The sequence below is a fragment of the Rhodococcus sp. NPDC003348 genome (genome assembly GCF_053589375.1).
This window is the reverse complement of record NZ_JBSFRT010000020.1, coordinates 55783-106462: the sequence shown is the minus strand read 5'-3', so window position 1 is coordinate 106462 and position 50680 is coordinate 55783. Positions and strand designations below refer to the sequence as shown.

Genomic DNA, 50680 nt, shown 5'->3' with positions numbered 1-50680 from the left:
CGCTCCTCCGCCAGCACCGCCAGCTCCACCAACTCCCGCGGACCGAACTGCTCCGCCGACGCCTTGTACCCGAGCTTGAGTGCCACCGTTCCTCCTGGGTGTGATGCAGATTGCAGACCGTCCCTCGCGACGCTAAACGAGATGGGCGCCTCGTGGTGCGGCGGGGTTGCCCGGGCGCCGCAGGTCCCTCACGCCCCGAGGACGGTGACGACGGCGGCGAATGCGGCGACCAGGGTGATCGCGACGGCGAACACCCACAGGTCCCGCTCCTCGGGCATCGGTGCACCGGATTCGAGCGCGCGGCGCACCTGCAGCCAGCGGCGCAGGCCGGCGATCGGGGCGGCAACGGCGAGCAGGATCAGCGTGAGCCCCAACAGGGTCCGCACCCATCCGGTGCTGAACTCGGGGACCAGATGCACCATCGCGATTCCCCCCGCCAGCAGACCCAGGGACGTGCGAATCCACGCGAGAAAGGTCCGCTCACTGGCCAGGGTGAATCGTTCGTCGGGGCGATCTTCGGGGTCGGCCACGGACTCATCCTCACACCGCGAGGCGGCGATGTCCGGCAGGCGCAATCGGGCCGGACGTCGTGTCCACCGCCACGGAGACCGTTCGGTGTCCGAAAGGTAACCTCCTGTCGACCTGCCTCCACCACCGCTGCCCGCCGGGAAGGACACCGCCGATGCCCTCCACGATTCCGGCGGCCCGCAGTCGGGTCCGCGTCGGAACCGTTCTCGGCGGGGCGGGACTGACGGCCCTGGTCGCGTGCGCGGTCGCGCTGCCCCCGATGCTGTCGAAGTCGACGGCGGATCGGCTCCACCGGTTCGCTGCGACCGAGCCGGTCGTCCCGGCAGCCGCGGAGGTGCCGCCACCCGAGCCGAGCCCCGCGGGCCTGATCGCGCTGGCCGCGGCGTACACCCAGGCAGGCAAGGCGTACGAGTGGGGCGGCACCGGACCCGACACCTGGGACTGTTCCGGGCTGGTGCAGTGGGCGTTCCGGCAGGCGGGGGTGGAACTGCCGCGGGTCAGCGAGGATCAGGCACTGGTCGGCGACCCCGTCTCGGTCGCCGACATGGCACCGGGCGACGTGATCACGTTCCGGGACGCCGCCGACCACGTCGGCATCTACGCCGGTGACGGGCAGGTGTTCAACGCCTACGACGACACCGTCCCGATCGGGTTGACGGCGCTCGCGGACCTGCCGCCGATCCACAACGTGCAACGGTTCTGAAACCCCTTTACCTGGCGAGGGGCCCGGTTCGAGCCGTAACGGAAAGTGATCTGTAACACTTTTCCCTCGAATCGTGATCTAACCTCCGACCGCTGCCCGAGGCCGACCAGGAGGACCACGCTCGTGAACTCATCGACCGCACGCGACCAGCGAACACCCCGTCTGCGCCGCGCCCTCGTGGCCGGCGCATTGACCGTCTGCGCCGTCACTCTCCCCGCGGCGCCCGCGCTCGCCGTCGGCAGTGCAGGCAGTTCGACCGGTTCGGTCAGCGCCGGCAGTTCGGCGATTCCGCTGCCGATCTCGTCGCCCGCCGGGCTGACCGCACTCGCGGCGGCGACCACCCAGACCGGCAAGCCCTACCTGTGGGGTGGGACCGGCCCGAACTCCTGGGACTGCTCCGGGCTCACCCAGTGGGCGTTCCGGCAGGCCGGCGTGCAGTTGCCGCGGGTCAGTCAGCAGCAGGCCTGGGTGGGAACGCCGATCCCGTTCGCGGCGATGGCGCCCGGCGACATCATCACCTTCCGTCCCGAGAACGATCACGTCGGCATCTACGCCGGTTTCGGTCAGGTGTTCAACGCGTACGGCGCCGGGGTGCCCATCGGGTTGACACCGCTGTCGGAGATGCCGCCGATCAACCAGATCCGTCGCTTCTGACTGGACGCGATTCTGACTGGACGCGATGAGTTCGGGCGACGACCCTGGTCTGTACGTGTGAGGACATCCACCCGAGAGACCGACACGTCATGGAGGACCGATCCGTCATGCAGAAGATCACGCCCTGTTTGTGGTTCGACTCGCAGGCCGAGGACGCCGCGGCCTTCTACACCGGCATCTTCAAGAACTCGTCCATCGGTGAGATCAGCCGGTACGGCGAGGGCATGCCCAAGCCCGCCGGTACCGCGATGACGGTGGCGTTCACCCTGAACGGTCAGGACTTCACCGCGCTCAACGGCGGACCCGAGTTCTCGTTCACCGAGGCGATCTCGTTCCAGGTCGACTGCGCCGATCAGGCCGAGGTCGACGAGTACTGGGACGCCCTCACCGCCGACGGCGGGCAGGAATCCCAATGTGGTTGGCTCAAGGACAAGTTCGGGGTGTCGTGGCAGATCGTGCCGTCGGCACTGCCCGTCATCCTCGGTGGCCCCGACCCGGCCGGGGCGCAGCGCGCGGTCGCCGCGATGATGCAGATGCGCAAGATCGACATCGGGGTGCTGCAGAAGGCATACGACGGCGAGTAGGCGAAGCCACACACCTTTTCGCGCGTCCGCAGAGGCGATCGAGGTCGAACGCCCCTGTGCGAGCGCGAAAGGGTGTGTGCATGCCCATCCCGGCGCGCTGCGACCGGGCGCGTCAGGCCGCGCGCAGCCCGAGTCCCCATTCCCGCGCCAGCAGCTCGTACGACCGCAGCCGGTCCTCGTGCCGGTGGGTCGCCGACGTCACGACGAGTTCGTCGGCGCCGGTGACCCGCTGGAGCGCCGCGAGCCGGTCGGAGACCGTGTCAGGGGCGCCGACGAACTGCGTCACCAACCGGTCCTCGACGAGTTCGCGTTGGCTGTCGGTGAGTGCGGGGGTGGTGGCCGGGTCCGGGTACGGGATCGCGCCCTGCCCCGAGCGGATGCTGTGGGTCCAGTGCCCGTACGTGGAGGCGAGATTCCGCGCGTCCCGGTCGGTGTCGGCCACCACCGCGTCGGCGGAGACCACCACGTACGGCTCGTCGAGCACCGCGGACGGCCGGAACGCGGCCCGGTACGCCTCGACCGCTTCGACCGTGGTGCCCGGGCTGACGTGGTAGTTCGCTCCGAACGGCAGTCCGAGGCGGCCGGCGAGTTCGGCGGACGGCCCTGCGCTCGAACCGAACACCCAGGTCTGCACGCGGGCGCCCGCACCGGGGACGGCGTGCAGGTCGATCCCGTCGGGCGTGGTGTAGGTGCCGTCGAGCAGGGCGAGGATCTCGTCGACCTGCTCGCCGAAGTCCGGTGACTGCGCGCCCGGCTGCTGCAGGGCCGCGAATCCTGCCACCAGTCGTGGCGACACGAGCAGTGCGTCCGGGGAGAACGGCGGCGGAATGACCAGTCCGTCACGAACTTCCGTGGTGGTGCGTCGCACCGGCGCCGCCGGTCCGCCCTGCGCCGCCTTCAGAGCATCGGCGCGCCGCTGCCCGGACCGCCCGATCCCGAGGTCGATCCGACCCGGGTGCAGGGCGTCGAGGGTGCCGAACGCCTCGACCACCGCGGCGGCGGTGTGGTGCCCCAACTGCACGGCGGCGGCGCCGACCCGGATGGTGTCGGTGGCGGCGGCGATCGCACCGATGAGCACCGCCGGGGACGACGACGCGACGGCGACGAAGTGGTGCTCGGCGACCCAGTAGCGGCGGTAGCCCCACTGTTCGGCGTGGCGCGCGAGGTCGATGGTGTTGCGCAGGGCCTGTGAGGCGGTGCTGCCCGCGCTGATCGGCGACAGGTCCAGTACCGACAGGGGAACGCGGCTCATGCGGTCAGCTCCTGGCTCTCGGGACGACTCGGGATGCGCGGGTTGCGCTCCCCCGCTTCGACGGCGAAGGGCAGTCGGTTGTCTGCCGGCGCGATCGGGCAGGTCGCGGCGTCGGTGAACGCGCAGGGCAGGTTCTCGGCCCGGTTGAAGTCGAGGATCACCGTGCCGTCCCCGGCCGGCGCCGCGATCTGCAGGATGCGGGCCGCCGGGTAGGTGGTGACGCCGCTGGTGGCATCGGTGAACAGCACCCGGGTCGGACCGCTGCCGTCGCCGAACACGGTGAGGGTGTGCTCGGCGCCCCCACGATCGAAGCTGACGGTCCCGACCGCCGGGTGGTGGTGCTCGAGCCCGTCCACGACGGCGCCGGTGGTGACCGTGCGACGCTCGGGGAACGGGGCGAGCCGGGCGGGGACCACCCAGCCGGGATCCGGCTCGTACGTGGGAATCCCGGTGAACTCCGCGAGGGCGGGCGCCTTCGGATCGTGGATGCGGACCGCGAATCGGCCGGTGCGGCGGATGATCTCGGCGTCCCGGTCGCCGAGGCGGATCCGCACACCGGGTGCGCCCTCGGCGGGTGTGAGGATCCCGGCACCGGATGTGCCGCTGTGCACCACGGTGTCGCCGTCGACGTGCCACAGGCCCGGAACCTCGTCGAGCACGGCCGGGTGCTCGTCCAGCCAGTGCAGTGCCGTCAGGCCGAGCCAGCCGTCGGGGTCCGACAGTGCTGCCTCGCGGGCCGCGCGCCAACGCTGCCAGTCCTCGTGGAACCGGTCCTGCTCCGATGCGGTGGTCATGAGGCTCGAACTCCTTCGGTGTGGGTGTGCGTGTCGCTTTGGGTCGCGGGACGCGGTGCGTCGAGACCGAGATGGCCTCGCAGGGTCGTGCTCTCGTATGTGGTGCGGAAGCTGCCGCGCTCCTGCAGCAGCGGCACCACTGTGTCGACGAATTCGTCCAGACCACCCGGCGTGAGGTGCGGGACGAGAATGAAGCCGTCGCTGGCGTCGGTCTGCACGTAGGTGTCGATCTCGTCGGCGACCTGCTGCGCGGTGCCGACGAACTGCTGGCGGGCGGTGACCTCGATGATCAGTTCGCGGATGCTGAGGTTCTCGGCCTCCGCCTTCTGCCGCCACGCCACCGCGACGGCTCGAGGGTCCTTGGCGTGCCGGACGCGTCCGCGGGTTATGTCGACGTTGTCCTCGGGCTCGACGTCGGGCAGCGGACCGTCGGGGTCGTAGCCGGACAGGTCGCGGCCCCAGACCTGTTCGAGGAAGGCGATCGCGGTCTGCGGACCGACCTGCTGCAGCCGGATGTGGTGGGCACGTTCTGCGGCGTCCTCGGCACCGTCGCCGAGGACGAACGTGGCCGCGGGCAGGATCTTCAGGTCGTCGCGGCGCCGCCCGTACCGGGCGAGACGGCCCTTCACGTCGGCGTAGAACGCCCGCGCGTCCTCGATCGTCCCGTGCCCGGTGAAGATGGCGTCGGCCTTGGCGGCGCCGAACTCGCGGCCCTCGTCCGAGTCCCCGGCCTGCAGAAGCACCGGGTGTCCCTGTGGGCTGCGCGGCACCTCGAAGCGTCCGGCGATGTCGAACTGGGTGGTGTGGATGTCGAACGGGGCGACGTCGTTGTCGGAGGCGAAGATCCCGCGTTCCCGGTCCACGAGCGGGGCGCCGGGGCGCCAGCTGTCCCACAGGGTTCGGGTGGCGTCGATGATCTCGTTGGCGCGCACGTACCGCTGGGAGTGGTCCAGGAAGCCACCGCGGCGGAAGTTCTCGCCGGTGAACGCGTCCGACGAGGTCACCATGTTCCATGCGGCACGGCCACCCGACAGGTGGTCCAGCGTCGCGAACTGCTTTGCCAGTTCGTATGGTTCGTTGAAGGTGGTGTTGATCGTCCCGGCCAGCCCGAGGTGGGTGGTGGCGCCGGCGAGCGCTTCGAGGACGGTCAGCGTGTCGGGCCTGCCCACCACGTCGAGGTCGTGGATCCGGCCGCGGTGTTCCCGCAGGCGCAGTCCCTCGGCGAGGAAGAAGAAGTCGAACAGTCCGCGTTCGGCGGTGCGGGCGAGATGCAGGAACGAGTCGAAGTCGATCTGACTCTTGGACTCCGAGTCCGCCCACACAGTCGTGTTGTTGACGCCGGGAAAGTGCGCGGCGAGGTGCACCTGCTTGCGGGCAGTGGTGCGTGACATCGTGATCGATCCCTTCAGTGAGTGGTGGCGTAGCGGCTGGCGGGACGGGGCAGGCCCAGTCGCTCGCGCAGGGTTCCCCTGTCCGTGCGCGCGGGCCGCAGCGCCGGGAGGACCCGCTCGACGAGCAGGTGCGCCGTCGAGGCCAGCGCGAGCGGCCGTAGGACGACGCCGTCGACGCCGGTTGCGCGGATGTCACCGAGACGCGTGGCGAGGCCGTCCGGCGTGCCCACGTGCAGGACGGTGTCCGGTACGTACGGGGTGCCGGACCAGCGGTCGAGCCGGTCCAGGTCCTGGGCGGCCGTGGCGTCGTCGGCGGCCAGCAGGACGTCGACGTCGAGCAGGATGTGCACACGACGGTTGCCCGCGGCGACACGAACGCGGTCGGCGAGACCTGCCGCCGCCGCCGGGTCGGTGGCGCGAATGCGCACGAGATCGGCTCGTGTCACGGCGAACTCGAAGGAGTCCTCGCCGTCGATCGTGGTCGCCACGACCGGCCGCCCCTGCGGGGAGCGCGGCGTGATGGACGGACCCTTGACCGAGAAGTACTCGCCTTCGAAGTCGATGTAGTGCAGCTTGTCGCGGTCGACGAAGCGCCCGGTGGCGACGTCCCGGATCTCGGCGTCGTCCTCCCAGCTGTCCCACAGCCGGACGGCGACCTCGGCGACCTCGTGCGCTTCCTCCCACAGCGATACCGGGTCCTGGGACTGCTTGCGCCCGAACAGTGCTGCCTGGTCCTCCCCGCTGGACACCGCGACCTGCCACCCGGCGCGACCACGAGTGGTGTGATCGAGGCTCTGGATCGCCTTGGCCACGTGGAACGGCTCGGTGTGGGTCACCGTCGCGGTGGGGATCAGGCCGATCCGGGAGGTGACGGCGGACAGTCGGGCGGCGACCCCGACGGCCTCGAGCCTGCCGCGGACGGTGTCCCGGGCGGTGGTCACCCCGAACCGGTCGGGCAGGAACGCCAGGTCCGCTCCCGCGCGGTCGGCGGCGCCGATCAGGTCGGACCAGTAGCCGCCTGTGAAGAGATCCTCGGCGCGCGAGTCGTCACGACGCCACGAGGCGGGATGCGCGCCGGTACCGGCGAACTCGATTCCCACCAGCAGTTCCGAGGTGGGCAGTTCTGAATTATCGGACATGTCGAACCTTCCCGGGGATCGCATCGAGCAGCACCCTGGTGTACTCGTGTTGCGGGTTGTCGAAAATATCTGCGGTGGAGCCGGATTCGACGATCTCACCGGACCGCATCACGGCGACGTTGTCGCTGATCTGCCGGACCACCGCCAGGTCGTGTGAAATGAACAGGTAGCTCAGCCCCAACTCGTCCTGCAGGTCGGTGAGCAGGTCGAGGATCTGTGCCTGTACCGACACGTCGAGTGCGGAGACGGGCTCGTCGAGGACCAGAAGTTCCGGCTGCAGGGCGAGTGCACGGGCGATCGCCACCCGCTGGCGCTGGCCGCCGGAGAGTTCGGCCGGGCGACGGTCGAGATGCGCCGCGGACAGCGCCACGTGGTCGAGCAGTTCCTCCACTCGGCGGGCTCGGTCACGCTTGGTGCCGATGCCGAAGGCACCGAGCGGTTCGGCGACGAGGTCCCGGATCCGCAGCTTCGGATCCAGTGCCGCGTACGGGTTCTGGTGCACGATCTGCACCCGCCGCCGCAGGGCCCGCAGGTCCCGTCCCCGCAGCCCGGTGATGTCCCGCCCGTCGAACCGGACCGTCCCGGACGTGGCGGTCTCGAGCCGAATCGCGATCCGCGCGACGCTCGACTTCCCCGACCCCGATTCGCCGACCAGGGACAGCGTCCGCCCGCGCGGAACGTCGAAGGAGACGCCGCGCACCGCGTCGAGCGAATGGCGGCGGTCGATCCGGAACGTCTTCGACACCGCCGACACGCTGAGCAGAGGGTCGGCCGCACCTCTCTCCGGGCGCACCGGTCCGTCGGCGAGACTCGGTGCGGCGGCGAGCAGCGACCGTGTGTACTCGTGCTGCGGGTTGTCCAGGACCTGCGAGGCCGATCCCGTCTCCACGACCCGGCCCCGCTGCATGACGACGATGCGGTCGGCGCGGTCGGCGGCGACACCGAGGTCGTGGGTGATGAGCAGGACCGCGGTGCCACGCTCGGCGATACGTGCCTCGAGGTGGTCGAGGATGCGACGCTGCACGGTGACGTCCAGCGCGCTGGTGGGTTCGTCGGCGATGACCAGGTCGGGGTGGCAGGCCAGCGCGATGCCGATGAGCACACGCTGCCGTTGGCCGCCGGACAGATCCTGTGGGTACTGACCGGCGCGCAGTTCGGGATTGTCGAGGCCGGCCTCCTCGAGGATCCGCAGCGCCTCGATCTTCGCGGAACGGCGGTCCGCGAGGCCGTGGATGCGCAGCGCCTCGGCAATCTGGTCCCCGACGCGGATCACCGGATTCAGCGACGTCGTCGGGTCCTGCGGGACCAGACCGATGCGGGCCCCGCGCACCTTCTCGAACGCCCGGTCGGACAGGGTGTCCAGGCGCTCCCCGTCGAACGTGACGGTGCCGCCGGTGACACGGCCGCTGCCGGAGAGCAGACCGAGGATTGCGTGCGCGGTCGTCGACTTGCCGGAGCCCGACTCGCCGACCACGGCGACGACTTCGCCGCGGGAGACAGTGAGGCCGACCCCGTCGACCGCGACGACGGGGTCGTTCGCGTCGCCGTACGCGACCCGGAGGTCGTCGACCTGCAGGAGCGCTGACCCGGTTCCGGCGGTGTCGGCGCTCATCGTCCGCTCCGATCCTCGATCGCGTGACCGATGCGGTGCGCCGCCAGGACGACGGCGATGATGACGAGACCGGGCAGTGTCGTCATCCACCACGCGGTGGCCAGGTAGTTGCGGCCCTCGGAGATCAGCGACCCCCATTCGGGTGTGGGCGGCACCGCTCCGAAACCGAGGAAGCTCAGGGAGGACACCGCCAGCACGGCCATCCCGAATTCGACTGCCGCCAGCGCTATCACCGGGGCATAGGCGTTGCGCAGCACGTGGCGGTACAGCACGGTGGGCCAACGGACGCCGGAGGCGAGGGCGGCCTCGACGTACAGCGCCCGCCGTACCCGCAGCACCTCCGAGCGCATGACGCGGGCGAAGTTCGCGACGAGTCCGACACCGACGGCGATCGCCACGTTGACGGTGCCGAAGCCGAGTGCGGTCACCAGGGCGAGCGAGAGCAGCAGCGCCGGAATCGACAGCAGCACGTCGACGATGCGCATCAGCACCGCGTCGACCGCTCCCCCAGCCGCACCCGACAGCAGGCCGACGATCGAGCCGACCACCAGGGCGATCCCGACCGCGACGAGTGTCGCGGTGAGCGAGAGCCCGGCGCCGTGCACGACCCGCGTGTACACGTCGCGGCCGATGTTGTCGGTGCCGAACCAGTGCGCGGCACTCGGGCCCTGCAGTTTCTCCGCGGGCACGCCCTGCAAAGGGTCACCGGACGCGAACACCGACGGAAACAGCGCGAACCCGATCGCGAGGAGCAGCACGACCGCGGACAGCGCCACCACCCAGTTGCGGCGGAGCCCGCGGACGGCGGTGCGGAGCGCCGCGGGACGGACGGTCGCGGCCGCCGCGGTGGATCCACGGCGCTGTACCGGGGCTGTGTCCGCGATCCCGACGGGTTCCCCGATCAATGTGTCAGACATGGGCCTTCACCTCCACGGTCTCGTCCTGCGATGTGGCATTCGGGTTCGTGGAGATCGGGGACGGGGAGTTCGGGGCGCCGCCGGCGGCCGATCCTCGCCTGCCTGCCGCTCGGCGGCCGCCGTCGACGATCCGCGGATCGATCAGCGGATACAGCAGATCGACGGCGAGGTTGACGAGCACGAACACCAGCGAGCTGAACACCACGACGCCCTGCACCACCGGTATGTCCTGGGCCATCACCGACATCTGGGTCAGCCGGCCGAGCCCGGCGCGGGAGAAGACCGTCTCCACGACGACTGACCCGGCGAGCAGGGTCCCGACCAGGACACCGGCGATGGTGAAGGCCGGGATGCTCGACAGCCGCAACGCATGCCGTGTCTGGATCTGCCAGCGGGACGCTCCCTTCGCCCGTGCCGCCTCGATGAAAGGCTGCCGCCAGGTGCTCTGCAGGCTGGCCGCGAGCACCTGCGCGATGACCGCACCCGTCGGCAGGGCCAGGGTGATCGCGGGCAGCACCAGGTGGGAGAGGCCGCCGTCGCCGAACGCGGGGAACAGCGTGAGGCGGAACGAGAACACCTGCAGCAGAATCAATCCGACCCAGAATGTGGGGACCGCGACACCGAGCGGCGGCAGCGAGAACAGGAGGCTGCGCAACCGGGTCGATCGCGTGTAGGTGGCGAGGAACGCGACCGCCGTGCCGAACACCACGGCGAGCACCAGAGCGGTGAATGCCAGCGCCAGGGTGCCCGGAACAGCCGAGGCGATCGCGTCCGTCACCGACTGGCCGGTGGAGATGGACGTACCGAAGTCACCCCGGACCGCGGCCGTGAGCGCGTTCCAGTACTGCACCCACACCGGCTGGTCCAACCCGTATCGGGCCTGCAGCTGCGCGACCGCGTCGGCATCGATCGCGGCACCGCTGGCGGCGGCGGAGTCCACCGCCATGCTCACCGGGTCGGACGGCAGCAGGTACAGCACGACGAACGACACGGTGAAGGCCGCCCACAGCACGCCGATCGCCTGCAGCACGCGGGATCCGAGATATCGAGTCATCGGCTACTCGCTGAGCCAGGTGTCGAAGAACTGCAGGCGTGCGGATGCCTCGAACTTGAGGTCCTGCACGGTGGCACCGGCACCGATGGCCTGGGACAGCTCGACGGTGGGAAGCCACAATCCGTTGTCGAGGACCAACTGCTGCGCCCTCTCGATCAGCTCTCCCCGCTGCGCCGGCTCGGTGGTCCGCAGCTGGGCGGCAAGCACCTCGTCGAGCTCGGGGATCGGACCGCGGGCGTTGAGATTACGGCCGTCGATCCCGAAGGCGGTGCGCAGGATGTCACCGTCTGCGCGGGTGCTGTTGTAGTAGGTGGAGTCGTAGTCCTTGGTCGACTGCCGGGCGGTTTGCTCGGCCGTCGAGACGAGTTCGAGTTGCAGGTCGATGCCCACGGCGCGCAGCTGTTGCTGGACGAGCTCGAGGATGGCCTGGTTTCCGGCGAACACCGCGCTGAAGGTGACCTTGAAGCTCAGCGGCTTCCCATCCTTGGCACGGATACCGTCCGGGCCGGGCTTCCAGCCGGCCTCGTCGAGGATCTTCCTCGCTGCGTCCGGGTCGTAGGTGGCCGCCGGGAGTTCCACGTAGTTTGGGGTCGCGTAGGCGAGTGTGCTGGTGGCGGGCCGAAAGTCGGGCCCGAGCACGGTGTCGACGAGCTCCTGCCGGTTGATCGCGGGGACGATTGCGGCGCGCACCGCCGGGTCGGCGAGGACGCCGCGGGTCACGTTCGGCTGGAATCCGAAGGGAATACCCGGGTTCGACGTGGTGAGGATCCGACCCCCGGAACCCTCGATCTGCGGAGCGTCCTGGGGAAGGGCATCGGAGACGGCGTCGAGCTGGCCGGACGCCAGCGATCCACTGCGCACGCCGGATTCGGGCACGATGGTGAACTCGATCTTGTCGAGATAGGCCTCGCCGTCGTGCGCGAACACGTCCGAACCCCAGGCGTAGCCGGCGCGCTTGGCCAGGGTTGCCGACTTGTCCTGGACGTAGCTCTCGTAGACGAACGGGCCGGTACCGGACAGGTTGCCCGCGCACCGCTGCTCCGCGGTCTTCGCGACGTCGGTATCGGACAGGAAGCCGAGCTGCACCGTGGAAGCGGCCTGCAGGAACTGCGAATTCGGCGACGAGAAGCCGACCTGCACGGTGCGTGGGTCCACCACGGTGGCGCCGGTGTAGCCCGACAGGTAGCTGGCAGCCAGAGGCGCCTTCGCCCCGGTCAGTGCGTTCAGGATCGAGTCGAAGTTCTTCTTGACCGACTCCGCGGTGAACGCGGAGCCGTCGCTGAAGGTCACCCCGTCGCGCAGGTGAAACGTGAACGAGGTCGCGTCGGCATTGACGTCCCAGCTCTCCGCGAGCCACGGCTTCGGTTCCCCGGTCTCGGGGTCCTGGTCGGTGAGCGAATCGACCACCTGCCGGGCCACGTAGATCGTTTGGTTGGAACCGGATTGGGCCGGGTCCGCGCAGGTCGGGGCGCCCGAAAGCCCGTACCGCAGGGTGCCGCCCGCATGTGGGGTACCGGCATCGGTCCCGCCGGCCGCGTCGGCGGACCCGCACGCGGTCAGGCCCGCGGTCAGTGCCGCGGATGCGGCCAACGCGAGCGCGGCTCGACGCCGGCGATGGGCAGAAGTTGACGACAAGAACACCGAGGGCTCCATTTTCTCTACACGCACAGATCGCTGCACGGCGCCGGGGCACCGCGTGTGCGGTGCCCCGGCACCGAAACGGGGGCTGATCCGATCAGGACTTCGGGGCGAACGAGGCTGTGGACGAACAGGTTCCGGAAGCGACACGGCACAGGTCGATGTGCAGCCGCGCCCATGCGGTCACGAAGCCCATGCCGATCATGCCAACGCCTCCATCGTTCCCGGCGGTAGCACCCTCTCCTGACGATCAGGGGGTTGCTGCGACGTCGTCGAGCCGGGTCTCTCGGTCGCTCTGGATGGTCGATGCCGATGTTAATGATCCACCTGTCCCTGACAAAGCCTTAACGTCAGCGCGATCGAAACCCTTCTCCGAGATGCCATGTCGATACGTTGGGGTCGGTTGATCGCCCGAGGGTGTGCGCCTCGCGCATCTGCGCGATGTCACCTTCGGAAATCGCATCCGGCTGTCACCGATGTCTCGGTACACGGCCGTCGCCGGTGTTCCCGGCGACTGGGCCTGAACCCCACGCTCGACCCGCAAAACCAAACGAGCAGGCCGAGCAGATCCACGAATCTGGTCAATCTGTCGGACACCCGAAGTAGAATTCGAACATGAGTTCGACAATCGGGGGCGGGGGAGTTGGCCAGGTGGAACACCACCTGGCCGCCCTCGATGCCGCCGTCGACGGCCTGCTCGGGGTGGGACTGGTCGGACTGTCGGACGGTGACGTTGTAGAAGTGATGCAGCGGTTCGAGACGTCGCTGAGGAAGGCCTCCTCGGTCGGGAACCGGCTCGTCGTCGAGGCCGGCGAACGCTCACTTCCGGGAACCCTGGCCTGCCGATCGATCAACGAATTCCTCGTCCAGACACTGCGAATCTCGGGAGGCGACGCGGCCGCGCGGGTCAAGCGGGCACGCAAGACCGGGGTGTGGCACACCGTCGTGGGGGAACCGATGGAACCCACCTTGCCGGAAACGTCCGCCGCACTGACCGACGGCGCGATCGGTGTCGATCATGTCCGGGTGATCGCGCAGGTGATGCGCAAGGTTCCGCACGGAACCGACGTCGACAAGATCGAGGTCGCCGAACGGATCCTCGCCGACACCGCCCGCTCCACCACTCCCGAAGACGTGACGATGATCGGCGTCCATCTGCTCGCGCACCTGGCGGCCGACGGCGACGTTCCCGACGAGAAGGATCGCAAACGACGCCGCGGGCTGCGGATCGGGAAGCAGGGCCCCGATCTCATGACGCCGGTCTCCGGACTGCTCGATCCGGAGTTGCGGGCGATGTTGGAGCCGGTGCTGGCGAAACTCGCACGACCCGGCATGAACAACCCCGACGATCCCGAGTCGCCCAGGGGCGACGTGGACTCGCCGGACCTGGATCGCACCGCACTCGCGAAGGCCGCCGCCCGCGACACCCGCACTGCGTGCAACGCAACCACGACGCCATGAAAGCCGCTCTACGACAACTACTGTCATCGGGTGTGCTGGGTGCTCATCGGGGATTGCCGGTGACCGCGATCATCACCATGACCCTGAAGCAACTCGAACAAGCGACCGGGATCGTCACCACCGCCTCCGGTGGCATCGTCCCCATTTCGGATGCGCTGCGGATGGCCGAGCAGGCCCATCCGGTGCTCGTTCTGTTCGATCACCGCGGACGACCACTGCACCTCGGACGCTCGAAACGTCTCGCGTCCGCCGATCAACGCCTTGCGCTGATCGCCGCGTCCGGTGGCTGCACCCGCCCCGGCTGCGACGCACCCGCCTCGATTACCGCCGTCCATCACATCCGTGAGTGGAAGGACGACGGGCGTACCGACATCACCAACGAGGACCTCGCCTGCGATGCCTGCCACGCCCTCGTCCACGACGGACCGGGCGGCTGGAAGACCCGCACCGCACCCGACGGCACCGAGCACGCCGGGCGGACCGAGTGGATCGCACCGAGACACATCGACCCGGGACAAGGACCGAGGGTCAATCACAGACATCACCTCGACGAGATCATCGCCGAGTCCGTCAAACACGCCCGTGCACGCCGCGAAGCCGAAGTGCGCGAACATCACCGCCGCTGGCAACACGGGATGAGCGGTGTCGACCATGGTGGCGGTGACGACGACGCGCCGTGACCCGAGGTCGCCCACTCCGGGTGGAAAGCAACGGTCACCCAGCGGAACCGGCTACCCGACGGTGACGGGGTGCGCCGGAACAGGCAGAGCGAGGTTGTCGCGCAGTGTCGTGCCCGTGTACTCACTGCGCAGGACGCCGCGGTCCTGCAGGTGCGGCACGACCTGGTCGACGAACTCGTCGAGGCCCGTGGGCACGAGGTGCGAACCGATGATGAAGCCGTCGGATCCGTCGCTGCGCACGAAGGTGTCGATCTGCTCGGCGATCTGTGCGGCGGTCCCGACGATCGGGCCCCGCTCGAACTGGTCGGCGACGGTCTCGCGCAGTGTCAGCTTCTTCTCCTCCGACACCGCACGGAGTTTCGCCACGGTGTCGAAGCGGTCCTGGTGGATGAACGCGCGGCCCTGAATGATCGGCGGTGCCTCCGGGTCGGGGTCGATGTCGGGGATCGGCCCGTCCGGGTCGTACGCCGACAGGTCTCGGTTCCACAACTGCTCGAGCAGGATCAGTGCGGTCTGGCCGGTGACCTGCTGGTCGCGGATCTCCAGGTACTTCTCGCGGGCGTCGGCTTCGCTGTCGCCGAGCACGAAGCTCGCCGACGGCAGGATCTTCAGATCGTCCGCGCTGCGGCCGGCGGCGACGGCGCGAGCCTTGACGTCCCGGTAGTACTCGGCCGCCTCCGGCAGGCTCCCGTACGGCGAGAAGATCGCGTCGGCGTTGGCGGCAGCGAAGTCGCGTCCCTGCGGCGACACCCCGGCCTGCAGGAGGACCGGCCGGCCCTGCGGGCTGCGCGGAACCGTGAAACGGCCACGGATGTCGAACTGGTCGCCGTGGAACTCGAACGCACCGGCGTCCGGCCGGTTCAGGAATCGGCCGCTGCCCCGGTCGGCGACGATGTCGTCTTCCCGCCACGAATCCCACAGCTGCCGCACGGCTTCGACGGCTTCCTCGGCGCGGATGTACCGCTGCGAGTGCGGCAGGAATCCCCCACGACGGAAGTTCCGGCCGGTGAACGCGTCGAACGACGTGACGACGTTCCACGCGGCACGACCGCCGGACAGTTGATCGAGCGTCGCGAATTGGCGGGCCAGCTCGTACGGTTCGTTGAACGTGGCGTTGATCGTTCCGGCCAGGCCGAGGTGTTCGGTGACCGCAGCCAGGGACGCGAGCACCGTGAAGGTGTCCGGGCGGCCGATGATGTCCTGGTCGAAGATCTCGCCGGCGCGTTCGCGCAGCACGAGACCCTCCGCGAGGAAGAAGAAGTCGAACTTGCCGCGTTCGGCGGTGCGGGCGGTGTGCTCGAACGAGTCGAACTCGATCTGGCTGCCGGCCTCCGGATGCCACCACGCTGTGTGGTGGTTGACGCCACCGAGGTAGGCGCCGAGGATGACCTGCTTCTTGGGTGTGCTCATGGGTCCGTCTCTCCTGGGATCAGGCTGCCGGAGTTCCGGCCGCGTAGCGGTTGGGGACGTCGGTGGGCAGACCAAGAAGCCCGCGCAGCGAGGTGTCGGGATACTCGGTGCGGAAGAGTCCGCGCCGCTGCAGTTCCGGCACCAGCACCGTGGTGACGGCCTCGAGATCGTCCACCGCGACGCCCGGGCGAAGCCGGAATCCGTCGAAGCCCTGCTGCTGCCACGACTCGAGTCGATCGGCGAGCTCGCCCGCGCTGCCCGTGAACACCGTCGCGTCCGTGACGAGCTCGCGGCCCGCGAGGCGGTCGAGCCGCCGCAGCCGGTCGGCACCGAACTCCCGGTCCGTGTCGAGGAAGACCAGGACGTCGGCGTACACCTGCAGCGGAACACCTGGGCGCCCAACGCGCTCGGCGGCCGCCGAGACGTCGGCGAGCACCGCGGGGCCGTTGGTGTCCGTGGGTGTCACGAACACCAGATCCGCCGTGCGCGCGGCCAGTTCGTACGCGACGTCCCGGTGTGCAAGAGCTGTGACCACCGGCTGCCCCTGGGGCGGGCGGGGGGTGATCGACGGCCCACGGACGCTGAAGAAGCGCCCCTCGAAGTCGACGTGATGCAGCTTGCCCCGGTCGATGAACCGGCGCGTGGCGACCTCGCGGATCTCCGCGTCGTCCTCCCAGCTGTCCCACAGGCGACGGACGACCTCGACGACGTCGGCGGCCTCGTCGAACAGTTCCAGGGCGAACGCGGGCAGCGCCCCGGTCGCCAGCGCCTCCCTGTCCCGCTTGTCCAGTCCGGGAACGTCCCGGCGCCCGAAGTGCGCCGCCTCTTGTTCCGACGACGACACCTTGACCTGCCAGCCCGCGCGGCCGCGCGACGTGTAGTCCAGCGTCGCGACCGCCTTCGACACGTGGAACGGCTCGGTGTGGGTGGCGGTGATCGTCGGGATCAGTCCGAGGCGCCGCGTCCGCGGGGCAATCCGCGCGGCGACGAGGTGGGCATCGAGCCGCGCGCGCACGACGTCCACCGCATCCGGGTCCTCGGCGACGTATGGGTTGCCGGGCACGGCGAAACTGTCCTCGATGGTCACGAAGTCGAGCAGTCCACGCTCCGCAGTCGCGGCGAGGTCTGTCCAGTAGGAACCCGAGAAAAGTTCCCGGGGCCGTGAATTCGGCTCCCGCCAGGCTGCGGGATGCCAGCCGGCGCCGTCGAGGGCGACGCCGAGGTGGACGGGGTGGGTCGGGGACATCGGGTGAACTCCTGTGGTCGGTGGTGTGTGGGGCTCCGACGAAACCGGCGAAGCGTGGTGGGGGCACATTCGGCGGCGATCTCAGGCCACCGCGACGGAGTCGCGGTGCGGGATCACCTGGCGCAGCACCGGAGCCACTTCCGCCTGGAACAGTTCGAGGCTCGCGCGCTGTTCGGCGGTGGACAGCCCGCCCCGGTCTGCGGTGACGTGCGTGACCTCGTGTCCGAGTCGGTCGTGGTAGCGCAGGACCTTCTCGATCACCTGCTGTGGACTGCCGATCAGGGCGGAACTGCGCTCCACGAAGTCCTCCACCGTCTCGAAGACCACCGGCAGGCCGCTGTCCCGGGCGAACCGCAGTCGCGCCTCGAACAGCGGGCGGTAGCGCTGCACCGCCTCCTGCGACGTGCGCGCGACATGGAGTCCCGCGGTCCCGGCACCGACGCGGGCGTCGGCGGGGTCGTGCCCGTACGCCTGCCATCGCTCGCGGTAGTGCTCGACGAGCTCGGCGTAGGGCTCGATCGGGTTGGTGACGTTCGCGGAGAACACCGGATCGCCGTACTTCGCTGCGAGGTCGACGGATTCCCGGCTGGTCGCGCTGCCGTGCCAGATGGTCAGGCGCGGTTGCAGCGGGCGCGGCACGGTGACCGCATCGGTCAGGGCGGGCCGGAATCGTGCATCCCAGGTGACGGTCTCGTTCTCCCACAGCGCCCGGAACAGTTCGTAGCCTTCACGATTGCGTTCCCACTGGTCCTCGGGACTCACGTGGAACAGGTCCGCCTGGGCGGTGCCGTTGCCCTTCCCGATCATCAGCTGCAGTCGGCCGCCCGACAGGTTGTCGAGCGTGGAGTAGTCCTCGAAGGCGCGCACCGGGTCGAGCAGGCTCAGCGTCGTCACCCCGGTCCACAGTTCCAGCGTGGTCGTGCGGGCGGCGATGTTGCTGAGCACGACCGGCGGTGACGACGCCAGGAACGGCCGCTCGTGGCGTTCACCGACGGCAAAGCCCTCGAAACCGAGTTCCTCCGCGAGAACGGCGGTGTCGACGACCTCCTTCAGGCGGGCGGCCGGATCGAGCCACTCCCCCGTGACCGGATCGGGCTGGTGGGTGATCAGACTGAGGAGCAGGAACTTCACGCGGAGTCGGCCTTTCGGATCAGGTACTTCTCGAACGGGTGCGGCCCGATCTCCTCGGATGGGCGCGTCGGGTCGAACAGTGCGGTGTAGCCGGCCGCCAGATACAGCGCGACCGCCTCCGGCTGACGCCAGCCGGTCGTCAGGTAGATGCGGGTGTAGCCCCGCAGCGCCGCCTCCACCTCGAGTTCCTCGAGGACGATGCGCCCCAGCCCCCGACGCCGGTGCCTGCTCGAGGTCCAGATCCGCTTGAGTTCCGCCGTCGCCTGGTCGTAACGGCGGAAGGCCCCGCCCGCCACCGGTTCCCCGTTCTCGACGACGACCAGCAGCACCCCGTCCGGTGGCGCGAACTCGTTGCCGGGATGAGTGGTCAGCGCCTCGAACTGCTCCTCGAACGGGCGCTCGTAGCGCATGCTGTACTCGACGGCCAGCTCCGCGAGGAGCGGAGCGGCGAGCGGGTCGTCCTGCGTCACCGTGTGCACCTGCAGGCGCCGCGTCCGGCCCGTCACGCGACCTCCGTCCGCCGCGTCCCGAACCGGAACGGTTCGGGCGCACGAACGTCGCCCGCGACCAGTCCCGCGACCAGATCGCCGATGGCAGGCGCGAACTTGAATCCGTGCCCGGAGAATCCCGCCGCGACCGTCACGTCCCCGAGCCGGTCGACGACGAATCGGCCGTCCGGAGTGGTGGTGTAGAGGCAGGTGTCCGCGACCGCGGATGCCGCATCGACACCCGGCAGCCATGCCGCGGCATAGTCGACGAGGCGCTGCACCCCGGCCGGATCGGGCCGGAAGTCGCGGGTGTCGGGGTGCACTTCGGGCCCGGTGCCGTGCTCACCGATCTTGATGCCGGACGCGGAGCCGAGGCCGTAGATGCCTTCGCCGGCCAGCTCGGCACCGGGGTGGTGGACGAAGCTCGGCCACTCCGCACCGGTCACGGGTGCGAAGTGGGCGGGCTGTTCCTGCGTGGTGCGCAGCGCCGGCAAGGTCGGGGCGGGCCGAATGTCGGCACCGGCGAGCAGGGTTCGGGTCCAGGCACCCGCCGCGAGGACGACGTGCCTGGCCCGGACAACACCGACGTCGGTGACCACGTCGACGCCCGATCCGGTGCCGTGGATCTCGCGGACCGCGTGGCGATACCGGACGTCGGCGCCGGCCCGCTGCGCTGCCAGCTGCAGCGCACGCACCGCCCGATCCGCGTGCAGCCGTCCCGCCCCGCGATGGTGGAGCACGGTGGTGTCGAATCGCATTCCGGTCCAGCGTTTCTCCGCTGCCGCCGGTTCGAGCAGTTCGTGTGGGACGCCCAGCCCCGAGAGCGTTCGGGTACGGGCCGCCACCGCCACGGGATTGCCGTGGTCGACTGCCCCGGTGAGAGTGAGTACATCGGTGCCGCTGATCTCCTCCAGTTCCCGCCACAGCGGCAATGCGCGCCCGGCGAGCACGGTGTGGAACTCGTCGTCGTACGCCTGCCGGTAGATCCGGGAGGTGCCGTGGGAGGCCCCGCGCCGGTGGTCCGGTTCGAACTGCTCGAGCAACACCACCGACCGGCCCCGCGCGGCCGACCGCCACGCCGACGCCGAACCGATGACGCCACCACCGACGACCACGACGTCCACCGGGCCCTGCACCTGCGTCATGTTCTCTCCCTGCTCGTCTTCTCGCCGCTGGTATCGGGACTACTGCTTCTTCGGCAGGCCCGGTGGGTTGATCTGCGAGGATTCGACCGCCTCGCTGCTGATGCCCCAGCGGTCCAGAACCTGGGCGTAGGTGCCGTTGTCGATGAGATGGCTGAGCGCGGCATGGATCGCCCCGATCAGCCCGTTGTCCTTCTTCGTCAGGACGGCGATCTCCCCTTGCAGGTCGTAGCCCGCTCCGGAGAAGGTGCCTGCGACCTCGGTCTCGCCGGTCTGCAGGGCGTGGAAGGCCGACGACGGGTTGGGGCCGACGTACGCGTCGATCCGGCCCGAGCCGAGTGCGAGGTAGTAGTCGGTTGCCTGCTGGTAGTAGAGGATCTCGGCCGGCTCGAGCCCGGCCTTGACGTTCTGTTCGTTCCACGCGACGAGCAGCGCCTCCTGGTTGGTCCCCGAGCCGACGCCGATCTTCAGGCCCGCGATGTCCTTCGGACCGGAGAACGTGATGCCGCTGCCCTTCTTCACCTCGACGGCGAGGCTGTCGAGCCGGTAGGTGGCGAAGTCGTACTTCTCCTTGCGTTCCTCGGTGACGGTGACGTTGGAGATGAACGTGTCGGCCTCACCGGAGTCGACCCGGACGAAGTTCTGCGCCCAGTCCGCGGCTGTCAGTTCGACGTCGAGGCCGAGGACGTCGCCGATCAGGTGAGCGAAGTCGGTCTCCGATCCGATGATCGTCTTGTCGTCGTCGGCGTAGAAGCGCAGCGGCGGTGCCGTGCCTGCCGACCCGGTGACGATCAGCTTCCCTCGGTCCCGGATCGCCTGCGGCACCTGCGCCGCGATCTCGGGGACCTCGTCGGTGGTGATGCGGTTCTGCTCGGCCGTCAGGTTGTAGCCGGCGGCGGTGGCCGCGTCGGTCTCGGCGGCATCGCTCGAACTGCACGCGGAGCCCGCCAGCAGGGCGACGGCGGTCAGTGCCGAGGCGAACAGCCTCGTGTGGCGGGTGAGGACGGACATCATTTCCTTCCAGGGTCTTTCGCGATGGATGAGGGGGTCAGAGCACTCGGGCCAGGAAGGCCCGGGTGCGTTCGTGGGTGGGTCGGTCCAGCACCGCGTCCGGCGGGCCCTGCTCGACGATCACACCGCCGTCCATGAACACGACGGTGTCGGCGACCTCCCGGGCGAACCCGATCTCGTGGGTCACGATCACCAGCGTCGCACCGCCGACGGCGAGGTCACGGATCACCTCGAGGACCTCACCGACGAGTTCGGGATCCAGCGCCGAGGTGGGCTCGTCGAACAGGATCACCTTGGGGCGCAACGCGAGTGCACGCGCGATCGCGACACGTTGCTGTTGTCCCCCGGACAGCTGCTTCGGATACCGGTCGGCCTTGTCGGCGACCCCGACCCGCTCGAGCAGCTGCCGCGCCAGGGCCGTCACCTCGGCGCGGTCGCGGCGCTGCGCGGACACCGGAGCCTCGATCACGTTCTCGAGGACGGTCAGGTGCGGGAAGAGGTTGAAACTCTGGAACACGAACCCGATCCGGGACCGCTGTCGCAACACTTCTCGGTCGGGCAGTTCGTGCAGGGTGTTGCCGCGGCGGCGGTACCCGATGAGTTCTCCGTCGATTCGGATCGTGCCGCGGTCGACCTTCTCGAGGTGGTTCAGGGTGCGCAGGAGGGTCGACTTCCCGGAGCCCGACGGCCCGAGGATCACCGTCACCTCCCCCGTGCGAACCGACAGATCCACGCCTCTGAGCACTTCGAGCGCGCCGAAGGCCTTGTGCACGCCCCGCACGTCGACGGCGTATGGGTCACCGATGGCGGTCATCGGGTGGCCCCTCTCGGCGCGCCGGTACTGCCGTCACGGATCTCCCGGTACTTGGCGACGACCTTCTGCCACGGCGTGAGTGGCAGCGCGCGGGCGGATCCGCGGGCGTAGTGCCGTTCGATGTAGTACTGGACGACGGACAGCACGGTGGTCAGGACGATGTACCAGACGGTCGCGACCATCAGCAGCGGCACCACCCGGCCGTTGCGACCGAAGATCACCTGGACCTGGTAGAACAGCTCGGCGATCGCCATCGTCGACACGATCGAGGTGCCCTTGAAGAGGCTGATGACCTCGTTCGCCGCGTTCGGAAGAATCGACCGCATCGCCTGCGGCAGAACGATCTTGAACAGCTGACGGGTCCGCGGGATACCGAGTGCGTTGGCGGCCTCGATCTGGCCGTGGTCCACGGAGATGATGCCCGCGCGGATGATCTCGGCGGAGTAGGCCGCCTGGTGCAGCGCGAGCCCGATGACCGCGGCGGTGAACCCGGAGATCACGCCGGTGACGTTGAACTCGAGGAATCCCGGGCCGAACGGAACGCCGAGGGACATCGTCTGGTAGAGGTAGGCGATGTTGAACCAGAACAGCAGCTGCACGATCAGTGGAATCGAGCGGAACGCCCAGACGTAGATCCACGAGATCACCTGCAGCACCGGATTGTTCGACAGCCTCGCCACGGCGAGCAGCACGCCGATCCCGAACCCGAGGACGGTGCCCCAGATGGTGAGTTCGATCGTCGTCCACAGCGCGGACAGCACCGACGGGGCGGTGAAGTACCGCGCGAACGTCGCCCAGTCCCAGCCCGGGTTGACCACCAGTCCGTGCACGAACTGCGCGACCAGGACCAGCGCCGCCGCTGCGACGACCCAACGCCAGGGATGGCGGGTGGGAGCGACGCGCAGGTCGGCGTCGTCGGACGATTCGGCCACTGCCGCCTGCGGCGGACTGGTGGCCGGGGCGCTCACGAGCGCACTCCGAAGTCGGACATCGAGAAGCCTTTCACGGGTCGGGACCGGGCGCTCGTCGCAGCCCTGTCGCGGAGTCCATCGGTCCCGGCGGTAGCACCCGCACCCACACTCGGGGGGGTTGCTGCGACGTCGTCGATCCGGGTCTCTCGGTCGCTCTTGATGGTCAACACTCGAGCTGTACTGTCCCGCAACCAGATCCCGCGGTCACCTATTGCGTTCGGGCTGATCCGAATGGTAGGGACGACTGTGTGCCGTGCGACATCCGGCGCGTCCGAGCCGACGTGCGGGTCTCCGGGCGCGCACAATGGGGCCATGGCGAACACCGACGAGAAGACCCCCGGTTGGACGTATCTGATGGACATGGACGGGGTCCTGGTGCACGAGGAGCACCTGGTACCGGGCGCCGACGCGTTCCTCTCGGAACTGCAGGAGTCCGGAACTCCGTTCGTCGTGCTCACCAACAACTCGATTCGCACCCCGCGTGACCTGCGGGCACGACTCCTGCAGTCCGGCCTGGACATCCCGGAGAAGTCGATCTGGACGTCCGCCCTCGCGACGGCGACCTTCCTGCACAATCAGCGGCCGAACGGCACCGCCTACGTCGTGGGCGAGTCCGGGTTGACCACCGCGCTGCACGACATCGGGTACGTGCTCACCGACAACGATCCCGACTACGTGGTGCTCGGCGAGACGCGCACCTACTCGTTCGAGGCGATCACCACCGCGATCCGCCTCGTCGAGCGCGGCGCCCGGTTCATTGCGACCAACCCGGACGCCACCGGTCCTTCGCGTGACGGCTCGCTGCCCGCGACCGGTTCGGTGGCCGCGCTGATCACCCGCGCGACGGGCCGCGAGCCGTACTACGTCGGCAAGCCGAACCCGCTGATGATGCGCTCGGCGCTGCGGGCGATCGGCTCCCACTCCGAGCACACCCTGATGATCGGCGACCGGATGGACACCGACATCGTCTCCGGCCTCGAGGCGGGCCTGCAGACGATCCTGGTGCTCACCGGCATTTCCAGCCGCGAGACCGTCGAGGCGTTCCCCTACCGCCCGACCCTGGTGCTGAACTCGGTCGCCGAACTCGTCGGCCGCACCCAGGACCCCTTCGCCTGAGGTTCCCTAATGTCACATTCGCTCACTCAGCGATCCCCAATGTGACATTAGGGAACCGGGGGCGGGTGTCAGCGGAGCGGGAGCGGGCGTCCTGCGACGACGAGGATCACCGACTCGGACTCGGCGGCGACGGCGGCGTTGAGCCGGCCGAGGGCGTCGCGGAAACGGCGGCCGGATGCGGTCGCCGGGACGACGCCGCTGCCGACCTCGTTGCTCACCGCCACGACGGGCGCCGTCGCCGTGCGCCATGCGACGAGCAGGGCGTCGACGTCGGACTGCACTGCCACCCAACCGGATTCGTCGTCCCACGCGCCGTGGCGGTCGATCCGGCGGGTGAGCCAGGTGCCGAGGCAGTCCACGAGGACCGGACCGGTAGCGGACCCCAGCGCCCCGGAGAGGTCGTCGGTCTCGACGGTGCGCCAGGAGGCGGGACGCGACGCCCGGTGCGCGGCGATCCGGGCCGCCCACTCCGCGTCGTCGCCGGGCGGACCGCCGGTGGCCAGAAAGGTGACATCGTCACGGTCGGCGAGCAGACGCTCCGCGTGGGTGGACTTGCCCGCGCGAGCGCCGCCGAGCACGAGGGTTCGTCGAGGTCGGTCCGGACGCGCCGTCACCGCACCCACCACGACGGTTGCGCCGTCGTCGAGCACCCGAACACCCCAGGGCCGCAACCGGTCCGGCAGGTCGACCGGATTGTGGTGACTCAGGTGGACGGCGATCACGTCGGTGCCCTCGACGACCGCCTCGGCCTCGCGCAGCGCGGCCAGCGCCCGCGGGAAGGTGCGCAGGTCGAGGTGGTCGGGTTCGTGGTCGACGAGGTCGCCGAAGGTCTCCTCGAGGAACACCGTGTCGTACCGGGCGCCACGTACCGCGTCCAGGGTCGCGGCGGGCAGCGGTCCGGTGTCCGTTGCCCACAACAGTTTCCGACGGTCCGGACCCGCGACCTCGTACAGCACCGCGTCGCCGTCGCGAAACACCCGGTGCGCGGCAGGCAGCGCCCGCACCGTGTACTCGCCGACCCGCAGCGCCTCCCCCGGCGCGATCGGAATCCACCGCACCGGGTCGTCGGGGCCGACCCAGTCCCGGCACAGGTCCAGCGCCTCCGGCGGCCCGATCACGTCGAGGGGTTCCTCGCGCACCACCCAGGACCGCATCAGCAGCGCCAGCGGTCCGGTGTGGTCGGGGTGCGAGTGGGTGAGCAGCAGGTGCCGCACCCCGGACAGCGACCTCCCCGCGTGCGCGGCGGCGCGCGGTACCTCCGGCCCGCAGTCGAGCAGCAGCACGTCGTCGACGAGCGCGGCGGTCTGGGCCCGAACCTCGCCGCGCCGCAATGCGGTCAGGCAGGACGCGCAGCGGCAGAACGGGTTGGGCCACCCGTCGGCGGCACCGGTGCCGAGCAGCACGACCTCCATCAGGACGCTCCCGCTGACGGTCCCACCGGCAGCACCACCGGGCCGCCGGGCCGGTCGAGGACCTCGACCCGCGCGTCGTACACCGCGCCGATCCGTTCCGCGGTCAGAACCTCGGCCGGGGTGCCGTCCGCGACGACGCCGCCGTCGGCGAGCATCACCACCCGCCGCCCGTACTGGCCCGCGAGGGTGAGGTCGTGCATCGCCGCGACCACCGTCAGCCCGTCCGCCAGGCGCAGCGCCTGCACGAGGTCGAGCACCTGCTGCTGGTGCCCGATGTCGAGGGCGCTGGTCGGTTCGTCGAGCAGCAGCACCCGCGGCTGCTGCGCCAGCGCCCGGGCCAGCACCACTCGCTGCAGTTCACCGCCGGAGAGCGCGGTCACGGCCCGGGAGGCCAGCGCGCGCAGTTCGAGTCGGTGCAGGAGGTCGTCGACGATCTCGCGGTCGTGGGGGGTTTCGGTGCCGAACCGGGACAGGTGAGGGGTGCGGCCGAGCGTGATCAGCTCGTGCACGCTCACCCCCTCCGGGACGACGGGCCGCTGTGGCATCAGCGCCACCGTCCGCGACATCACCCGCCGCGGCGTACGGGCCGGGTCGTGACCGTCGACCCTCGCCTCGCCGGTCGCGGGCACCAGCCCGGCCAGCGCGTGCAGCAGGGTCGTCTTGCCGGCACCGTTCGGGCCGACGATCGCGACCCATTCCCCCTGCGCCACCGTCAGATCCACGCCGTCGAGGACGGTCGTCCGGCCGAGGTCGACTCGCAGGCCGCGGCAAGTGATCACGTCGTCCGCCCCCGTCTCAGCACCAGCAGGAAGAACGGGGCGCCGATCGCGGCGGTGACCACGCCGATCGGCAGCTCCGCCGGCGCCATCACGGTCCGCGCGAGGACGTCGGCGAGCACCAGGAACGCCGCGCCCACCATCAGCGACAACGGCAACAGCAGACGGTGCCCGGGACCGACCAGCAGCCGTACGGCATGCGGGATCACGATGCCGACGAATCCGATCAGTCCACTCGCCGAGACCACCGCGGCAGTGCCGAGCGTCGCGACGCACACCAGGACCATCCGCACCCGGGCGGCGTTGATTCCCAGGCTCCCCGCTTCGACGTCACCGACGGCCATGACGTCGAGGGTGCGGCGGTGCAGCGCGATGATGGCGACGGAGACGAGGACGTACGGCAGCACCGTCACCACCTCCGACCACCCGTCGGTCGAGAGCCGCCCGAGCATCCACGAGTACACCTGACGCAACGTGTCGTCGTGCAGTTGCATGAAGAACGTCTGGATGGCGTTGGCGAACGCCGCGACCGCGACACCGGCGAGGATGACGACGACCTCCGTGCGTCCGCTGCCCACCGTGCGCCCCAGCGCGTAGGTGGCTGCGACGGCGATCAGGCCACCCGCGAACGCGGCGAGGGGCACCCCGGCGAACCCCGCGGCGCCGCCGACGACGATCGCGAGGGTCGCGCCGAGCCCGGCGCCGCTGGACACGCCGAGCAGGTACGGATCGGCGAGCGGGTTACGGAAGACGCCCTGGTAGGCGGCGCCTGCGATCGCGAGCATCGCCCCAACCAGCGCACCGAGCACGACACGCGGCATTCGGATGTTCCACAGGATGGCCTGCTGCCGGGTGGTCAGCCCGGAGTCGACGTCGACGAACGGCACCCTGTCGAGGATGTCGAGCAGCACGCCGCGCGGCGTGAGCCCGGCGGGACCGACCAGAATGCCCACGAGCATCGCCGCGACGAGGACGAGCGCCGCGCCACCCAGCAGGAGCGCGCGGCTGCGCGGCGCGGTGATCACCGGGCGGGCGGGGCGGCGGGCCGGTCTGCGGGGATGCCGTTCACGATCCCGGCGAGCTCACGCACCAGGTCCACCACGCGCGGTCCCCACCGGCTGGCGAGGTCCTCGTCGAGCACGTGGACGTGCCCGTCGCGGATCGCGGTGAGCTCGCCCCAGCCCGCCCGCTTCGCGACCGCCTCGGGCGTGACGCCGCAGCACTCCCCGTCGGCGAGGAAGATCGCGTCGGGGTTCTGTTCGACGATGTACTCGGCCGACAGCTGCGGATAGCCGTCACCACCACCGGCGGCAATGGACCGGAGGCCGAGCATCGCGTAGATCTGGCCGATGTAGGTGTCGTCGGTGACGGTGTAGAAGGTGTCGTCGAGTTCGTGGTAGTAGCGCAGCGGCACCTCCCGCGGGGGCACGGCCGCGACGATGTCGTCGATCTCGGTCCGCATCCGGGAGACGAGCTCGGCGCCCTCGGCGACGTGGCCGGTCGCGGCACCGACCTGCTCGATCTGCGCATACGTGTCGTCGAGGGTGCGGGCGGCGGGCAGCAGCAGCGTCGGGACGCCGGCCTTCTCGAGCCCGGCGACGAGGCCGCCGTTGTCGTCGGTCGCGACGACGAGGTCCGGTTCGTACCCGAGGATCGCCTCGACGTTCGGGGTGTAGCCGGACAGGTTGGTGACGGGCACCCCCGCCGGGTAGTCGGACCGGTCGTCGACCGCGACCACCTGATCGCCCGCGCCGACCGCGTAGAGCATCTCCGTGGAGGTCGGGCTCAGCGACACGATGGCCTGCGGGGTGTCCGCCGCGGCGTCACCGGAAGTGCCCTCGCCGCTGCTGCCGCAGCCGGCGACCAGCAGGGCGAACGCGGCGATTCCTGCGGTGAGGAACCGGCGGGAAGTGTGGATCACAGCCATCCTCCGTGGCTCGGAGGACGAGGGCAGCACGGCCGCGAACCGCGAAGGTTGCCGCCCGACACCGTCCTTCGTCCGAGGACCAGTTCGTGCCCGCGGCGCCGGCTGACCTGGCTCACCCGGGCCGGGCCGGGCTCACAGTTGCGGGACAGCGCCGGACTCGCACCGGCTTCAGCGTGACGCTGCGGATACCCCGACGAACGGTCAGGGCATCCGCAGCCTAGCCCACGGTGCGAGCGCGTCAGCGCAGCGCCTGCGCGAGGTCCTCGAGCAGATCCTCCGGGTCCTCGAGCCCGACCGAGAGCCGCACGACACCGTCGGACAGCCCGATCGCGGCACGTCCCTCCGGTCCCATCGCGCGGTGCGTGGTGGTCGCCGGGTGGGTGATCAGCGACTTGGCGTCGCCGAGGTTGTTGGAGATGTCGACGACCCGCAGCTTGTTCAGCAGCTCGAACGCCTTCTTCTTGCCCTCGCCGTCGGCGGCGGCCAGCTCGAAGGTCACAACGGTGCCGCCGCCGCTCATCTGCGACGTCGCGAGGTCGTACTGCGGGTGCGACTCGAGGAACGGGTACTTGACCCAGCTGACCGCGTCGTCGGCCTCGAGGAACCGGGCGATCCGCAGCGCGCTGTCGACGGAGTGCCGCACCCGCAGCGGCATCGTCTCGAGCCCCTTGAGCAGGGTGTGCGCGTTGAACGGGCTCAGCGCCGGACCGGTGTGGCGGATCAGCTGCTGCACCGGTCCGTCGATGTAGTCCTGCGGGCCGAGGATCGCGCCGCCGAGGACGCGGCCCTGGCCGTCGATGTGCTTGGTGCCGGAGTACACGATGACGTCGGCGCCGAGGTCGAGGCTGCGCTGCAGCAGCGGGGTGGCGAAGACGTTGTCCAGCACCACCTTCGCGCCCGCGGCGTGCGCCATCTCGGAGACCTTGCGGACGTCGACGAGGGTCTGCATCGGGTTGGACGGCGTCTCGAAGAACACCGCGGTGGTCGGCACCGACAGCGCCTGCTCCCACTGGTCGAGGTCCTCGCCGTCGACGAACACCGTCTCGACGCCCCAGCGCGGCAGGATCTCGTTGCACACCACGAAGCACGAACCGAACAGGCTGCGGGCCGCGACGAGGCGGTCGCCGTTGCCGAGCAGGGCGGCCAGCGCGGTGAACACCGCAGACATGCCGGACGCGGTGGCGTAGCAGCCCTCCGCGCCGTCGAGCAGCCGCAGCCGCTCCTCGAACATCTTCACCGTCGGGTTGCCGTACCGGGAGTAGACGAAGTGGTCGACCTCGCCGGTGAACGCCTGCTCCGCGGCCTCCGCGGACTCGTAGACGAACCCGGAGTTGAGGTAGATCGCCTCGGACGTCTCCTCGAAACCGGAGCGCAGGGTGCCGCCGCGGACACCGAGCGTCGCCGGTCGCACCGAGTCTGGCAGGGACCGCGAGAACGCGCCGCCGCTGGGAATGTTGCTCACGACTGCCTCCACCCGAGTCCGACGGCACGCCAGCCGGCACCGCCGCGGTGACCGCTCTCGTCGAGGCCACCTTCGAACCCGTCGAGCACGTTGTAGGCCGGGCCGATGCCCGCCGCGGTCGCCGCCTCCGCGGCGCCGATGGAACGCTGCCCCGACCGGCACAGGAAGATGACCTCGGCGTCCTCGCCACCGGTGACGCCGGCTTCCTGGAGCTGGGTGACGAAGTCGGCGTTGCGGGTGCCGTCGTAGGACACCCACTCGATCGTCAGCAGTTCGCGACCGAGTTCGGCGGTGTCGGGGACACCGACGAAGCGCCATTCGGCATCGGTGCGGACATCGACCAGGACAGCCCGGGGATGCTCGCGCAGCAGGTCCCATGCCTGCTGGGGGGTGAGGTCGCCTGCGTAGCTCATGAACCCAGTTTTTCACAAGAGCCGGAGCGGGCCGACGGCGCGGCTGCCTGCTTGATCGCCTGCCCCACCCGAGAACGCAATTCGGCGAACCGCGCCGAGCCGCGCAGCTCGTCCGGGTCGACACCGGTGCGCGGCAGATCGACGGGCAGGTCCAGCGCGATCCGACCCGGGCGGGCACCGAGGACGACGATCCGCGACCCGAGGAACACCGCCTCGTCCGCGCTGTGGGTGACGAACACGCTGGTGCGGGCGGAGCGGGCGGCATCGGCCCGCAGGTCCTCCTGGAGCTGCTCGCGAGTCAGCGCGTCGAGGGCGGCGAACGGCTCGTCGAGCAGCAGCAGCGACGTCGGGGCGGCGAGGGCACGGGCGATCGCGACGCGCTGCTGCTGGCCGCCGGAGATCTGCCAGATGCGCCGGTCGGCCAGCCCGTCGAGTCCCACCCGGGCCAGCAGTTCGGCCCGGCGCCCGGCGCGCTGCGCCCGCGGCACACCCGCGTAGTCGAGGGCGAGGTCGACGTTGCCGCCGACAGTCCGCCAGGGGAACAGCCGCGGCTGCTGGAACACCACACCGGCACCGGTACCCGGGGCGGGGGCGGCACCGGCCACCAGAACCCGGCCCTCGGTGGGCTCCTCGAACCCGGCGATCAGCCGAAGCAGGGTGCTCTTTCCGCAGCCGGACGCCCCGACGAGCACCAGGAACTCGCCGTCGGGCACGTCCAGCGACAGCGGCCCGACCGCGGCGACCGACCCGTAGTCGTGCCGGACGTCGGTCAGCCGGATCCGCGGCTCCGCCGCCCGTGAGTCCTGCCGGCCCGTCTGCGGACCGGAAGGACTCACGGGGTCAGCGAGCGAGGGCACCGGGCAGCCCCGTCACGTACAACCCGTCCTGGAAGTCCGCGAGTTCGGGGGCGGACGGGATCTGCTTCTGCTCGGCAAGGAACTGCGCCGCCGAGTGCAGGTTGTTCGCCAGGTTGCCGGGCGCACCGTCGGTGCCCAGCCACTGCGGAGACGCGACCTGCTCGGGCGTGAGGAACACCGCCTGCGTCAGCTGCGACGCGGCCTCGTCGGCGGTGATCCCCGCCTCCGCGGCGACGGCCTTCGCCGCGGCAGCCGGATCCTCCGCGATCGTCGTCAGCGCGCGGGCCTGCGCGCGCCGCCAGGTGTCGACGGCGTCAGGATGCTCGGCGGCGAAACCGCCGGCGACGACCGCGAGATCGAGTGTCGGCTTCCCCACCTCGGCGAGCTCGCGGCTGGTGACCAATGTCTTTCCGCCGGTGCGAATCTCGTCGAGCGTCGGCAGCCAGGTGTAGACGGCGTCGACGTCGCCGCGCTGCCAGGCCGCCAGCGACGCCTGCGGCTGCAGATCGATCAGCTGGACGTCTGCGGCGGACAGCCCGGCCCGGTTCAGCGCCGCGAGCAGGCTGTAGTGCGCGGTCGAGGCGAACGCGGTGGCGACCTTGCGGCCGCGCAGGTCCTCGACCTTGGCGATGCCGGTGCCGTTCCGTGCGACCAGTGCCTCGTTGTCACCGGCGACGTCGAGAATCCACGCCACCCGGTAGTCGATCCGCAACGGATCGGACAGCCCGCGGGCGACGGGGCTGGAGCCGAGGGCTCCGAAGTCGAGCTCGCCGGCCACGAACGCGGTGTTCACGTCGGCGCCGGAGTCGAACTTCGTCCACTTGATCGTGTATTCCGGCAACTCCTCCTCGAGCCAGCCGCTGTTCTTGACGATCAGGTCGCCGCTCGGAAAGGTCTGGTAGCCAACACGAATCACGGGCCTGTCGCCGCCGTCGGAGTTGCCGTCCACCGAGCACGACACGACCGCCAGCGCAGCGAGCGTCACCGTCGCCGCCGCGGTCAGGGCCCGGCGGACACGACCGATCGTCTTCATGTGTTCCTCTCTCATTGCTTGCCCCGCCAGGGGACCGCGCGCCGTTCGACGACACGGAGCAGGGCGTCGATGGCGAGCCCGGACAGGCCGATGGCGAAGATCCCCACCAGCACGACCGGGGTGTTGTTGTAGTTCGAGGCGTCCTTGACCATGCCGCCGACACCGGGCAGGCCGTTGAACAGTTCCGCGGCCACCACCGACGAGTAGGCGATGCCGACGGCGAGCCGGATGCCGGTGAGGGTTTCGGGCAGGGCGGCGGGCAGCACCACGTCCCGCACCGTCTGCGGCCGGGACGCGCCGAGCGCTCGGGCCGCCTCGACCAACCCGACGGGCGTGGCGAGCACGGCGGTGGTGGTGGCGACGGCGGTCGGGGGCAGTGCGGCGAGCGCGAGCAGCGCGATCTTCGGCGCCTCGTCGATGCCGAGCCAGATGACGAGCAGGAACAGGTAGGCCAGTGGCGGCAGGGCCCGCAGGAACGTCAGCCAGGGTTCGAGGACGCGCCGCAACCAGCCGACGGTGCCCATCGCCAGCCCCAGCGCGACCCCGCCGACGACGCCGATCACCACACCGGCGGCCACCCGGCGCAGTGTCATGTAGACGTGCTCCCACAGCAGGTGGCCCTGGTAGCCGCGGACGCCGTCGTGCGTGGTGGAGGCGTCGACGGCGGCCCGCCACACCGTGGCCGGGTAGGGGACGAACACCTCGCTCCACCACCCGCTCGCCGCGGCGACCTGCCACACAGCGAGGAAGACGAGAACCGACACCAGCGGCAGCCCGAAGGTGCGGGCCAGGCGCAGGCCGGGCCGGCGGGAGGGGCCGGGTTCACGGAGTCGAGGCGCTGCGGTGTCCGGCGCGCCCCGATCGAGCGTCGCGGACATGGTGGGCATTCGACCCCGGCCGAATCGGTGACGCCAGGGTTCGAATCCGAGGTGAGCGCAATGGTTGCCGGGGGTGGCCGGACGCGACGAAAATGAGGGCCACAAACGCGCCTTGTGGCCCCTCAAGGAAGGGTGCCCTAGCGAAGAACGGCGCGAGGGCGGAGTATCGACAATCGAGGGTCCGGTAGAGGTCCTGCACACATGGGTTAGGTACGGCTCAGTAAACTGGGTGGGCACCGGTTCGTCCCACGGCGCACGCTCCGCGATACGGCCCGCACACCGAACCGTCCGTCCGCTAGTCGAAAAGGTAGTTCTTTCGAGATGACTGACCAGAATCGTCCGCTCCGGGTGGCCATCGTCGGCGCCGGTCCGGCCGGCATCTACGCCGCCGACGCCCTCATGAAGTCCGACACCGCCGCCGGTCGCGGCGTCAGCATCGACCTTTACGAGCGCATGCCGGCTCCCTTCGGACTCATCCGCTACGGCGTCGCCCCCGACCACCCCCGCATCAAGGGCATCATCACCGCCCTGCACAAGGTGCTCGACAAGCCGCAGGTCCGTCTGCTGGGCAACATCGACTACGGCACCGACATCACCCTCGACGACCTGCGCACCTTCTACGACGCGGTCATCTTCTCCACCGGCGCCAATGCCGACCGCGCCCTGAACATCCCGGGCATCGACCTCGACGGCAGCTACGGCGCCGCCGACTTCGTGTCCTGGTACGACGGCCACCCCGACGTCCCGCGGACCTGGCCCCTCGAGGCCGAGAAGGTCGCCGTTCTCGGCGTCGGCAACGTCGCCCTCGACATCGCGCGCGTGCTCGCCAAGACCGGCGACGAACTGCTCCCCACCGAGATCCCGGCCAACGTCTACGAGGGCCTCAAGGCCAACAAGGCCGTCGAGGTCCACGTCTTCGGTCGCCGCGGTCCCGCCCAGGCCAAGTTCACGCCCCTCGAACTGCGCGAACTCGACCACTCCCCCAACATCGAGGTCATCGTCGATCCCGAGGACATCGACTACGACGAGGGCTCCGAGGCCGCCCGCCGCGCGTCCAAGCAGGTCGACATGGTCGCCAACACCCTGCAGGACTGGGCGATCCGCGACGTCGGCGACCGCCCGCACAAGCTGTTCCTGCACTTCTTCGAGTCCCCGCACGAGGTTCTCGGCGAGGACGGCAAGGTCGTCGGCCTGCGCACCGAGCGCACCGAACTGGACGGCACCGGCAATGTCCGCGGCACCGGCAAGTTCAACGACTGGGACGTGACCGCCGTCTACCGCGCGGTCGGCTACCTGTCGCAGAACATCGCCAAGCTGCCGTTCGACGACCAGGCCGGCACCATCCCCAACGAGGCGGGCCGCGTCATCGACGAGGACGGTAAGCACATCGCCGGCACCTACGTCACCGGCTGGATCAAGCGCGGGCCGGTCGGCCTCATCGGCCACACCAAGGGCGACGCCAACGAGACGGTCGCGAACCTCCTCGCCGACGCCCCGTCCTTCGCCGGCGCCGCCAGCCCCGACGAGAGCGCCGTCATCGAGTTCCTCGACGCCAAGAAGCTGCCGTACACCACCTGGGACGGCTGGTACCGGCTCGACGCCCACGAGCGCAGCCTCGGCGAGCCGCACGGCCGCGAGCGCATCAAGGTCGTCGAACGCGAGGACATGCTCCGCGCGTCCCAGCAGTAGTCCACACCTTCACGAGCGTGGCGTCCGGGTACCCGGGCGCCACGCTCGTGTGATCGGCAAGGCATTCTTCACCTGTGTTTGACGCCCACGTGCACATCATCGACCCGCGGTTCCCGCTCGTCGAGAATCACGGCTACCTGCCGGAGCCGTTCACCATCGCCGACTACCGCGCCCGGGTCGCCGGCTTCGGGGTGGACGGCGGCGCGGTCGTGACGGCGTCGTACCAGGGCACCGACCAGGACTACCTGATCGCGGCGTTGCAGGAACTCGGTCCCGGCTGGGTCGGCGTCACGCATCTCGAACCGGACGCCACCGACGAGGACATCCTCGCGCTCGACCGGGCGGGGGTCCGGGCGGTGCGGTTCAACCTGCGGCGCAGCGCCACCGACGTGAAACTGCTGACCACCCAGGCGCTTCGGGCCTGGGAGCTGGTCGGCTGGCACGCCGAGTTCTACGTGGACGCCTCGCTGCTGCTGTCGCTGGAGCCGGTGTTCAAGAAGCTGCCCGCCGTCAGCATCGACCACCTCGGCATGTCGACCCGAGGGCTGCCGTACCTGCTCAACCTCGTCGACCGCGGGGCAAAGGTGAAGGCCACCGGTTTCGGCCGCGCCACCATCGACGACGTCGGCGACGCGCTGCGCCGCATCCACGCCGTCAACCCGACCGCGCTGATGTTCGGCACCGACCTGCCCGGTACCCGCGCCCGTCGCGCGTTCGAACGCAATGACCTCGAGATCATCACCGAGGCCGTGGGCGACGGTCTCGACGCGGTCCTCGGCGGCAACGCCCGCACGTTCTACCGCATCTGAGGCGATCAGCCCGCAGCGAGATGCGGCGGGAACCCGCCGGTCGCGATCGGCCCCCATCGGGTGATCGTCAGACGCACGAGCGACTTGCCCTGACGCGTCATCGCCTCGCGGTACTCGTCCCAGTCCGGGTGCTCACCGGCGATCGACCGGTAGTACTCCACCAGCGGTTCGACCGAGTCGGGCAGATCGACGACCTCGGCGGTGCCGTCGACCTGAATCCACGCGTCGTCGAAATCGGCTCCGAGCGAGATCAGGGACGCCGCCGGCCGGCGCCGCAGGTTCACCGCCTTCGCACGATCGGGATAGGTCGAGACGAGCACCCGGCCCGCGGCATCGACGCCGTAGGTGACGGGGCTCAGTTGCGGTGAGCCGTCGGCACGTGTCGTCAGCAGCACCGCGTTGCTGCGGCCCCGCAGAAAGCCGAGCATCTCGTCACGCTCCACACGCGTCGTCGTCGCGACCCTGCGGGCCATCGAGTGCCTCCTGAGGGCTCGGTTGATTAGTTGGCACCTGCGGTACCAGTATCGCGGACGCCGCGGTCTCGTGCCGACGGATGTCGGCGACACATCGCCCCGCCGACGATGGCCGAACTTCGGAACGCCGATGCATCCCACCGCATTCGGCGACACCTCACACCAGGATCACCGCGCCGAGCCACACCCCGGCCGCCAGCAGCGCGCCAAGCAGTTCGACAAGGATCGACAGTCCCACGGCCTTGGTCGCGTGCACGGTCGAACGCCAGGCGTCGGCGTGCGTGCGGTGCCGCTGCGCCTCGGACAGGTAGGTGCCGAGCAGGAACCCGAGCAGCAGACCGATCACCGGGACGACGAAGAACCCGACGATGCCGACGAGCGCACCGATCACCAGCGACCGGTTCGGCACCCCGGCGTCGCGCATCCGGCGCCCGGGCCACGTGTACTTGACCACGCCGGAGACAACGAGAAGCAGCGCGGCGACACAGAACACGATCCACCCGGTGGCGGTGCCAACGGCGATCGCCCACACCGCGATCGCGCCGAGTACCAGCAGCGCCCCGGGAAGGATCGGCAGCACGATGCCCACCAGCCCGACCACGATCGCCAGTCCGACCAGGATCTCTCCGCCCACGCTCACGGGCGTCACTGTGCCACACCGCGATCCGGCCGCATCGGACGACGGCCGGTGGGGCCACGCCACAATGACGCCCATGGAAATCGGGATCGACACCACCCTGACGCTGCTGGCCGCCGGGCTGATCTTCCTGTGGGCACTCGGGCTCGGGGTGTGGAAGTACCGGCAGATGGCGACGTCGCCATCGCATCTCGCGCACCCGTACGTCGACATCGCGCACCGGGCGGCGCTGCTGTACTCGTTCGCGACCCTGCTGATCGCGGTGTTCGTCGAACTCAGCGCGTGGGCGACGTGGGTGAACCTGACGGCCGCCGCAGTGCTGGTCTTCTTCTTCGTGACCGCGATCGGCAGCTATGTCCTGCACGGCGTCCGGCGCGACACCGACAACCAGTTCGCGCACGCCGGCGCACCACTACACCTGGCGATGGGGGCGCTGATCGTCGGCGAGGTCGGCGGATTCGCCGTCCTGCTTGCGGGTTTCGTCGCCGGGCAGGTATAGGCGACTGCCGCCTTGTCGGTGGCCGGGGCCACCGGAACGGTGCACGGCCCGTCAGGACTCCTGGTGCAGCGACAGCACGTTGCCGTGCGGGTCGCGGAACCAGGCGATGCGGGTGCCGTCGGGGGCCCGCCACGCGGCGTGCGCGTCCTGGTCCATGCCCAGGTAGTCGACGAACTCGATGCCCCGGCTGCGCAGGTCGTCGACGGTGGCGTCGAGGTCCTCGCACTGCCAGCCGAGCACCGTGTACCCGATGTCGGGCGTCGACTGCACCAGCGTCACGCGCAGCGGCACACCACCCCCACCGTCGAGGACGAGCGCGAACGGTGTCCGCTCCCGCAGGGTCAGGCCCAGGGTTTCGACGTAGAACATCGCCGAGACGTCGAGGTCGGTGCTGGGCACGAAGGCCACGAGGGAACCGGGAAACGTCATGGATTCACTGTGCGCCCCCCGCCCGGTGAGGGCAAGCATCGCATCAGGGGTGACCCCGGGCACACCTCGCGCCCGCCACGCGTTAACTTAGCGGGAGTTAAGCACGGTAGGACGCCCCGACGAATCTAGGAGAATCGTGACCGCAGAGAACCACACCAGCAAGAGCGGCCCGCTCGCCGGAATCCGGGTCGTCGAGTTCGCGGGCCTCGGGCCGGGACCGCACGCGGCGACCCTGCTCGCCGACCTCGGCGCCGACGTCGTGTGCGTCCAGCGACCGGGACAGATTCCGCCCGCGGGCGGCCGCCGCAGCCAGATCCAGCGTGGTCGCCGGGTCGTCGAGGCGAACCTCAAGGACCCCGCCGACATCGAGAAGGTCCTCGGGCTGCTCGAGCGGGCCGACGTGCTGATCGAGGGCTTCCGTCCCGGTGTGACCGAGCGGATGGGCCTGGGCCCGGACGTCGTCCTCGAGCGCAACCCGCGGCTGGTCTACGGCCGGATGACCGGATGGGGCCAGGAGGGCCCGCTGTCGCAGGCCGCCGGCCACGACATCAACTACATCTCGTTGACCGGGGTGCTGCACGCGATCGGCCGCAACGGGGAGCGCCCGGTGCCGCCGCTGAACATGGTCGGCGACTTCGGTGGCGGCTCGATGTTCCTGGTGTTCGGCATCCTCGCCGCCCTCGTCGAGCGCCAGACCTCCGGCCAGGGCCAGGTCATCGACGCCGCGATGGTCGACGGCACCCTCGCCCTCTCGCACATGATCTGGAGCTTCCGGGGCACCGGACTGTGGTCGGACGAGCGCGGCGTGAACATGCTCGACACCGGCGCCCCCTACTACGACACCTACGAGACCGCCGACGGCAAGTACATGGCGGTCGGCGCGATCGAGCCGCAGTTCTACGCGGAACTGGTGCGGCTGCTCGAACTGGATCCCGCGTCGTTGCCCGGCCAGAACGACCGGGACGGGTGGCCGGAACTGCGGAAGGTCCTCACCGAGACGTTCCTGTCGAAGACCCGCGACGAGTGGGCGGCGATCTTCGACGGCACCGACGCCTGCACGTCCCCGGTGCTCACCTTCGCCGAGGCCCCCGACAACGCGCACATCGCCGCGCGCGGCTCCCTCGTCGAACTCGACAACGTGGTCCAGCACCGCCCGGCGCCGCGGTTCTCCCGCACCCAGCCGGGTCTGCCGACCCCGCCGGCCAGCGAGGCCACCGACGTCGACACCCTCTGGCGTTGACATGGTGCACTCACGGATGCCCGGGCGTCCGTGAGTGCACCACGGATTTCCAACCGATCTCGGCCAATCCTGTTGCGCGAATTGTGGTCTCGGCACCCTTCGGCGCACCGGACACTTCTCGGGCGTCCTCCGCAGTGACACCGCCGCGGACCCGTCTCCGGGTTCGACCCGCACCGACGCCCACGCCGCGGCGTAGTCCCCCGTGGTGGGAGCCCGCCCTTCGGCGCCTCTGACGCATCTCCCCAGCAAGACGCCGATTTCGCCACACAGCGGCGGTTCCCGCCCCAGGTGGCGACCCGCTGGGTGGGATGGCCCGGTGACCTGGCAGTTCACCCCGCCATAGCGTGAATTCGTCACGAGAACCGTGACATCCGGTCCGATTCCGGGCCCGGACGATTCACGCTCGTGGAAGGACATTGAAGTGAACGGACAGGATTCGGAACGCGACGTCACCGCCCGGTTCGACGTCGTCGTGGTCGGCGCAGGCATCGCCGGCGTGTATGCCGTGCACCGGTTCCGTCGGCAGGGCCTGACGGTCCGCGCGTTCGAGGCCGCCTCCGGCGTGGGCGGCGTCTGGTATTGGAACCGCTACCCCGGCGCGCGCTGCGACGTCGAGTCCGTCGACTACTCGTACTCGTTCTCCCCCGAACTCGAGCAGGAGTGGGACTGGAGCGAGAAGTACGCCACCCAGCCCGAGATCCTCGCCTACATCAACCACGTCGCCGACCGCTTCGACCTGCGCCGCGACATCCAGTTCGACACCCGCGTCACCTCCGCCACCCTCGACGAGGACACCCTGCGCTGGACCGTGCGCACCGACCGCGGCGACGTCGTCTCCGCGCGCTTTTTCGTCGTCGCCGCCGGACCGCTGTCGAACGCCAACACCCCCGACTTCGCCGGCCTCGACACCTTCGCCGGCGACGTCTTCCACACCGCGCAGTGGCCGCACGAGGGCGTCGACTTCACCGGTAAGCGCGTCGGTGTGATCGGCACCGGCTCGTCCGGCATCCAGTCGATCCCCCACATCGCCGAACAGGCCGAGAAGCTGTTCGTCTTCCAGCGGTCCGCGAACTACAGCGTCCCCGCCGGCAACGCCGCCCTCGACGACGCCACCCGCGCCGAGCAGAAGGCCACCTACGCCGAGCGCCGCCGTCTGTCCTGGGAATCCGGTGGCGGCTCCCCGCACCGCGCGCACCCCAAACTGACACTCGAGGCATCCGAGGAAGAGCGCCGCGCCGCCTACGAGGAGCGCTGGAAGCTCGGCGGCGTCCTCTACTCGAAGACCTTCGCCGACCAGCTCACCGACCGGGCAGCGAACGACACCGCCCGCGAGTTCTGGGAGGAGAAGGTCCGCACCGTCATCGACGACCCCGCGATCGCCGAACTGCTCATCCCGAACGATCACGCGATCGGCGCCAAGCGCATCGTCACCGACAGCGGCTACTACGAGACCTACAACCGCGACAACGTCGAACTGGTCAACCTCAAGGCCGCGCCGATCGTCGGCATGGACGAGACCGGTATCAACACCACCGCCGACCACTACGACCTCGACGCGATCGTCCTCGCCACCGGATTCGACGCCATGACCGGCTCGCTCGAGAAGCTCGACATCGTCGGCCGCGGCGGACAGAGCCTCAAGGAGAAGTGGGCCGCCGGCCCCGAGACCTACCTCGGCCTCGGCATCGACGGCTTCCCCAACTTCTTCAACCTCACCGGACCCGGCAGCCCGTCGGTGCTGGCAAACATGGTCCTGCACTCCGAACTCCACGTCGACTGGGTCGCCGACGCGATCGCCCACCTCGACGCCCGCGGCGCCACCGCCATCGAGGGCACCCCCGAAGCGGTCAGCGGCTGGGTCGAGGAATGCCGCACCCGCGCCGAGGCATCCCTGCTGAACACCGCCAACTCCTGGTACCTCGGCGCCAACATCCCCGGACGCCCAAGGGTTTTCATGCCGTTCCTCGGAGGCTTCTCCGCCTACCGCGAGATCATCGGTGAAGTCGCCGAATCCGGATACAAGGGCTTCGTGATCCACGAGTGCTGACGCTCGGCCGGCAAAAGTGTCAGCGCCCCCGTCGTCGAACGCCGACGGGGGCGCTGACACCGTCGCCGTCCTCCCGCTGGCACCCTCGCCGTCCTCCACCGACACCGAGACGCGGCGCGCACACGTGGCGGGCCACTACACGGTGCGGTATCGACGCACACCGCCCGGATGGCGGAACGCGCACCGGCCGGAGGCGGCGGTTCGACGCGACCGCAGCTGGTTCCACTCGTACTGACGCAGATCGAGGCCGTGTTCGGGCACTTCACCCGAACACGGCCTTCGCTGTTTCCCGGGGCCAGGTGGTCAGTTCCGCCCGTCGAACAGCGCGTCCGGGCGCAGCTTCTCGCTCAGCACCCGGGCGCGTTTGGACGCGAGACGCTCGAACGCCTCGGGGTGCGTCAGGATCCAGAAGTCGTCGCGGGCGATGCCGTCGAACAGCAGTTTCGCGGCCTCGTCCGGACCCATGCCCTCCCGGATCTGGTCGCGCCAGAATCCGGCGTCGGCGGCGGTCTGCTCGTGCACCGGCGCGTCCTCGAAGATCCGGGTCGCCACCTGTCCGGGGCTGAACACCGACACCGCGATCTGCGGGAACGCCTCGGCGCACTCGAGATACACGCTTTCGGTGAGCGCCTGCACGCCGTGCTTCGACGCCGCGTACGCCGTCATCCGCGGAGTGATCGCGATGCCGCCGACCGAGCACGTGTTGACGATGTGCGACGGGCGCGGGTCGGCACCCATCCGCGGCACGAACGACCGGATGCCGTGGAAGACACCGAGCAGGTTCACGTCGATCACCCGGCGCCACTCGTCGGCGGGCACCTCCCACGTGAAACCGAGCGATTCGAGACCCGCGTTGTTGAGCAGCACCGTCACCTCGCCGAATTCGGCATAGGCGGAATCGGCGAGCGCATCGACGGCGGCCGCGTGGCGCACGTCGGTCGGCACCGCGAGCACGGCGGCGCCACCGGCCCGCAGATCCGCGGCGACCGCGTCCAACCGTTCCGCCGCGACGTCGGCGAGCACCACGTTCATTCCGAGCGAGGCCGCATGCCGCGCCGCGCTCTCCCCGATCCCGCTGCCGGCACCGGTCACGACCGCCGTACGGCCCCGCAGATCCTCGAGCCTCACAGGTCTCCTCCTACTTCACGCAGTGGCCGGCATCGACCGGCAGCGTGACTCCGGTGATGTAGCGGGACTCGTCGGATGCGAGGAACAGGCTCGCGTTGGCGATGTCCTCGGGTTCGATCATTGCGACCGGCAGCAGGTGCATCGACTGCGTTCCCGCCTCGAACTGTTCCTGCGTCGGTTCCTCGACGCCCGGGCAGAAAGTCCGCATCGTGGACGGGTTCTGGATCATCGGGGTCCGCGTGTTCGCCGGGTGGATCGTGTTGACCCTCACGCTGTGCGGCGCGAGCTCGTTCGCGAGCGACTTCATCAACCCGACCACACCGTGCTTGGCGGCGGTGTAGTGCCCGACGCTGACCAGCCCGCGCAGACCCGCGATGGAACTGATCAGCACGATCGAGCCGCCGCGACCGCCGTCGACGATGTGCGGAATGCCGGCCTTGCAGGTGCGCCACACGCCGGTGAGGTTGACGTCGAGCATGGTCTGCCAGCGCTCGGACCCCATCTCCACGGCGGGCCCCGACGAGCTGATGCCTGCGGTCGCGCAGATGACGTCCAGACGCCCGAGCGCCTCGACGCCCTCCGACACCGCGGCGTCGAGCGCCTGCTGGTCCCGGACGTCGGCCTCGAACGCGCAGATCTTGCGGCCGAGCGCCTCGACCTGACGCACCGTCTCCGCGAGGTCCTCCGGCGACGCACCCGGGGTCGTCGAGTGTTCGACGGGCGCGCACACGTCGACGGCGATGACGTCGGCGCCCTCCTGGGCGAACCGCACCGCCTGTGCGCGGCCCATCCCCCGTGCCGCACCGGTGATCAGCGCGACCTTGCCTTCGAGACGTCCGCTCATCACGCCACCTTCTGGGTCTGACCGGCGTCGATGACCATCTGCAGGCCTGTGACGTACCGGGATTCGTCCGATGCCAGGAACAGCACCGCATTGCTCACGTCGATCGACTCCACCCACGGCACGGGCAGCAGCATCCGCTGCGAGAGCACCTCGGCGACGTCGGCCTCGGTGGGGTTCTCGAGGTCCGGCCGCAGACGGGCGAACGTCGTCGGGTTGATCGTCATCGGCGTCGCGACGGCACCGGGATGGATCGTGTTGACGCGGATCGACCGCTTGCCCAACTCGTTCGCGAGCGTCTTCGCCAGTCCGGTGATCGCATGCTTGGCCGCGGAGTAGTGCGACGCGCCGGGAACCGCCTTGATCGCCGCCGTGGAACTGACGATGACCACCGATCCTCCCGCCGGATTCAGTTCCGCGACACCCGCCTTGACGGTGTGCCACGTTCCGGTGACGTTCACGTCGATCGACCGGTTCCAGACGCCTTCGTCAATCGTCCACGACGGCCCGGGGTTGTCACAGATGCCGGCGTTGGCGACGACGACGTCGAGCGGACCGAGTTCACGCACCCCCGCCTGCACCGCCGAGGTGAGCGCGTCGAGGTCGCGGATGTCGGCGGTGCCGACGACCGCGCGCCGCCCCAGTTCCTCCACCAGGCGGGCCGTCTCGGCCAGATCGGCCTCGGACTGCCGCCCGGGCAGGTCCAGCGCGAGAATGTCCGCGCCTTCCTCAGCGAGACGGACCGCGTGTGTGCGGCCCATCCCCTTCCCCGCGCCCGTGACGAGCACAACCTTGCCGGACATTCGTGTCATGGTCACTCCCTTCGCCGAGTCGCGACGCTGCCACCGCATCGGGGGCGGCGGCAGGGGGTCCTCCCGCGTGATGGGAGGCCCGACCCTGGTGTCGCGGACCGGCCCGCGACTCCCTGCTCGCCATACCGACCTGCACTTCGCCGACGATGCCGGGGCCGTTCCATCCAGCGGGAGAACCCCCTTCCGCCCGACAACGCCGCCGAGTTCTATGAGGCGGATCACAGGACAGCCCCCTGATGGCACGGAGGACCCCCATGTCACTCGACACCACTTCCACGAACGGCTCGGCCGACCAGAACGAGATCCGCGAGATCGAGGCCGCGGCCGCCCCCGCGCGGTTCGCCCGCGGTTGGCACTGCATCGGACTCCTCCGGGACTTCCAGGACGGGAAGCCTCATCCGATCGAGGCCTTCGGCACCAAGCTCGTCGTGTTCGCCGACAGCAACGGCAAGCTCAACGTCCTCGACGCGTACTGCCGGCACATGGGTGGCGATCTGAGCCGGGGCGAGGTCAAGGGCGACTCGATCGCGTGCCCGTTCCACGACTGGCGCTGGGGCGGTAACGGCAAGTGCACGGACATCCCGTATGCCCGCCGCGTGCCCCCGCTGGCGAGGACCCGTGCGTGGACGACGCTGGAGCGCAACGGCCAGCTGTACGTGTGGAACGACCCGCAGGGCAACCCCCCGCCTGCCGACGTGACGATTCCCGAGATCGCAGGCTACGGAAGCGACGAGTGGACGGACTGGAGCTGGAAGACCCTGCGCATCAAGGGTTCGCACTGCCGCGAGATCGTGGACAACGTCGTGGACATGGCGCACTTCTTCTACATCCACTACTCGTTCCCGCGCTACTTCAAGAACGTCTTCGAGGGCCACACCGCGACCCAGTACATGCACTCGACCGGTCGCGAGGACGTCATCTCCGGCACCAACTACGACGACCCGAACGCCGAGCTGCGCTCGGAGGCAACGTACTTCGGCCCCTCGTACATGATCGACTGGCTCGAATCGGACGCGAACGGCGTGACCATCGAGACGGTCCTCATCAACTGCCACTACCCGGTGTCGAACAACGAGTTCGTGCTGCAGTACGGCGCGATCGTCAAGAAGCTGCCGGGCCTGTCGGATGAGGAGGCGGCCGGTATGGCCGCGCAGTTTGCCGAGGGCGTGGAGATGGGCTTCGAGCAGGATGTCGAGATCTGGAAGAACAAGGCCCCCATCGACAACCCGCTGCTGTCCGAGGAGGACGGCCCGGTGTACCAGCTGCGCCGCTGGTACCAGCAGTTCTACACGGACGTCGAGAACGTCACCGAGGACATGACCAAGCGTTTCGAGTTCGAAATCGATACCACCCGGGCGATCGCGAGTTGGCAGAAGGAAGTCACGGAGAACCTCGCGAAGCAGGCCGAAGGTTCCGCGGCGACCTCTTGACCAACGACCGCAGCAGCACACATTCAGAAGGAATCACAGCATGAGCTACGAAGTACTGGCCCGCATCGAGGCGGCCGCCGACGACATCTTCGTCGAGGGTGTCGAGGCCGAGCGCATCGGCAAGGTCGCCGACGCGACCGCCAAGCGCATGAAGGAGGCCGGCTCGATCCGGATGCTCCAGCCCAAGGAGCACGGCGGCCTCGAGGTCCACCCCCGCGAGTTTGCAGAAACCGTCATGCGGATGGCGTCGCTGAACCCGTCGGCCGGCTGGGTGCACGGCATCGTCGGTGTGCACCCGTGGCAGCTTGCGTTCGCCGATCCCAAGGTGCAGCAGGAAGTCTGGGGCGAGGACCAGGACACCTGGCTCGCTTCCCCGTACATGCCCGGCGGCATGTGTGTTCCCGTCGACGGCGGCTACAAGTTCTCCGGCAAGTGGTCGTTCTCCTCGGGTACCGATCACTGCGACTGGGCGTTCCTCGGCGCGATGGCGTGCAACCCGGACGGCAGCATGGAGATGCCGCCCCGCATGCTGCACGTGATCATTCCCCGCACCGACTACGAGATCATCGAGGACTCGTGGGACGTGATGGGCCTGCGTGGCACCGGGTCGAAGGACGTCGTCGTCAAGGACGCGTTCGTGCCCGATTACCGGGTCATGGACTGTGACGAGGTCATCGACGGCACCGCCGTCCGCAAGTACGGCCGCACCGAGACCGTGTACCTGATGCCGTGGTCCACCATGTTCCCGCTCGGCATCACCTCGGCCACGATCGGCATCTGTGAAGGTCTGCTGCATCACGCCAACGAGTACCAGCGTGAGCGGATCAACCCGCAGGGCACCGCCGTCAAGGACGACCCGTACACGATGTTCGCGATCGGCGAGGCCGCCGCGAAGCTGCGGTCGGCCCGGGATTCACTGCTGGCCAACGTCGATCGCATGTGGGACCTCGTCGACGCAGGGAAGACCCCGACCTTTGAGCAGCGCGCGGCCGGCCGCGAGACCCAGGTCAACGCGGCCTGGCAGGCCGTCACCGCGATGGACCAGGTATACGCGCGCTGCGGTGGCAACGCACTGCGTATGGACAAGCCGATGCAGCGCTTCTGGCGTGACGCGCACGCCGGTCTGCACCACGCGATCCACGTCCCGGGCACCGTCTACCATGCCGCGACCCTGAGCGGCCTGGGCGTGGACCCGCAGGGTCCGCTCCGGGCGATGATCTGATCCACCGGATCCAACACAACTCGAATCAAGTACGGAGACAACGGATGACCAACCCCAATGTCGGCGGCTTCGGAACAGACGTCCGCGGCCTGGGCTACGTGAAGATCCAGACCAACGACATCGAGCGCTGGCGCACGTTCGCATTCGACGTCCTCGGCTTCGCCGAGGGCACCGGACCGGACGAGAACGCCCTGTACCTGCGCCTGGACGAGCGCAGCGCACGCATCGTGGTCGTGCCGGGGGACGACGACCGCGTCGTCACCGTCGGCTGGGAGGTTCGTGACCACGCCGCACTGGTCCGCGTCCAGGCTGCCGTCGAGGCCGCCGGCGTTGCGGTCAAGCCGCTCTCGGTCGAGGAGGCGGACGCCCGCCGCGTCGAGGAGGTCGTGACCTTCGAAGACCCCAGTGGCGCAACGCTCGAGGTCTTCCACGGCCCCGTCCTCGATCACAGTCCGGTCGTCACCCCGTTCGGCGCGAAGTTCGTGACGGGGGCGCAGGGTCTCGGCCACGTCGTGCTGCCGGTGACCGATGTGAACGGCACGTTCGAGTTCTACACCGAGGTCCTGGGCTTCCTGCCGCGCGGCGCGTTCCGTCTGCCGGCTCCCCCGGAGTTCGGCCCGGTGCGCCTGCGCTTCCTCGGCGTGAACCAGCGTCATCACAGCCTCGCGCTGATCCCGGCACCGCACGGTGGCGCCCCCGGCCTGATCCACCTCATGGTGGAGGTCGACACGCTCGACGCCGTCGGCCAGGCACTCGATCGTGTCGTGAAGGACGGCTTCTCGGTGTCGTCGACGCTGGGCCGCCACACGAACGACAAGATGGTGTCCTTCTACGTCCGCGCACCCGGCGGCTGGGACATCGAGTTCGGCACCGACGGCAAGTTGGTCGACGAGACCTTCTACACGGCCGAGGAGATCACCGCCGACAGCTACTGGGGCCACGACTGGTCCGGCAGCGAACCGCTCGCCGCGATGTAGCGAACCGCATCCACAACCGCACTCTCTCCCACCAGGGGGAACCCCCCGTCCTGCCGCGGACGGAGGGTTCCCCCTTTCGGCATTTCCCGAGCGCAGGTGATCCACTTCACAAATCGTCGAACCTGTGTCATTATTTCTAATCGAAATACCCATGTCAGGTGGGTATAGCAGCGATGTTCGACAGAAGTGAGGGAGACATCGATGACCGCAGCAACCACCGCGGACGCCACCCCGACCTCGATCCTCGAACGGGTTTCACTCGTCCTGGACACCTTCGACGGCCCCGGCCGGCTCACCCTTGCCCAAGTCGTCGAGAGGACCGGCCTGCCGCGGTCGTCGGCGCATCGAATGCTCGAACGCTTCGTCGAGATGCGGTGGCTACGCCGCGAGGGCAGCGACTACGAGCTCGGCACCCGACTGATGGAGCTCGGCTCGCTCGCGGTGCACCAGAACCGCCTGCATGCCGCGGCCAGACCCATCGTGCAGGAACTCCACCGCGTCACCGGGTACGTCGTACATCTCGGCGTCCTGGCCGGCAACGACGTGCTCTACCTCGACAAGATCGGCGGCCGACTCGCGACCGAGTTGCCGACCCGGGTCGGCAGCCGCTACCCGGCGCGCAGCTCCGCGATCGGCAAGGCCCTGCTCGCCTTCACCCCGAGCCGCACCGACGACCTCGCCGGGTTCACCCCCGAACTCCGCAAGGTTCGGGAGGTCGGTGTCGCGTACGAGGTCAGCCAGATCGCCGGCGGCATCAGCGTCATCGCCGTCCCCATCGGCCTGGCGGGGGATGTGGTCGCAGCCCTGTCGATCTGCGGCCCCTCCAGCCACCTCAAGTTCGATCACCGTCACACCGCCCCGGTTCGGATGGCCGCCAACGCGATCCTGCAGACACTCAACGGGCACAGCAGCGGCGCGGCACCGATCACGCACCGCAACCGGCTCCAGAGCCTGCCCACCGCCGCGCTCCGCCAGCGCGTGCGGTCCGCCTGACCACCCCAACCGATCGAGGAACACCATGCCGATCGACCCCGAGGTCCAGTCGATGCTCGAGATCCTCGACACCGGATTCCCGCGCGTCGAGCAGATGACCGGCTCCCAGGCGCGGGCCGCGATCCGGGCCCGTCTCCAGCCGGTCCCGAACCCCGAACCGGTGGCATCGGTCCGGAACATCGACATCGACGGACCCGCTGGGCCGATCCCGGCCCGTGTCTACCAGCCCGAAGCCGAAGCCACCGAACCGCGTCCGGTGGTCGTGTTCGCACACGGCGGCGGATTCGTCTTCTGCGACTTGGACACCCACGACGGCCTGTGTCGCGCCCTGTCGAACGGCGTGGGCGCCGTCGTGGTGTCCGTCGACTATCGCCTCGCACCGGAGCACCCGGCGCCGGCGGCACTCGAGGACGTATATGCCGCACTGATGTGGACGAAGGCGAACTGTGCGGCACTGGACGGGGATCCGTCCCGGCTGGTCGTCGCGGGCGACAGCGCCGGCGGCAACCTCGCCGCCACCGTCGCGCTGGCCGCGCGTGATCGTGGCGGTCCGGCGCTCGCCGCGCAGGCCCTGCTGTACCCGGTCATCGACGACGATTTCGACACCGACTCGTACCGCACCTATGCGGAGGCCCACTTCAACACCCGCGCGGCGATGCAGTGGTACTGGAAGCAGTACGCGCCGGGCGGCGCCGACAGCCCGCTGGTCTCCCCCGCCCGCGCCGAGACCCTCGCCGGACTGCCCCCCGCCGTCATCGTCACCGCCGGTCGCGATCCGCTCTGCTCGGAGGGCGACGCCTACGCCGCGCGGCTCACGTCAGAGGGTGTACCCACCACCCATCGTCGGTACGACGACCTGTTCCACGGGTTCATGACGGTCGCAGCACTGTCGGTCACGCAGGTGGCGCGAAAACAGTTGTGGGAGGACCTGACCGACGTGCTGGGCGCCGACGGTCGGTGATTGCCCGCCTCGAGTGGTGCTGGGCGGTCAGTTCCGCTCGCGCCGCTCGAGGCCCTGGACGAAATCCTCGACATCACGCCAGGACCCGGCCACCTCTGGGATCGGGTTGCCCAGTTCGTCACGCTCCCGCACCCGGGAGTACGTCTCGGCGGCATCGTCGATGTCGTCGAGGATCTGCCGGGCCAGGTCCATCTCCGCCTGGAAGTAGCGCTCCGCCCAGATCAGGCTCATCTTCGAGAACGCCCAGGACGGTTCACGCGTCGCGTGGTCGCCGTGCAGTTTCGCCTGCTCGCGCATCGACTCCATGTTCTCGATGTGCGACCGGACCAGAGCCTTGAGCTGCTCGGGCTCGTTCAGGTGCCCCATCCACAACCGCAGCATCAGACCGTGTTTGAGCACGGGCTGCTCCACCGGCGAATCGCGTGACCAGTTCCGCACCGCACGCGTCCCCCGTGCCGTGATGCGGTAGATCCGCCGGCCGCGCTCGCCCGGCTCCGAGACCATCTCCGACTCGACCAGACCGAGCTTCTCGAGCTTCTTCAGCTCGGCGTAGATCTGACTGATCGACGGACTCCAGTAGAAGTAGCCGATGCTCCAGTCCGCCCACTTCTTGAGGTCGTATCCGGTGAGCCCCTCGCCGTACGTCAGCATGCCGAGAACCGCCCAACTGGTGGCGGGCAGCGACGGGTAGCCGTCGTCGGCAGCCGGTGCGGCGGAATCGGTCTCGGACATGACCGAAGACTAACAGCCCAGGTCGGTGCCGCCGGCGGCTCGGCGACTTCGACCCGCTCACCGGGAGAACTTGTCCCACTCCACGGAATCGAAGGCGCGTGAATCGCCGAACTGTGACTACCGTCACGAATCGAACCAGGGAGGTCCGATCATGGAAAGCGTCCGCTGCAACAGCTGCAGCAACCGCGTCCTCGTCGAGAAGTACAGCGAGGCACACACCAGCATCCAGTGGCTCGAGGACGCTGACAGCGCGTGTCCCGAATTCGCCGAGTCACGAACCGCGAACGGGCGCGCCTGTGTCCCCACGTGCCGCAGGCTGCAGGAGACGATCGACGAACTGATCCTGTCCGGGCAGATCGGCATGTCCCTGCGCAGCTACCCGGTCCCCGGTCGCCTCGAGTGAACCGGCGAGTCCTGTTGACGCCCCTCGCGTCTCGCAAATACGCTGCCGCCTGAGCGAGCGTTCGATAAATCAGCTTGCGTCACAGCCGGGAGGCGGAACCGGTCAGAGGATCGCTTCCGTCCTGGCACAACATATCCAACCGAACCAAGCAAATGCTTGGTTCGGCGTTTTTCGGGTGTCCTAGGAGGGCAGTCATGGGAAATCGGCGTCCAGTTGTCGTCGCAGCGGTTGCTGCAGCGTCCGTTCTGACTCTCGCGGGGTGCGGCAGTGCCGACTCCGCCGAGTCCGGCGGTGCCGATCAGCCGTACCGCGTCCTCGTCACCGGCGGCATCAGCGCGCAGGGCGTGCTCGCGGCCAACGCGCAGACGTCGATCCTGGCGACCAAGGCCGGTGTCGAGGTGCAGAACCAGGCCGGCGGCATCGGCGGTCGCCAGATCGAGCTGACCGTCGTCGACGATGCCGGTGACGCCACCATCGCGGTCACCAAGGTGCGCGAGGCCATCAACAAGCAGAAGCCCGACCTGGTCCTCAACTCCGGTCCGTCCTCCGTGGGCGCCGCCGTGCTGCCGATCCTCAAGCAGAACGACATCCTCTCGTTCAACGTCGCACCCACGCCGGATTCGACGGACCCGTCGAAGTTCCCGCTCAACTTCGACCTCGCTCCCGGTGCCACCGACAACGCTCGCGGCATCGTCGGCCACGCGAAGGAGAAGGGCTACGACAACATCGGCGTCATCCACGGCAGCACCGCGTACGGCGAGCTGTTCGGCGAGGAGATGACTTCGGCGCTGGAGAAGGCGGGCCTGAAGCAGGCCGGTAACGAGGAGTACGAAGCCACCGCGCTGGACATGACCGCGCAGCTGC

General features: G+C 69.5%; 51 protein-coding genes, 1 pseudogene and 3 riboswitches (1 of these 55 cut by a window edge). Of the genes and pseudogenes, 18 read left to right on the top strand and 34 right to left on the bottom strand.

Translation table 11 applies throughout. The features are described from left to right. Positions 1-188: 188 nt before the first annotated feature. Complete coding sequence (locus tag ACWDU4_RS15200; protein WP_450114725.1) at positions 189-530, bottom strand: YidH family protein; 342 nt, start codon at positions 528-530, stop codon at positions 189-191. Between the two features lie 152 nt (positions 531-682). Between ACWDU4_RS15200 and ACWDU4_RS15195 the strand changes: the two genes are divergently transcribed. From ACWDU4_RS15195 to ACWDU4_RS15185, 3 genes are all read left to right on the top strand, one after another. Next, a complete protein-coding gene (locus tag ACWDU4_RS15195) occupies positions 683-1231 on the top strand; it encodes an NlpC/P60 family protein (RefSeq protein ID WP_450114724.1) in 549 nt (182 codons plus the stop codon). A gap of 162 nt (positions 1232-1393) precedes the next feature. Further along, on the top strand, positions 1394-1885 hold the full coding sequence (locus ACWDU4_RS15190; protein WP_450114734.1) for a C40 family peptidase: 492 nt from the start codon (positions 1394-1396) through the stop codon (positions 1883-1885). A 107-nt stretch (positions 1886-1992) separates the two neighbouring features. Continuing rightward, positions 1993-2469, top strand: a complete 477-nt coding sequence (locus ACWDU4_RS15185; RefSeq protein WP_450114733.1) for a VOC family protein — start codon at positions 1993-1995, stop codon at positions 2467-2469. Positions 2470-2581: 112 nt separating this feature from the next. Here ACWDU4_RS15185 and ACWDU4_RS15180 read toward each other — a convergent pair whose 3' ends face one another. The 9 genes from ACWDU4_RS15180 to ACWDU4_RS15140 all read right to left on the bottom strand — a co-directional run bounded on the left by ACWDU4_RS15180 (position 2582) and on the right by ACWDU4_RS15140 (position 12462). Continuing rightward, positions 2582-3721 (bottom strand): LLM class flavin-dependent oxidoreductase, encoded by a 1140-nt coding sequence (locus ACWDU4_RS15180; protein WP_450114723.1) that lies wholly within the window; start codon positions 3719-3721, stop codon positions 2582-2584. Beyond that, a complete protein-coding gene (locus ACWDU4_RS15175; protein WP_450114722.1) occupies positions 3718-4515 on the bottom strand; it encodes a DUF1684 domain-containing protein in 798 nt (265 codons plus the stop codon). Before ACWDU4_RS15175 ends, ACWDU4_RS15180 begins: the two co-directional genes overlap by 4 nt. Then, complete coding sequence (locus ACWDU4_RS15170) at positions 4512-5906, bottom strand: NtaA/DmoA family FMN-dependent monooxygenase (protein WP_450114721.1); 1395 nt, start codon at positions 5904-5906, stop codon at positions 4512-4514. Before ACWDU4_RS15170 ends, ACWDU4_RS15175 begins: the two co-directional genes overlap by 4 nt. Positions 5907-5920: 14 nt before the next feature. Continuing rightward, entirely contained in the window at positions 5921-7045 is a 1125-nt protein-coding gene (locus ACWDU4_RS15165) for an LLM class flavin-dependent oxidoreductase (RefSeq protein WP_450114720.1), read from the bottom strand. Beyond that, positions 7035-8657 (bottom strand): dipeptide ABC transporter ATP-binding protein, encoded by a 1623-nt coding sequence (locus tag ACWDU4_RS15160; RefSeq protein ID WP_450114719.1) that lies wholly within the window; start codon positions 8655-8657, stop codon positions 7035-7037. Before ACWDU4_RS15160 ends, ACWDU4_RS15165 begins: the two co-directional genes overlap by 11 nt. Continuing rightward, positions 8654-9574: an ABC transporter permease gene (locus ACWDU4_RS15155; RefSeq protein ID WP_450114718.1), complete on the bottom strand. Its 921-nt coding sequence runs from the start codon at positions 9572-9574 to the stop codon at positions 8654-8656. Before ACWDU4_RS15155 ends, ACWDU4_RS15160 begins: the two co-directional genes overlap by 4 nt. After that, a complete protein-coding gene (locus tag ACWDU4_RS15150; RefSeq protein WP_450114717.1) occupies positions 9567-10628 on the bottom strand; it encodes an ABC transporter permease in 1062 nt (353 codons plus the stop codon). Before ACWDU4_RS15150 ends, ACWDU4_RS15155 begins: the two co-directional genes overlap by 8 nt. Positions 10629-10631: 3 nt before the next feature. Then, the gene (locus tag ACWDU4_RS15145) at positions 10632-12281 is read right to left on the bottom strand and encodes an ABC transporter substrate-binding protein (RefSeq protein WP_450114716.1); all 1650 of its coding nucleotides are present in this window, start codon (positions 12279-12281) and stop codon (positions 10632-10634) included. A gap of 82 nt (positions 12282-12363) precedes the next feature. Then, positions 12364-12462, bottom strand: coding sequence for a putative leader peptide (locus ACWDU4_RS15140; RefSeq protein WP_450114732.1), 99 nt, complete (start codon positions 12460-12462; stop codon positions 12364-12366). Between the two features lie 16 nt (positions 12463-12478). Beyond that, a riboswitch (SAM riboswitch) is annotated at positions 12479-12572 on the bottom strand. A 309-nt stretch (positions 12573-12881) separates the two neighbouring features. On the opposite strand from ACWDU4_RS15140, the pseudogene ACWDU4_RS15135 reads away from it, so the two are divergent. Both ACWDU4_RS15135 and ACWDU4_RS15130 read left to right on the top strand, forming a co-directional pair. After that, positions 12882-13939 (top strand): annotated as a pseudogene (locus ACWDU4_RS15135) (DUF222 domain-containing protein); the annotation flags it as partial. Then, the gene (locus ACWDU4_RS15130; protein ID WP_450114731.1) at positions 13919-14407 is read left to right on the top strand and encodes an HNH endonuclease signature motif containing protein; all 489 of its coding nucleotides are present in this window, start codon (positions 13919-13921) and stop codon (positions 14405-14407) included. The pseudogene ACWDU4_RS15135 and the gene ACWDU4_RS15130, both read left to right, overlap by 21 nt. 51 nt (positions 14408-14458) lie before the next feature. On the opposite strand, the gene ACWDU4_RS15125 is transcribed toward ACWDU4_RS15130, so the two are convergent. From ACWDU4_RS15125 to ACWDU4_RS15090, 8 genes are all read right to left on the bottom strand, one after another. Further along, entirely contained in the window at positions 14459-15817 is a 1359-nt protein-coding gene (locus tag ACWDU4_RS15125) for an NtaA/DmoA family FMN-dependent monooxygenase (protein ID WP_450114715.1), read from the bottom strand. 19 nt (positions 15818-15836) lie between these two features. Further along, the gene (locus ACWDU4_RS15120; RefSeq protein WP_450114714.1) at positions 15837-17063 is read right to left on the bottom strand and encodes an LLM class flavin-dependent oxidoreductase; all 1227 of its coding nucleotides are present in this window, start codon (positions 17061-17063) and stop codon (positions 15837-15839) included. Between the two features lie 81 nt (positions 17064-17144). Further along, positions 17145-18194 (bottom strand): LLM class flavin-dependent oxidoreductase, encoded by a 1050-nt coding sequence (locus ACWDU4_RS15115; RefSeq protein ID WP_450114713.1) that lies wholly within the window; start codon positions 18192-18194, stop codon positions 17145-17147. Next, a complete protein-coding gene (locus ACWDU4_RS15110; protein WP_450114712.1) occupies positions 18191-18700 on the bottom strand; it encodes a GNAT family N-acetyltransferase in 510 nt (169 codons plus the stop codon). The genes ACWDU4_RS15115 and ACWDU4_RS15110 overlap by 4 nt, the downstream gene beginning before the upstream one ends. Further along, positions 18697-19827, bottom strand: coding sequence for an FAD-dependent oxidoreductase (locus ACWDU4_RS15105; protein ID WP_450114711.1), 1131 nt, complete (start codon positions 19825-19827; stop codon positions 18697-18699). The genes ACWDU4_RS15110 and ACWDU4_RS15105 overlap by 4 nt, the downstream gene beginning before the upstream one ends. A 39-nt stretch (positions 19828-19866) precedes the next feature. After that, positions 19867-20835: an ABC transporter substrate-binding protein gene (locus ACWDU4_RS15100; RefSeq protein WP_450114730.1), complete on the bottom strand. Its 969-nt coding sequence runs from the start codon at positions 20833-20835 to the stop codon at positions 19867-19869. Positions 20836-20872: 37 nt separating this feature from the next. Then, positions 20873-21649 carry an amino acid ABC transporter ATP-binding protein gene (locus ACWDU4_RS15095; RefSeq protein ID WP_450114710.1) on the bottom strand — a complete coding sequence of 259 codons (777 nt, stop codon included), beginning with the start codon at positions 21647-21649 and terminating at the stop codon, positions 20873-20875. Continuing rightward, complete coding sequence (locus ACWDU4_RS15090) at positions 21646-22617, bottom strand: amino acid ABC transporter permease (RefSeq protein ID WP_450114709.1); 972 nt, start codon at positions 22615-22617, stop codon at positions 21646-21648. The genes ACWDU4_RS15095 and ACWDU4_RS15090 overlap by 4 nt, the downstream gene beginning before the upstream one ends. 75 nt (positions 22618-22692) lie before the next feature. Continuing rightward, a riboswitch (SAM riboswitch) is annotated at positions 22693-22786 on the bottom strand. 146 nt (positions 22787-22932) lie between these two features. Here ACWDU4_RS15090 and ACWDU4_RS15085 point away from each other — a divergent pair. After that, positions 22933-23736: an HAD-IIA family hydrolase gene (locus tag ACWDU4_RS15085; RefSeq protein WP_450114708.1), complete on the top strand. Its 804-nt coding sequence runs from the start codon at positions 22933-22935 to the stop codon at positions 23734-23736. Between the two features lie 68 nt (positions 23737-23804). Here the strand turns inward: ACWDU4_RS15085 and ACWDU4_RS15080 are convergent, their stop codons facing one another. From ACWDU4_RS15080 to ACWDU4_RS15040, 9 genes are all read right to left on the bottom strand, one after another. Beyond that, positions 23805-25148, bottom strand: coding sequence for a bifunctional adenosylcobinamide kinase/adenosylcobinamide-phosphate guanylyltransferase (locus tag ACWDU4_RS15080; RefSeq protein WP_450114707.1), 1344 nt, complete (start codon positions 25146-25148; stop codon positions 23805-23807). After that, on the bottom strand, positions 25148-25927 hold the full coding sequence (locus ACWDU4_RS15075; RefSeq protein ID WP_450114706.1) for an ABC transporter ATP-binding protein: 780 nt from the start codon (positions 25925-25927) through the stop codon (positions 25148-25150). Before ACWDU4_RS15075 ends, ACWDU4_RS15080 begins: the two co-directional genes overlap by 1 nt. Continuing rightward, the gene (locus ACWDU4_RS15070) at positions 25924-26883 is read right to left on the bottom strand and encodes a FecCD family ABC transporter permease (RefSeq protein WP_450114729.1); all 960 of its coding nucleotides are present in this window, start codon (positions 26881-26883) and stop codon (positions 25924-25926) included. Before ACWDU4_RS15070 ends, ACWDU4_RS15075 begins: the two co-directional genes overlap by 4 nt. 62 nt (positions 26884-26945) lie before the next feature. Further along, positions 26946-27851, bottom strand: coding sequence for an ABC transporter substrate-binding protein (locus ACWDU4_RS15065; protein WP_450114705.1), 906 nt, complete (start codon positions 27849-27851; stop codon positions 26946-26948). Between the two features lie 103 nt (positions 27852-27954). Further along, positions 27955-28021, bottom strand: a riboswitch (cobalamin riboswitch). A gap of 68 nt (positions 28022-28089) precedes the next feature. Next, positions 28090-29313, bottom strand: a complete 1224-nt coding sequence (locus ACWDU4_RS15060; RefSeq protein WP_450114704.1) for an O-succinylhomoserine sulfhydrylase — start codon at positions 29311-29313, stop codon at positions 28090-28092. Beyond that, a complete protein-coding gene (locus ACWDU4_RS15055; RefSeq protein WP_450114703.1) occupies positions 29310-29726 on the bottom strand; it encodes a rhodanese-like domain-containing protein in 417 nt (138 codons plus the stop codon). Before ACWDU4_RS15055 ends, ACWDU4_RS15060 begins: the two co-directional genes overlap by 4 nt. Further along, complete coding sequence (locus ACWDU4_RS15050) at positions 29723-30562, bottom strand: ABC transporter ATP-binding protein (protein ID WP_450114702.1); 840 nt, start codon at positions 30560-30562, stop codon at positions 29723-29725. Before ACWDU4_RS15050 ends, ACWDU4_RS15055 begins: the two co-directional genes overlap by 4 nt. Before the next feature lie 4 nt (positions 30563-30566). Then, positions 30567-31616: a taurine ABC transporter substrate-binding protein gene (locus ACWDU4_RS15045; RefSeq protein WP_450114701.1), complete on the bottom strand. Its 1050-nt coding sequence runs from the start codon at positions 31614-31616 to the stop codon at positions 30567-30569. 11 nt (positions 31617-31627) lie between these two features. Then, a complete protein-coding gene (locus ACWDU4_RS15040; protein WP_450114700.1) occupies positions 31628-32494 on the bottom strand; it encodes an ABC transporter permease in 867 nt (288 codons plus the stop codon). A gap of 321 nt (positions 32495-32815) precedes the next feature. Between ACWDU4_RS15040 and ACWDU4_RS15035 the strand changes: the two genes are divergently transcribed. Then, positions 32816-34183, top strand: a complete 1368-nt coding sequence (locus tag ACWDU4_RS15035; protein WP_450114699.1) for an FAD-dependent oxidoreductase — start codon at positions 32816-32818, stop codon at positions 34181-34183. 74 nt (positions 34184-34257) lie between these two features. Beyond that, positions 34258-34992 (top strand): amidohydrolase family protein, encoded by a 735-nt coding sequence (locus tag ACWDU4_RS15030; RefSeq protein WP_450114698.1) that lies wholly within the window; start codon positions 34258-34260, stop codon positions 34990-34992. A 5-nt stretch (positions 34993-34997) separates the two neighbouring features. Here ACWDU4_RS15030 and ACWDU4_RS15025 read toward each other — a convergent pair whose 3' ends face one another. Both ACWDU4_RS15025 and ACWDU4_RS15020 read right to left on the bottom strand, forming a co-directional pair. After that, a complete protein-coding gene (locus ACWDU4_RS15025; protein WP_450114697.1) occupies positions 34998-35465 on the bottom strand; it encodes a PPOX class F420-dependent oxidoreductase in 468 nt (155 codons plus the stop codon). A gap of 157 nt (positions 35466-35622) precedes the next feature. Beyond that, complete coding sequence (locus tag ACWDU4_RS15020; protein WP_450114696.1) at positions 35623-36105, bottom strand: DUF456 domain-containing protein; 483 nt, start codon at positions 36103-36105, stop codon at positions 35623-35625. A 73-nt stretch (positions 36106-36178) separates the two neighbouring features. On the opposite strand from ACWDU4_RS15020, the gene ACWDU4_RS15015 reads away from it, so the two are divergent. After that, positions 36179-36601 (top strand): hypothetical protein, encoded by a 423-nt coding sequence (locus tag ACWDU4_RS15015; protein ID WP_450114695.1) that lies wholly within the window; start codon positions 36179-36181, stop codon positions 36599-36601. A gap of 51 nt (positions 36602-36652) precedes the next feature. On the opposite strand, the gene ACWDU4_RS15010 is transcribed toward ACWDU4_RS15015, so the two are convergent. Then, on the bottom strand, positions 36653-37030 hold the full coding sequence (locus ACWDU4_RS15010; protein WP_450114694.1) for a VOC family protein: 378 nt from the start codon (positions 37028-37030) through the stop codon (positions 36653-36655). Positions 37031-37166: 136 nt separating this feature from the next. Here ACWDU4_RS15010 and ACWDU4_RS15005 point away from each other — a divergent pair, with 136 nt between their 5' ends. Together ACWDU4_RS15005 and ACWDU4_RS15000 are read left to right on the top strand one after the other, a co-directional pair. Beyond that, a complete protein-coding gene (locus ACWDU4_RS15005) occupies positions 37167-38270 on the top strand; it encodes a CaiB/BaiF CoA transferase family protein (RefSeq protein WP_450114693.1) in 1104 nt (367 codons plus the stop codon). Between the two features lie 421 nt (positions 38271-38691). Then, positions 38692-40317, top strand: coding sequence for a flavin-containing monooxygenase (locus ACWDU4_RS15000; RefSeq protein WP_450114692.1), 1626 nt, complete (start codon positions 38692-38694; stop codon positions 40315-40317). 303 nt (positions 40318-40620) lie between these two features. Here the strand turns inward: ACWDU4_RS15000 and ACWDU4_RS14995 are convergent, their stop codons facing one another. Genes ACWDU4_RS14995 through ACWDU4_RS14985 form a run of 3 tightly spaced genes read right to left on the bottom strand, consistent with a single transcriptional unit; the run spans position 40621 to position 43098 of the window. After that, a complete protein-coding gene (locus ACWDU4_RS14995) occupies positions 40621-41445 on the bottom strand; it encodes an SDR family NAD(P)-dependent oxidoreductase (RefSeq protein WP_450114691.1) in 825 nt (274 codons plus the stop codon). Positions 41446-41455: 10 nt separating this feature from the next. Continuing rightward, on the bottom strand, positions 41456-42289 hold the full coding sequence (locus ACWDU4_RS14990) for a mycofactocin-coupled SDR family oxidoreductase (protein WP_450114690.1): 834 nt from the start codon (positions 42287-42289) through the stop codon (positions 41456-41458). Further along, positions 42289-43098, bottom strand: a complete 810-nt coding sequence (locus ACWDU4_RS14985; protein WP_450114689.1) for a mycofactocin-coupled SDR family oxidoreductase — start codon at positions 43096-43098, stop codon at positions 42289-42291. The genes ACWDU4_RS14990 and ACWDU4_RS14985 overlap by 1 nt, the downstream gene beginning before the upstream one ends. A gap of 254 nt (positions 43099-43352) precedes the next feature. Here ACWDU4_RS14985 and ACWDU4_RS14980 point away from each other — a divergent pair, with 254 nt between their 5' ends. The 5 genes from ACWDU4_RS14980 (at position 43353) to ACWDU4_RS14960 (ending at position 48681) form a co-directional block, all read left to right on the top strand. Then, positions 43353-44528 carry a Rieske 2Fe-2S domain-containing protein gene (locus ACWDU4_RS14980; protein WP_450114688.1) on the top strand — a complete coding sequence of 392 codons (1176 nt, stop codon included), beginning with the start codon at positions 43353-43355 and terminating at the stop codon, positions 44526-44528. A 40-nt stretch (positions 44529-44568) separates the two neighbouring features. Then, on the top strand, positions 44569-45750 hold the full coding sequence (locus ACWDU4_RS14975; RefSeq protein ID WP_450114687.1) for an acyl-CoA dehydrogenase family protein: 1182 nt from the start codon (positions 44569-44571) through the stop codon (positions 45748-45750). A gap of 44 nt (positions 45751-45794) precedes the next feature. Then, positions 45795-46727: a biphenyl-2,3-diol 1,2-dioxygenase gene (gene bphC / locus ACWDU4_RS14970; RefSeq protein WP_450114686.1), complete on the top strand. Its 933-nt coding sequence runs from the start codon at positions 45795-45797 to the stop codon at positions 46725-46727. Positions 46728-46928: 201 nt separating this feature from the next. After that, positions 46929-47720 (top strand): IclR family transcriptional regulator, encoded by a 792-nt coding sequence (locus ACWDU4_RS14965; RefSeq protein ID WP_450114685.1) that lies wholly within the window; start codon positions 46929-46931, stop codon positions 47718-47720. A gap of 25 nt (positions 47721-47745) precedes the next feature. Continuing rightward, a complete protein-coding gene (locus ACWDU4_RS14960; protein ID WP_450114684.1) occupies positions 47746-48681 on the top strand; it encodes an alpha/beta hydrolase in 936 nt (311 codons plus the stop codon). A gap of 27 nt (positions 48682-48708) precedes the next feature. Here ACWDU4_RS14960 and ACWDU4_RS14955 read toward each other — a convergent pair whose 3' ends face one another. Beyond that, positions 48709-49413: a PadR family transcriptional regulator gene (locus ACWDU4_RS14955; protein WP_450114683.1), complete on the bottom strand. Its 705-nt coding sequence runs from the start codon at positions 49411-49413 to the stop codon at positions 48709-48711. A gap of 151 nt (positions 49414-49564) precedes the next feature. On the opposite strand from ACWDU4_RS14955, the gene ACWDU4_RS14950 reads away from it, so the two are divergent. Then, positions 49565-49816, top strand: a complete 252-nt coding sequence (locus ACWDU4_RS14950) for a hypothetical protein (protein ID WP_450114682.1) — start codon at positions 49565-49567, stop codon at positions 49814-49816. Positions 49817-50010: 194 nt separating this feature from the next. Further along, positions 50011-50680, top strand: the 5' portion of a protein-coding gene (locus ACWDU4_RS14945) for an ABC transporter substrate-binding protein (RefSeq protein WP_450114681.1). It continues 548 nt past the right edge of the window; only the first 670 of its 1218 coding nucleotides appear in the window; its start codon is at positions 50011-50013; its stop codon lies off the right edge, out of view.

What these genes read in the sequence shown, in the direction of transcription:
- ACWDU4_RS15105 (WP_450114711.1), bottom strand. Translation starts at nt 19,827, where the DNA reads ATGACGCAGGTGCAGGGCCCGGTGGACGTCGTGGTCGTCGGTGGTGGC.
- ACWDU4_RS15120 (WP_450114714.1), bottom strand. Translation starts at nt 17,063, where the DNA reads ATGTCCCCGACCCACCCCGTCCACCTCGGCGTCGCCCTCGACGGCGCC.
- ACWDU4_RS15040 (WP_450114700.1), bottom strand. Translation starts at nt 32,494, where the DNA reads ATGTCCGCGACGCTCGATCGGGGCGCGCCGGACACCGCAGCGCCTCGA.
- ACWDU4_RS15015 (WP_450114695.1), top strand. Translation starts at nt 36,179, where the DNA reads ATGGAAATCGGGATCGACACCACCCTGACGCTGCTGGCCGCCGGGCTG.
- ACWDU4_RS15010 (WP_450114694.1), bottom strand. Translation starts at nt 37,030, where the DNA reads ATGACGTTTCCCGGTTCCCTCGTGGCCTTCGTGCCCAGCACCGACCTC.
- ACWDU4_RS15145 (WP_450114716.1), bottom strand. Translation starts at nt 12,281, where the DNA reads ATGGAGCCCTCGGTGTTCTTGTCGTCAACTTCTGCCCATCGCCGGCGT.
- ACWDU4_RS15165 (WP_450114720.1), bottom strand. Translation starts at nt 7,045, where the DNA reads ATGTCCGATAATTCAGAACTGCCCACCTCGGAACTGCTGGTGGGAATC.
- ACWDU4_RS15125 (WP_450114715.1), bottom strand. Translation starts at nt 15,817, where the DNA reads ATGAGCACACCCAAGAAGCAGGTCATCCTCGGCGCCTACCTCGGTGGC.
- ACWDU4_RS15175 (WP_450114722.1), bottom strand. Translation starts at nt 4,515, where the DNA reads ATGACCACCGCATCGGAGCAGGACCGGTTCCACGAGGACTGGCAGCGT.
- ACWDU4_RS15095 (WP_450114710.1), bottom strand. Translation starts at nt 21,649, where the DNA reads ATGACCGCCATCGGTGACCCATACGCCGTCGACGTGCGGGGCGTGCAC.
- ACWDU4_RS15170 (WP_450114721.1), bottom strand. Translation starts at nt 5,906, where the DNA reads ATGTCACGCACCACTGCCCGCAAGCAGGTGCACCTCGCCGCGCACTTT.
- ACWDU4_RS15045 (WP_450114701.1), bottom strand. Translation starts at nt 31,616, where the DNA reads ATGAAGACGATCGGTCGTGTCCGCCGGGCCCTGACCGCGGCGGCGACG.
- ACWDU4_RS14965 (WP_450114685.1), top strand. Translation starts at nt 46,929, where the DNA reads ATGACCGCAGCAACCACCGCGGACGCCACCCCGACCTCGATCCTCGAA.
- ACWDU4_RS14990 (WP_450114690.1), bottom strand. Translation starts at nt 42,289, where the DNA reads ATGAGCGGACGTCTCGAAGGCAAGGTCGCGCTGATCACCGGTGCGGCA.
- ACWDU4_RS15155 (WP_450114718.1), bottom strand. Translation starts at nt 9,574, where the DNA reads ATGTCTGACACATTGATCGGGGAACCCGTCGGGATCGCGGACACAGCC.
- ACWDU4_RS15140 (WP_450114732.1), bottom strand. Translation starts at nt 12,462, where the DNA reads ATGGGCTTCGTGACCGCATGGGCGCGGCTGCACATCGACCTGTGCCGT.
- ACWDU4_RS15195 (WP_450114724.1), top strand. Translation starts at nt 683, where the DNA reads ATGCCCTCCACGATTCCGGCGGCCCGCAGTCGGGTCCGCGTCGGAACC.
- ACWDU4_RS15100 (WP_450114730.1), bottom strand. Translation starts at nt 20,835, where the DNA reads ATGTCCGTCCTCACCCGCCACACGAGGCTGTTCGCCTCGGCACTGACC.
- ACWDU4_RS14985 (WP_450114689.1), bottom strand. Translation starts at nt 43,098, where the DNA reads ATGACACGAATGTCCGGCAAGGTTGTGCTCGTCACGGGCGCGGGGAAG.
- ACWDU4_RS15065 (WP_450114705.1), bottom strand. Translation starts at nt 27,851, where the DNA reads ATGGCTGTGATCCACACTTCCCGCCGGTTCCTCACCGCAGGAATCGCC.
- ACWDU4_RS14975 (WP_450114687.1), top strand. Translation starts at nt 44,569, where the DNA reads ATGAGCTACGAAGTACTGGCCCGCATCGAGGCGGCCGCCGACGACATC.
- ACWDU4_RS15035 (WP_450114699.1), top strand. Translation starts at nt 32,816, where the DNA reads ATGACTGACCAGAATCGTCCGCTCCGGGTGGCCATCGTCGGCGCCGGT.
- ACWDU4_RS15080 (WP_450114707.1), bottom strand. Translation starts at nt 25,148, where the DNA reads ATGGAGGTCGTGCTGCTCGGCACCGGTGCCGCCGACGGGTGGCCCAAC.
- ACWDU4_RS14960 (WP_450114684.1), top strand. Translation starts at nt 47,746, where the DNA reads ATGCCGATCGACCCCGAGGTCCAGTCGATGCTCGAGATCCTCGACACC.
- ACWDU4_RS15055 (WP_450114703.1), bottom strand. Translation starts at nt 29,726, where the DNA reads ATGAGCTACGCAGGCGACCTCACCCCCCAGCAGGCATGGGACCTGCTG.
- ACWDU4_RS15180 (WP_450114723.1), bottom strand. Translation starts at nt 3,721, where the DNA reads ATGAGCCGCGTTCCCCTGTCGGTACTGGACCTGTCGCCGATCAGCGCG.
- ACWDU4_RS14955 (WP_450114683.1), bottom strand. Translation starts at nt 49,413, where the DNA reads ATGTCCGAGACCGATTCCGCCGCACCGGCTGCCGACGACGGCTACCCG.
- ACWDU4_RS15160 (WP_450114719.1), bottom strand. Translation starts at nt 8,657, where the DNA reads ATGAGCGCCGACACCGCCGGAACCGGGTCAGCGCTCCTGCAGGTCGAC.
- ACWDU4_RS14980 (WP_450114688.1), top strand. Translation starts at nt 43,353, where the DNA reads ATGTCACTCGACACCACTTCCACGAACGGCTCGGCCGACCAGAACGAG.
- bphC (WP_450114686.1), top strand. Translation starts at nt 45,795, where the DNA reads ATGACCAACCCCAATGTCGGCGGCTTCGGAACAGACGTCCGCGGCCTG.
- ACWDU4_RS15150 (WP_450114717.1), bottom strand. Translation starts at nt 10,628, where the DNA reads ATGACTCGATATCTCGGATCCCGCGTGCTGCAGGCGATCGGCGTGCTG.
- ACWDU4_RS15185 (WP_450114733.1), top strand. Translation starts at nt 1,993, where the DNA reads ATGCAGAAGATCACGCCCTGTTTGTGGTTCGACTCGCAGGCCGAGGAC.
- ACWDU4_RS15085 (WP_450114708.1), top strand. Translation starts at nt 22,933, where the DNA reads ATGGCGAACACCGACGAGAAGACCCCCGGTTGGACGTATCTGATGGAC.
- ACWDU4_RS15070 (WP_450114729.1), bottom strand. Translation starts at nt 26,883, where the DNA reads ATGCTCGTGGGCATTCTGGTCGGTCCCGCCGGGCTCACGCCGCGCGGC.
- ACWDU4_RS15025 (WP_450114697.1), bottom strand. Translation starts at nt 35,465, where the DNA reads ATGGCCCGCAGGGTCGCGACGACGACGCGTGTGGAGCGTGACGAGATG.
- ACWDU4_RS14950 (WP_450114682.1), top strand. Translation starts at nt 49,565, where the DNA reads ATGGAAAGCGTCCGCTGCAACAGCTGCAGCAACCGCGTCCTCGTCGAG.